The sequence below is a fragment of the Corynebacterium sp. ACRPZ genome, assembly GCF_022346205.1.
In the GTDB taxonomy this organism is placed as follows: Bacteria; Actinomycetota; Actinomycetes; order Mycobacteriales; family Mycobacteriaceae; genus Corynebacterium; species Corynebacterium lehmanniae.
This window is the reverse complement of record NZ_JAKRMR010000005.1, coordinates 115109-172124: the sequence shown is the minus strand read 5'-3', so window position 1 is coordinate 172124 and position 57016 is coordinate 115109. Positions and strand designations below refer to the sequence as shown.

The window sequence follows — 57016 nt, the reverse complement described above, 5'->3', positions numbered from 1 at the left end:
GCCCGCACCACTCCACCGGCGTGGCCTGCGGGATCTAGCTAGTAGCCGTGCTTTGAGGGGAACCCGTTTTTGGGCATGCGGGTTTTCGTGGCGTCGTTGTGGATCCAGCGCGCCACCCGCACCAGCTCGGGGCGGGAAAGCGCCTGCGGGCCGGCGTCGTCGCCCGCGCCGTGGATGACCGCGTTCCAGTAGGCGACGGTTTCGTCGTGGTAGTTGTGCCCGTGGGGTGAGGGGTAGTCCTTCGACGGCAGCTGGTCGATGCCGATCTGCCAGTACGTCACCAGCGGCATCCACCGCATCGTGTCCAGCGCGTCCAAGTGCTGCGCACGCGGGGCGGGCTCGCCGCGCGAGCCGGGCTCTTTCAGCCAGTCCGGCGCCTTCCACGCCAGGGACGGCTCCCACCACACCACCGGGTCGGAGGCGTGCTGGGCGAAGACGAACCGGGGTTCTACCCAGGTGTTGGCGTAGGAATGGCCGCGGAAATCGTGGCGCAGGTGGGCAGGGTGGGCGGTGAAGCGGACGTGGCGGCCGCCGTCGATAAGCGGGAGGCGCTGCGGGGAGCCCTTCTCGCGGTGACGGGTGAGGTAGCTGTGGTTGCTGGCGAAGCCGGGCGTGCCCGTGAACACGCCGCCTGAGGTTTGCTCAAGGAACTCCTCGACGGTCTCGAACGCGTCCGACACGCCGTACGCGCCCAGCGACTCGCCGCCGACGTAGAGCTTCGGGCGCTTTTCGGGGTCGAGTTGTTCCAGCTCGCGGCGGATCGCCTCGATGAGCACGCGCGAGGAGTTCACCGGGTTCTTGCGGTCCGCCAAATAGGAATACGCCGAGGGCAGGTAGGAGTACTGCATGGCCACCACCGCGGAGTCGCCGCGGGTGACAAACTCGAAGCCCGAGGTGTGAAAGTCGTTGATCCAGCCCGTGCCCGCCGCCGACATCACCGCGATGTGGCTGCGCTCGAACGCGCCGGTGCGGCGCATCTCCTCGACCGCGACGGCGGCCATTTCCTCGAAGTCCGGGGCATCGTCGCGCTCGGTGTCCAGGCCGACGAAGATGCGGATCGGCTCCATCGCCTCGCCGTCAACGAGGCGCTCGATGTCCTCCTTGCGGGGGCCGCCGGCCACCACCGCGCGGCCCTGGCGGCCCATCGTGTTCCAGTCCACCAGCGACTCCGGCGAACCGGAACGCTCAGGCCGCTTCGGCTGGTCCGCCCCGCGCATGAACTCGCGGTCCAGCTCCTGCGCCTGGCGGCTCACGCGCACCGCGAAGCGGCGCACCACCATCTGGTCGCCAACCAGAATCAGCAGCGCGCCGCCGCCCGCGATCGCCAGCGGCCACGACGCCACCGGCGGCAGCTTCTTGCCCAGCAGCTCGTTGATCGCGTCGATGAACGTCTGGATCGCATCGCCGACAAGCAGCACCACGCCGTAGCCCAGCGTGCCCACCGTGATGCCGAGGATCTGCGGGCTGACCTTGAACTTCTCGTCGCTTTCCACCAGCTTTTCCTGGTGAGCGCGGCGGTGCAGCGACGTGACAAACACGCCGGCGGTCACACCCGTCATGGCCAGGCGCACCGGGCCGGGAAGCAAGCTCTGCGGTTCGTCGGAGCGGACGGGGCGGAGGGCCTGCGAAGCTACCGTCGCAAAGCCATGGCCCAGGCCCTGCAACACACCGACGTTCGCGGCAGTCGCCCACCAGCTGTGAGGCAGCAGCGACGGCGACACCGCACCCCACGTCGCCACCTCAGCCCCCGCAAGCCCCGCGCGGAAACTCGGAGGCAAGCGCCGCAGACCACCCATGCGCACGCCCGGGGAGATGTCAGCCAGCACCTCCAACACGCCCATCGGCAACGCCAGCACACCGTCGCGCTTGACGGAATAGCGCGAACGCGCGCGTTGCAGCGCGTCCGGCAGCTGATCTAAAGCGGTGCGGGCTTTGACGAGGAAATTGGAAGGCACGGAAGCGATTGTTCCAAAAATGTTCCGGTCGCGGGGGCTGCTGCGCGCGGGTAGCCTCGCAGCCGTGAGCGAGAAGATGCCCAAGATTGTTGCGCACCGCGGATTCTCCGGACACCACCCCGAGCTGACGCGCCGGGCGTTCGAAGAAGCTTTGAAGCTGCCCATCCACGGCATCGAATGCGACGTGCGCCTCAGCCGCGACGGGCGCGTGGTGGTCTTCCACGACGCGTCGGTCAACCGCACCACCGACGGCCGCGGCCGCGTGGACTGCCTGGACTTCTCGGCGTTGCGGGAGCTCAACTGCGGCACCAAAGACGAGCCGCAGCAGATCATGTGCCTGGAAGAACTGCTCGAACTCATGCAGGACTACCCGGACAAGCACATCTACATCGAAACGAAGCACCCCACCATCTACGGGCCCGAGGTGGACGAGCAGACCTTGCGAACGTTGCGCTACGCCGGGCTGCACGAATCCGAAAACGTGCACGTGATCTCCTTTTCCCACCGCGCCGTGCGCTACTTCACCGAAATGGCGCCCGAGCTGGAAACCTTCTACCTGTTCCGCCTGAAAGAGATGCGGTGGAACCGCAAGAGCCGCATGCTCTCCCGCCCCTACGGCGTCGGGCCTGCGCTGCAGCACCTGCAACTGCGCCAAGAGCTGCTGGGCTACCGGGGGTTGCGCACCTACACCTGGACCGTGAATACCCCGCGCCAAATGCGCTGGTGCGCCGACAACGGCGTCGACGTCATCGCCACCGACCTGCCGGACGTCGCTTTGGCCGCGTACGGGCAGGTGCCGGCCGCGGCGGTGGCGGGGTAGGGAGGAAATATGACTGGAATCATCGCGCACCGCGGCTTCAACGGCCTGTACCCGGAAAACACCCTTCGCTCCTTCGAGGAGGCGCTCAAGCTGGACATCGCCGGCATCGAGTGCGACGTAAACCTGACGGCAGACGGACAGGTGGTGGTCATCCACGACTTGACCGTAGACCGCACCTCTGACGGCTCTGGCGAGGTGGCGCAGATGCCTCTCGACGAGCTCCGCCAACTCAACATCGGCACCGAGGACGATCCGCAGCAGATCATGCTGTTGGACGAGCTGTTGACTTTGCTGAATCAGTATCCCGGCAAGCACATTCTCATTGAGACGAAGCACCCGTCGCCGTTCGGCGGGGTGCTGGAAGAGGCCGTGGCCGACGTGCTGCGCTCCCGAGGCATGGAACGTGATCCGCGCGTCCACCTGATCTCTTTCAACCCGGAGGCGGTCGAACGTTTCCAGCGTCTCTTGCCGGAACTTGAGACGTTTCTGCTTGTTGAGGAGGCATTCGAACCAGTGGGTGCTTGCGGCGCCGGGCCGAGCGTACGCATGGCGAAGGCCCACCCCGAGCTGCTCGGCGGAGAATTCCGCACCTACGTGTGGACCGTGAATCTGCCTAAGGACATGATCTGGCTGCAGCAACACGGCGCGTCGCTGATCGGCACCGACCTGCCGCATATCGCGTTAGAGACCTTGGCGTAGCGTTCGCGGCCGTAGCGTGGCCGGTACGATTGCGCGCATGGTGCAACGCAAGCCGAAAAAGAAGAAGAACCGCGAGGACCTGCCCGAGGGCATGTCCCGCCGCGAGGCCAAGCTGGCCGCCCGCGCAGCCGAGCGCGAGAAGCTGCAGAAGGACCCCCGCCCGTTCGGCGGCCTGGCCGCAGAGGCCGACCTGGTCGCGCTGCAGGAGTTCGTGCCGTCCGCCGTGGCTAAGTTTGACATCAAGGGCACCCCGGTGAACATCGTCACCGTGCTGCCGGGAGCCGGCGCCGCGCTGGTGCGCGAGGAGTCCGAGGGCGGCGAGCGCTTCGTTGCCCTGCAGGTCACCTCCCACTCCCAGAACCCGGGCCGCGACCTCGCGTACGCCCTGAACTGGGTCGTCGATGCGGCGCCGGGCGAGACGCTGCAGTCCACCGTCGCCGATGGTTCGCAGCCGGAGCTCGCTTCGCTTATCGACACCTCCGTGGTGCCCGACATCACCACCTACGACGATTTTGCCTGGTGGTTCCCCGAAGGTGCCGCCGTTCCGCCGCAGATCCAGCAGGCGCTACAGCAGGCCAACGACGCTGTCCTGCCGTCCGAGAAGGTCGGCGTGGACCTGCCGGGCGCGATCTGGTGGGTCAACCCTGGCGGCGGCAAGGCGCACATCCGTTGGGTGCGCACCGAGGACAACGAGGCGCAGATGCTCTCCGCGCTGGCCCGCATCGCTGCCCGCGGCGAGCTGAACCTGGGCGAAGGCACCAAGTTCGCCGGCGCCTTCCGCACCCACGGCCTGGTCGTGCCGGTGTTCGACCTCGACCCGTCCGTGGACGCAGGCTCCTACGAGGAGGCGCTGGCCGCGCTGAACAGGCAGATCGAGGCCGAGTACAGCAACGACGCCGCGTTGACCGCCGACGAGCGCAAGCAGCTGGACAACATCAGGTCCCGTCAGGTGACCATCTAGCGCGTGCGTGATTCTTGAACGCCCCGGGTGACTGCTTTCTTTGCGCAGGCTGAGAATGTAGCGCCAAACGGGGCGGCCAGGATTGTGCTGTTGTCGCACGATATTGGTGTTTGTGACGCGCACGATCCGTTGGCGCAACGTTCTCTTTAATACAACTCTCAGTTAACTGTGCGTTCATGGACGGGGCTTACGGTGCTCCCCATGAGTACGACAATTCCGGCAATCTCCGTGGAGCCAGAGGTCTCCGCGGAGTACGCGGCATCCCGTCGGAAAGGCCGCCGGAAGATTGACTGGCGCCAGGTAGGCCTGGCCACGCTGTTGGTCGGCCCAAACCTCCTGTTGTTGATTCTGTTCACCTACCGCCCTTTGGTGGACAACATCCGCATCTCTTTCTACAACTGGAACATCTCCTCCCCGTCGATGACGTGGGTCGGGCTGCAGAACTACATCGACTGGTTCCAAGCCCCGGAGACCAAGACCATCGTCTGGAACACACTGATTTTTACGTTCTTCGCAGTGGCGGGATCGATGGTGATCGGGCTTGCGCTCGCGGTGCTGCTGGACCAGAAGCTGTTCGGACGTGCGGCGGTGCGTTCCATGGTGTTCGCCCCGTATGTCATCGCAGGCGCAGCCATCGGTGTGGCTTTCCAGTTTGTGTTCGATCCCCGCTACGGATTGATCCAGTACTTCCTCAACCTTCTTCACATTCCGGTGCCGAATTTCTACCAGAACTCCGGTTGGGCGCTGTTCATGATCACGGCGACCTACATCTGGAAGAACGTCGGCTACGTCTTTGTCATCTACTTGGCTGCGCTGCAGGGGCGCCGGCACGACCTTGATGAGGCGGCGGAGATTGACGGCACGTCCGCGTCGCGGCACTTCTTTCGGGTTGTGCTGCCGCAGCTGCGAGGCACCACGTTCTTCCTCCTTATCACAGTGCTGCTTAGTTCGTTCCAGGTCTTCGATGTCATCAACGCGATGACTAGGGGCGGTCCATTCACCTATGGCACAACGACGATGGTGTTCCAGGTCTATACGGAAACCTTCGTGAACGGCCGCGCAGGTTACGGCGCTGCGGTAGCCACGATCATGTTCCTCGTCGTCCTGATTATCACCGTGCTCCAAATCAAGCTGCAGGAGAGGTTGGACAAGTAGATGTCGACGCAGTTCTCAGCTGAATCCAGCAAGTCCGCGAAGCCGGCGCAGCAGCGCCCGGCGGCGATAGTGCGCGATGAGGATTCCTTGCCGCCGGTGCCCGGCAGCCAGGGGTCTAGCGAACCTGTGATCACCGATGCGCAGCGCAAGCGTAAAGGCGCGCCAGCCGAAGCTAGCTCAAAAGGCATGAAGTTTTTGGGGTATGCCGCTTTGGTGCTCACGGTGCTCATGATCTTGGTGCCGCTGTACTTCATCGTGATCACCTCGTTTAAGACCTACCAGGATGTCTACTCGGATCCGATCACGTTCTGGCCCAACCCTCTGGTGCCGGAAAACTACGCGCGTGTGTGGGAGACGTCTGGGTTCCCGCAGTATCTGCGCAACTCCATCGGCATCACCCTCATCCTTACCGTGATCAAGGTCGTCCTCGGGGTGCTGTCGGCTTACGCTTTCGCGTTTCTGCGATTCCCGGGGCGAAATCTGCTCTTCCTTCTGGTGATCGCTGCGCTGATGGTGCCCAACCAGATCACCATCATTTCCAACTACGCCCTGGCTGCCTCGCTGGGGTGGCGCGACACCTGGACCGGTGTCATCGTCCCTCTGGCTGGTGTGGCGTTCGGCTGTTTCCTCATGCGCAACCACTTCCAGTCCCTGCCAGCCGAGATTATGGAAGCAGCAGAAATGGACGGCGCCGGCTTTTTCACCCGGCTGTTCAAGGTGGTCCTGCCGATGTCTTGGCCGACTCTGTCGGCGTTCCTGCTCATTACTGTCGTCAACGAGTGGAACGAGTACCTCTGGCCGTTCCTCATCACTGACACTCCGGCCGCAGCCACGCTGCCAGTCGGCCTGACCCGGCTGCAGGACGCGGAAGGCTTGACCAACTGGGCGCCGGTGATGGCTGGCACGGTGCTGACCACGCTTCCCATGATCATCGTGTTCATCCTCCTGCAGAAGCAGATGATCAAGGGCCTCACCGCGGGCGCCGTCAAGGGCTGACCCGCTTCAAACTCCCCGTACCAATTCAAGAATGGAGAACCCCATGTCCACCAGTTCCCTGACGAAGCGTCTCGGCGCCGCAGCTCTTGCTGCTCTGACCGCTGTTTCCCTCACTGCTTGCGCAGGCGGGTCTACCAGCGATGGCGGCAACGGAGGCGGAAACGCTGCAGGCGACGAGAACAAGATTGTCTTCTGGTCCAACCACCCGGGTAAGTCCCGTGATCTGGAGCAGGAGCTCATCGACGCGTTTGAGAAGGAAAACCCGGACCTTTCCGTCGAGCTGGTCGACGGTGGTGCCAACTACGAGGAGTTGGCGCAGAAGTTCAACGCCGCGCTTGCTGGCAATGACCTGCCGGACGTCATCGTCGCTTCGGACGTGACCTGGTTCAATTTTGCGCTGAACGACGCCACGACCCCACTGGACGAGCTGTGGGAGTCCGAAAACATCGACTCCGATTCCTACGTGGATACCCTGCGCGACGACTACCTCTACGACGGGAAGCACTACGGCGTGCCCTACTCCCGCTCCACCAACCTCATGTACTGGAACACCGACGACCTGGCTGCTGCGGGTCTGCCGACGGATCGTGGCCCGGAGACCTGGCAGGAGTTCGATGAGTGGGCGGGCAAACTCAAGGAAAAGACCGGCCACCCGGCGCTGACCATTCCGGATGGCTCCAGCTACCTTGACTGGTACTTCCAGGGCATGGTGTGGGCGTTCGGTGGCGCATACTCCAATGAGTGGGAGCCGACGTTCTCCGACCCGAAGACCATCGAGGCCGCGAAGTTCCTCCAGGACCAGGTGCAGAAGGGCCACATTGAGATCAGCACCGACCCAACTGTTGCTTTCGGCAACGGCAATGCATCGGCGCTGCTGGAGTCCACTGGCTCCCTCGGCGGCCTGAAAGACTCCGCGACCATCCCGTTCATCACCACCTACCTGCCGGGCCCCGGCCCGTCCGCGGCCACCGGCGGCGCTGGCTTGGCCGTGCCGAACGGGATCTCGGATGCCCGCAAGAAGAACGCGGTGAAGTTCATCGACTTCATCACCAACACCGAGAACACGATCAAGTTCTCGCAGAAGACCGGGTACATGCCGGTGCGTAAGGACGCGCTGGAGAACCCGGAGGAGCGCAAGTTCCTGGACGAGAATCCGAACGCCGAGACCGCAATCAAGCAGCTGAACGAAAACACGAAGCCGCAGGACTACGCGCGTGTGTTCGTTCCGGGTGGCGGCAAGCGTATCGGCGGAGCACTGGACAAGATCACCGTTGGTGGCCAGGACGTGGAAAAGGTCTTCGCTGACCTGGACACCGAAACCCAGCAGGTCATCGACCGCGACATCGCTCCGAAGCTGGATAAGTAGCCCGGGCTGGCTCGAGCACGAAAAGGAGTCGCACATGGCACCAGTTGAATTCCGTCAAGCGTCCCGCATCTACGACCCGTCACGCCCACCTGCGGTTAGCCGCATCAGCCTAGACATCGCCGACGGCGAGTTCCTCGTTCTCGTCGGTCCGTCCGGCTGCGGCAAGTCGACCACGCTGCGCATGCTCGCTGGGCTGGAACCGGTGGATGAAGGCCAGATCTTCATCGACGGCGTAGACGTGACCGAGACGCGGCCGCGCGACCGAGACGTTGCCATGGTGTTCCAGTCCTACGCGCTCTACCCAAACATGACGGCCCGCCAGAACATGGCCTTCGCGTTGGAAAACGCGAAGGTGGATAAGGCGACCATCAAGGAGCGGGTGGACTTCGCGGCGAAGATGCTCGAGCTGGAAGACCTCATGGACAAGAAGCCGGCCGCTATGTCCGGTGGCCAGCGTCAGCGCGTCGCAATGGGCCGCGCCATCGTGCGGGAACCCAAGGTCTTTCTCATGGACGAGCCGCTGTCCAACCTGGACGCCAAGCTGCGCGTGTCCACCCGTGCGCAGATTCTGCAGCTACAGCGCAAGCTGGGTACAACCACGGTCTACGTCACCCACGACCAGACTGAGGCGATGACCATGGGCGACCGCGTCTGTGTGCTGAAGAAAGGCATTCTCCAACAGGTGGACACTCCGGCGAACCTGTACAGCAATCCGGGCAACACGTTTGTGGCGTCGTTCATCGGCTCGCCCGCGATGACGCTGATTGAGAACGTGCCTTTCATCGATGGCCACGTCGTTGGCGGCAAGGGCCACGCCATGGACTACTTCATCCCCCGCGAGCTAGCAGCCAAGGTGGAGTCCGAGCGCGTGATCGTCGGTGTGCGCCCGGAGAACTGGGAGATCGTGGGTGTGAACCAGCCCGGCCAACACTACGGTCTGCCGGTTCAGGTAGACATCGTTGAGCATCTCGGCTCTGACCTATACGTCTACGGGCACCGTCAGGAGCAGGCCGACGAAGTGATCGCGGTCCGCGGCGACCGAATCACGGTGAAGGTGCCCCGCGGCATCGATGTCGATCACGGTGACACCATCTACCTGCGCCCGATGGAAGGCGGCGTCGTCTTCTTCGACCCGGAGACCGAGATCAACTACGACTACCTGTAGAAGCTGAACCGCTGGACCCGCGCCTGCGCTGAGGCGGGGTGCCGGGGCGCTGGCGGCGCGCTTCACACTCCGGACGCTCTGAACGCTCCGCTGTTACTGCGCTGCCAAGCGGTACAACCCAGCGGCGTTGTTCCAGAACACGTCGTCGGCAAGTTGCTCGCCGCCCAATTCCAGAGCCACTTCTTCGGCCAAGGCGAGGTCGGCCACCGCGAAGGGGCGGCGCGCCCGGGTGGACGGGAGATCCGTGCCCACCATAAGCGCACCAGGGTTGGTTCGGAGGATCGCCCGCATGGCGCTGGCGGGATCGAGCTCAACGCGGCCGAACCCGGTTGCCTTGACCATCGCGCCGTGTTCCACCAGGCGCAGCAGCGCCTTCAACCCGTCTTCGTGCATGCCCAGGTGGTCGATGCTCACCCGCGGGAGGCGGGTCAGCACCCGCTCGAGATCCGGAAGCTCCCGGGCATCGACGTAGAGTTCGGTGTGCCAACCGGCGACGTCGAAAACGCGGTTAGCCAGCAGCTCAAGGTCGTCCACACCCGCGGAGCCGCCGCGTTTGAGGTTGAAGCGCACTGCGCGCACACCGGCGCGGTCAAGCTCCGAAATGCTTTTCGACGAAACGTCCGCCGGAAGCTGCGTGACACCGACGAAGTTGGGGCCCAGTACCGCGAGCGCCTCGGTGAGGTAGCCCTGGTCGAACCCTTGGAACGAACCGGAGACGACCGCACCTCCGCCCACTCCCAGCCCGTCGACGCGGGCGACGTAGTCCTGGGCCGTGAACGCATCCGGCATGAACCCGTTGTTTTCCACCAGCGAGTGGGTGGGGTCGATGACGTGGAAGTGCGCGTCGAAAAGCGGGCGAGGCATTTAGCCGTAGACCTTCTTGCCGGCGACCCAGGTCTGCCAGGTGATCGGCATGCCGGGGCGGTACGCCAGGTTGATGGCGTTTTCGGCGTCGAGGATGTGCAGGTCGGCGGCCGCGCCCGGCACCAGCGTGCCCTTCGCCGGACGGCCCTGGGGGTCCTTGCCGTCGCCGACGTTGTGGCGTCGCAAGGCTTTGGCGCCGCCGGTGGTGGCGGCTTCGATGGCCTCGTCGAGGGTGAGGCGCTGCTGCAGCACCGCGGTGGTGACGCAGAAGTTCATCGAGGACGTAAACGAGGTGCCCGGGTTCAGGTTGGAGGCGATGGCGACGGTGGCGCCGGCGTCGATGAGCTTGCGGCCCGGGGCGAGCTCCTCGCGGGTGGACAGGTCGCAGGCGGGCAGCAGCGTTGCGACGGTTTCCGATTCCGCCAGCAGCTTGAAGTCCTCATCGGACAGGTAGTTCACGTGGTCGACGCTGGCCGCGCCCATCTCCACGGCGAGCTTCACACCCGGGCCCTGCCCAAGCTGGTTGCCGTGCACGCGAACGCCCAGTCCAGCCGCCTTGCCGGCCTCGAGGACGCGGCGGGACTGCTCCTCGTTGAACGCGCCACGCTCGCAGAACACGTCGATCCACTGCACGTGGTCCTTCACCGCGTCGAGCATCGGGCCGACGACCTCGTCGAGGTACTCCTCGGCATCCGCCCCCGGCGGCACGAGGTGGGCGCCGAGGAAGGTGACCTCGTCGACGTGGCGGGCTGCCACGCGCGCCGCCTCTGCCTCGGATTCGACGTTCAGGCCGTAGCCGGTCTTGGTCTCAAACGTGGTGGAGCCGCCCGCGTGACCTGCGGCGATGCGCTCCGCCACCAACTTGTCCAAGCGCTCCTCGCCCGCGGAGCGGGTGGCCTCCATGGTCACGGCGATGCCGCCGGCGGCGTAACCTTCGCCGGCCATGCGCGCCTCGAACTCCTCGGCGCGATTGCCGTCGAAGACCATGTGCGAGTGGGAGTCCACCCAGCCAGGGAGCACAGCTCGCTTCTCGACGTCTACAGTTTCCTCCGCCTTCGCCGCCTCAGCCGGCGCCTCGTTGGCGGGGCCGACCCAGGTGACCACGCCGTCGTCGATAAACATTGCGGCGTCTTTGATGGTGCCGAGCTCGGAGACGGTGCGCAGCTCGGAAATACCGGTGATGAAGGTGCTCATAAGTGCCTTTCTTCGGGGATTTTGCAGGGCCCAGGGTAATGAAAAGCGCTGACGCGCCCACGAGGGGGGAAACGTCAGCGCTTGGGGTGTGGATTAGTCGCGCGCCTTGAACTCCATCGGGATGCGCACGCCGCGCTCCTTGGCCACCTCGTTGGCGCGGGTGTAGCCGGCGTCCACGTGGCGGATAACACCCATGCCCGGGTCGTTGGTGAGCACAGCCTTGAGCTTCGCCTCCGCGAGCTCAGTGCCGTCAGCCACGGTGACCTGGCCGGTGTGGATGGAACGGCCCATGCCCACGCCGCCGCCGTGGTGGATGGACACCCAGGTCGCGCCGCCGGAAACAGCGGTCATGGCGTTGAGCAGCGGCCAGTCCGCGACAGCGTCGGTGCCGTCGAGCATGGACTCGGTCTCGCGGTACGGCGACGCCACGGAGCCGGAGTCCAGGTGGTCGCGGCCGATGACGATCGGGGCCTTGACCTTGCCTTCCTTGACCAGGTTGTTGAAGATCACGCCGGCCTTGGCGCGCTCGCCGTAGCCAAGCCAGCAGATGCGCGCCGGCAGGCCCTCGAACTCGACGTACTCCTCGGCCGCGTCCAGCCAGCGGTGCAGGTGCTCGTTGTCCGGGAAGGCCTCCTTGATGGCCTGGTCGGTGACCTTGATGTCCTCCGGGTCGCCGGACAGGGCAACCCAGCGGAAGGGGCCGAGGCCCTCGCAGAACAGCGGGCGGATGTAGGCCGGGACGAAGCCCGGGAACTCGAAGGCGCGGGTGTAGCCGGCCTTGCGGGCCTCGTCGCGGATGGAGTTGCCGTAGTCGAACACCTCGGCGCCCTCGTCCTGGAACTCCACCATCGCCTGGACCTGCGCGGCCATGGCCTCGCGGGCCTTCTTGGTGAAGGTGGTCGGATCCGCGTCGGCCTCGTTGTGCCAGCTCTCGAACGGGATCTCGGTGGGCAGGTAGGACAGCGGGTCGTGCGCGGAGGTCTGGTCGGTAACGATGTCCACGGTGAACTCGCCGGCGCGGTGGCGGCGCAGCATCTCCGGGAACACCTCAGCGGCGTTGCCCACCAGGCCCACGGACAGGGCGCGCTTATCGTCCTTCGCCTCGGTGACCAGCTTAATTGCCTCTTCGAGGTCGGTGGTGACCTCGTCGAGGTAGCGCTTGCCCTGGCGGCGCTTCAGGCGGCCCTCGTCAACATCCACGATCAGGCAGGCGCCGCCGTTGAGCGTGACGGACAGCGGCTGCGCGCCGCCCATGCCGCCGCAGCCGCCGGTCAGGGTGAGGGTGCCGGCCAGCGTGCCGTCGAAACGCTTCTTCGCAACAGCCGCGAAGGTCTCGTAGGTGCCCTGCAGGATGCCCTGGGTGGCGATGTAGATCCAGGAGCCGGCCGTCATCTGGCCGTACATCATCAGGCCCTCGTCCTCGAGCTCGCGGAAATGCTCCCAGTTCGCCCAGTCGCCCACCAGGTTCGAGTTGGCGATGAGCACGCGCGGCGCCCACTCGTTGGTCTTCCACACACCGACCGGCTTGCCGGACTGCACCAGCAGGGTCTCGTCGGACTCGAGGTCCTTGAGCGTATCGACGATCGCGTCGAAGGCTTCCCAGCTGCGAGCAGCGCGACCGGTGCCGCCGTAGACGACCAGGTCGTCCGGGCGCTCCGCGACCTCCGGGTCGAGGTTGTTCTGCAGCATGCGCAGCGGCGCCTCGGTCTGCCAGGACTTCGCCGAGATCTCAGTGCCGCGCGGGGAGCGGACCTCGCGTGCGCCTTCGGACCAGTTCTTCGCCATGGGAATTCCTTTCTGTTGTTGCCCAATCGAGGTATCGGATAGACAGTAACGCCCGTCACACGGATTGGGTTGGTCGGTTTTGGGCGATTTGTCTCGGATATGAGACTTTTGGGTGGTGCGGGGTGGGGCGTTTGGCACTGGTCGCGCGGGGAATTGAGGAGTGAGCGCGCCGCGGTTCCTGACACATTGCGACGGCCATTTGTGGCGACCTGGGGCGATCGGGGCAGCCTGACAGATTCCGCCGCGAAGTGTCGGGGGCGTGAGGATTTGTTTACTCGCCAAGGCGCGGCGGGCACACAACCGGGAGTTCAAGCCCCCACAATCCGGCTACCGCAGCTGGCCCACCACGGCTTCGACGGCCTCGACGTAGTCGCCGCCCTTGACTAGCTGCACGGAGTGCTCGATTTCGGGGGAGAGGTAGCGGTCGGTGCCGGGGCCGTCGACAAGCTTGCGCAGCGTGGACACGGCCGCACCGGTGCCGGCGGAGGGCTCGCCGTGGCGCATGTCCAGGGCGCGGGCGGCGGTGAGGATCTCCACGGCGAGCACTCGCTGCAGGCCGTCGATGCTGCGGCGCAGCTTGCGGCCGGCGGACCAGCCCAGGGAGACGTGGTCTTCCTGCATCGCGGACGACGGGATCGAGTCGGCGGAAGCGGGCACGGCGTTGCGTTTGAGCTCGCCGACGATGCCGGCCTGCGCGTACTGCGCGATCATGTGGCCGGAGTCCACGCCCGGGTCGCCGGCGAGGAAGGCGTTGAGGCCGCGGTTGCGGGCGGGGTCCAGGAAGCGGTCGGTGCGCCTTTCGCTAATCGACGCCAAGTCGGCCACGACAATCGCCAAAAAGTCCAGCACGTAGGCCACGGGTGCGCCGTGGAAGTTGCCGTTGGAGGCCACCCGGCCGTCCTTGGCCACCACGGGGTTGTCGTTGGCGGCGGCGAGCTCCCGATTGGCCACGGTAGTCACGTGTGCCAGCGTGTCGCGGAATCCGCCGGCGACCTGCGGGGTGCAGCGGATGGAGTAGGCGTCCTGCACGTCGTTGGCCTTGAAGCTGTCCAGGGCGGCGGCGAGGATCGGCGAGTCCGCGGCGACGGTGCGGATGTTGTAGGCGGAATCGGCCTGTCCCGGGTGGGGGCGCAGCTCCTGCAGGTCCTCGTCGAAGACGGACAGGGTGCCGTTCAGGCCCTCGACGCTCATGGCGGTGGCGATGTCGGAAACCTTGGCGGCTTCGCGCAGGTCCGCGATGGCCAGGCAGAGCATGCCGAGCATGCCGTCGGTGCCGTTGATCAGCGCCAGGCCCTCCTTTTCGCGCAGGACCAGCGGCTCGATGCCGGCGGCCGAAAGCGCCTCGGACGCAGGGACGATCTCGCCGCCGCGGACGCGGACCTCGCCCTCGCCGAGCAGCGCCAGCGCGCAGTGGGCCAGTGGGGCAAGGTCGCCGGAGCAGCCGAGCGAGCCGTACTCGCGCACCACCGGGGTGATCCCGGCGTTGAGCGCGGCGGCGTAGGTCTGCGCCACCACGGGGCGCACGCCGGTGCGGCCGGTGCACAGCGTGGACAGGCGCAGAAGCATCAGAGCGCGGATGACCTCCTTTTCCACCTCCGGGCCGGTGCCCGCGGCGTGGGAGCGGACCAGGGAGACCTGCAGCTGGGCGCGCATGTCCTCCGGGATGTGCTTGGTGGCCAGCGCGCCGAAGCCGGTGGAGACGCCGTAGACCGGGGTCGGGTCTGCGGCGAGTTCCTCGACGCGCTCGCGGGTCGCGGCGATCTCATCCAGAGCCGCCTGGTCGATGGTGACCTCGGCTCCGTGGCGGGCGACGGCCACAACGTCGTCGATGGTCAGGGCCCCGATTCCAACTGAAACTGCGTGTGTCATGGGCGTGATAGTAGCCCACAAAAGTGCGTCCAATCACACGTTTCCGAAGAACTGTGCGCGCAACCCGTCGGCGGCGCCGCGCAGCGCGCTGACCAGCTGCTGCGTGTCCGCGCTGTCCACCGCGAAGGTCACCGCGAGCGCCGCCGCAGGGCGCGAAAGGTGGTCCAGCACAGCCACCGCCACGGACTCCTGGCCGCGGGAGATGGCTTCGCGCTCGGTGGCGAACCCTTGGCGTCGATAGGCAGAAAGCTCCTCTTTGACCTCGCTGTAGCGGCGGCGCTCGCCCGAGGAGTTGTACGCGGCGCGCAGCTCCGCCTCCGGCAGCTGCGCCAGCATGATGCGTCCCGACGCGGTCTTCAGCGACGGCAGGCGCACGCCCACCTCCGTGACCAGGGACACCGCGCCGGGGGCGCGCACCTCGTGCAGGTACACAATCTCCGGGCCGGCAAGGCGCGTCAGGTGCGCCGAACCGCCCGCGAGCTGCGCAATCTGCGCCAGCGGCTTCGTGGCCAGCCGCACCAGAGGCTGCTGCGTGGTGTACGCCTGCGCCATGCGGTACGACGCCAGCCCCAGCCCGTATGTGCCGGGCTTGCGCAGGTGCACCACAAACCCGGAATCCTCCAGCTCGCGCAGCAGGTGGTAGGTGGTGGAACGCGGCAGGTCCAGCTCGCGCTGGATGCGGGTGGCGGAAATCGGCGCGTCCGTGGTGGACAGAAGCGCCAGGATGCGCAACACGTTGTGCGCGGCGGGAACCTGCGGCTTAGTCATCGCACTAAGTATGCCCACGGCGCTACCCTCGGTGGGCATGAATACCGTAACTGCACCGCTTTTCACCCCCGCTTCCAACTGGTCCGGCCGCGACGACGGCCCCGGCCCCGAGCACGCCCGCTGGCACAGCGTCGTCGACACCGCCGCCGAGCCCACCGAGGGCGCCGTGCACCTCATCGGCTACGCGTCCGACGAGGGCGTCGAGCGCAACGGCGGCCGCCAGGGTGCGGCGAAAGGCCCGGAGGCGTTGCGCGCGGCCCTCGGCTCGCTGGCGGTCCACGAGGACACAAAGCTTGTCGACGCCGGCACCGTGACCACCCAGGACACTGACCTCGAAGGCTCCCAACGCGAGCTGTCCGACCGGGTGCGCGACCTCGTGGCGGCGCAGGGCGCGGACGGGATGACGGTGGTCCTCGGCGGCGGGCACGAAACCTCGTTTGCCACCCACCGCGGCGCGTACGAGGCGGTCGGGCCGATGCAGGTGATCAACTTCGACGCCCACTTCGACCTGCGCACCGAAACCCGCCCCACCTCCGGCACACCGTTCAAGCAGATCGCGGGCCTGGTGGGCGAGGACTTCGACTACAGCGTCTTCGGCATCTCCAAGCCCAACAACACCAAGGTGCTCTTCGACACCGCCGACGAGCTCGGCGTGACCACCGTGCTGGACACCGAGCTGGCGGAGATGACCGTGCGCGAGGCCGCCGAGCGCGCCGTCGCGGCGGTGGAAGGCGACCGGCCCATCCACCTGTCCATTGACCTGGACGTGCTGCCGGCGGCGGTCGCGCCGGGCGTGTCCGCCCCGGCCGGGTTCGGCGTGGAGTACGCGATGCTGCGCGCGATGGTCGCGGCTGTGGCGTCCACCGGGCGCGTTGCGCTTCTGGACGTCGTCGAGCTCAACCCCGACTTCGACGTGGACAACCGCACCGCCAAGGCCGCCGCGCGGCTGATTGACGATGCGGTTGTGGGGGCGAAGCTGCGCGGATAGGCAGCTGCTTCTTAGAAGAGCAGGTGCGCCACCGGCACCGTGATCAGTACGGTGAGCACCACGCGGATGAACCAGATCTGCACCATCTTCCAGATGCTCAGCGGGATGTCGGTGGCCAGCACCGCCGGCACCATCGCCGAGAAGAAGAAGATCTGGCTCACGCACACCACCGCCATGGTGAACTTCAGCACCATGTCATCCGAGCCCGCAGACAGCGTCGCCGGCAGGAACATCTCCGCCAGACCCGACGCCAGCGCGCCCGACGTCGCCCACGGATCCGGCAGGCGCAGCGCCCACACCAGCGGGAAGAACGCGATACCCAGGATCTTGAACACCGGGGTGTAGGTGGCCAGCACCAGGCCGATCGTGCCCACGGCCATGATGCCCGGGGTGACCTGCACGGCCATGATCAAACCATCGCGGAAGTTCGCCCACAGCACCTTGCCCAGTGAGTCAGCACGATTGAGCTCCAGCTTCGCCTCGCGCCATGCGGCCTTGAAGCGGTTGCCCTGGATCTCCTTCTCCGGGTGCGGCTGCGCGCCCGGGTAGTAATCGTCCGGAATGCGGGTAATGGGCGGGATGCGCACCACGATCGCGGTGACGATGAAAGTGATGATGAACGTGATGAAGAAGTACGCCGTCCAGTGCTCCATCATGTCCAGCGTCTTCGCCACGATGACCATGAACGTCGCGGACACGGTGGAAAAACCCGACGCCACAATCGCCGCCTCGCGGCCGTTGTAGCTGCCGTTTTTGTACATGCGGTCCGTGATGAGCAGGCCCAGTGAGTACGATCCCAAGAACGACGCCACCGCGTCCACCGCAGACTTGCCCGGGGTGCGGAACACCGGGCGCATAATCGGCTGCACCATCACGCCGATGAACTCCATCAGGCCGAAGCCGACCAGCAGGCCCAGGAAGATCGCACCCACCGGGATGAGCAGGCCCACCGAGATGACCAGCTTGTCCAGGATGAACGGGCCAATCTCCGGATTGAACAGCCACGCCGGGCCGAAGCCGAACGTGAGCATCGCGCACAGCACGATCGCCAGCACCGACAGCCCCGCGAACGCCATACGCGGGTAATCCTCTTTCCAGCGCCCGGAGACGAACTGGTAGATCGTGCCCGCGATGATGGCGAACAGCGCCAGGTAGCGGGTGCCTTCCCCGAGCGTGGTGGTGATCCAGCTGACAATGTGGTCCAACAGAATCGTGGACTTGGAATCGCCGATGGAAAACGGCACGAAGAACGCGAAGATGCCGATGGCGCTGTAGACGAAGAAGCGCCACACGGCCTTCGGCTTCGGGTCAGCCTCGGGGGCGGTGTCCTGTGGTGCGGGTTGGCCCTGGTTTTCGGCGCGGGTGATGGTTTCGGTGTTGTCGGTGGGGTCCTCGATGCCCTCGAAGCTGGGGTTGTCCAGTTCCGGGATGAGCGCCTCCGCGCCCGCCGGCAGGTTCTTCACCGGCCAGGCGGGGGAAAACCTGCGCCGGGAGTTCACCGGCTTCGCAGTCTCGTTCATGGTGTCCTTCCATCTCGTGCGTTTAGCACCGCAAAACCCTGCGGATATTGCGCAGAACGGAATTTTTCGGTGTCGGCGCATAATTTTTACATCAAAAGTGACGCAAGGCACAACTGGATGGCCTATGTTCTCTAGTTACCTGCAAGGTTTTCCAAAAAAAATCCCAGCGCATACCCCTTTAGGAGGGTCCCGTGGAAGGTTTTATTGACACCCTCAACGGCGTGATTTGGTCTAACGCCCTCGTGTATCTGTGCCTCGGCGCGGGTGCGTACTTCACGCTCGTCACCTTGTTCCTGCAGATCCGTTGCCTGCCGGACATGATCCGCCAGCTCAAGTCCGGCGAAAGCTCCGAGCAGGGCATTTCCTCGTTCCAGTCCCTGATGATCTCGCTCGCCGGCCGCGTCGGCGTGGGCAACATCGCCGGCGTGGCCACCGCCATCGCGTTCGGCGGCCCGGGCGCGGTGTTCTGGATGTGGCTGGTGGCTCTGCTCGGCTCCGCCACCTCCTTTATCGAGTGCTGCCTCGCCCAGATTTACAAGGAGACGGACCGCGACACCGGCGAGTACCGTGGCGGGCCCGCCTACTACATCGAGAAGGCGTACAAGCACACCTCCGCAGCCCCGTTCATGCTGGTCTACGCCATCATCTTCGCGGTGTGCATGCTGCTGGCCACGTCCTACTTCCTGCCGGGTATTCAGGCCAACGGCGTGGCTGCGGCCGTCGATAATGCATGGGGCGTCAATGTCTGGGTCTCCGCGACGATCATGACCGTGTTGCTCGCGTTCATCATCATCGGCGGTGTCAAGCGCATCGCGAACTTCGCCTCCATGGTCGTGCCGTTCATGGCCGGCATCTACATCATCATCGCCATCGTGGTGCTGTTCGCGAACGCTTCCCAAATCCCCGAGGTCTTCGGCACCATCGTCCGCGCCGCCTTCGACAAGGAAGCAGCTTTCTCCGGCATGCTCGGTGCCGCCATCATGTGGGGCGTCAAGCGCGGCATCTACTCCAACGAGGCCGGCCAGGGCACCGGACCGCAGTCCGCAGCAGCAGCCGAGGTCTCCCACCCGGCGAAGCAGGGCTTCGTCCAGGCGTTCGCCGTCTACATCGACACCCTGTTCGTCTGCTCGGCCACCGCCTTCATCATCATCTCCACCGACATGTACAAGGTCTTCGAGGGCCAGTCCGAAGACGGCGCGGTGATCTACGAGGGCTCGCTTGCCGACGGCATCCCTGTCGGCCCCGGCTACGTCCAAGAAGGCCTGAACTCCTTTGCCGCCGGCCTGGGCCCGTCGTTCATTGCACTGGCGATCATGTTCTTCGCCTTCACCACCGTGCTGGCGTACTACTACATGGCAGAGACCAACTTCACCTACCTGAACCGCTGGGTGAAGAACGAAGGCACACGCAAGGCCATCATCTGGATCCTGCGCGCCCTGATCCTCGTGGCCGTGTTCATCGGCGCAACGACCACCCCGGGCACCGCCTGGGCGCTCGGCGACATCGGCGTCGGCGCGACCGCATGGCTTAACATCGTGGCGATCATCTTCCTGCAGGTCCCGGCGCTGAAATGCCTGTGGGACTTCCGCCGCCAGAAGAAGGCCGGCATCGACCCGCACTTCGACCCCGAGGCGCTGGGTATCCGCAACGCCGACTTTTGGGTCGAGCGTAAGAACCGCATGATCGAGGCCGGCACCTGGCCGGGCGTTGAGGGCAAGGTTGTCACCACGACCCGCAACAACTAGCCGTAATCAATCCGGCTACCTAGGGCCTGGCTCCCGTTTAGTGGACACGCTGGCACTAGTCCAGACTGGACCGACGAAAGCAGAGACACTATCAGCGGACGGCGGTGGATGCCGGAGTAGGCGTGGTGTGTTCCTCCTTCGACTCGGTCGGAGCCAGGTGGGCCGGATCCAAATCAATGCGGCGCAACAGCTGGGCGTTCAGGGCCACCACGATGGTCGAGGCAGACATCAAGATCGCGCCCACGGCCGGGGACAGCACGAACCCGGTCGGGGTCGAGATGATGGGTAAAACTGATCAGGATAAGACGGTGTAACCGGCCTCTTCGATGGCCCGGCGAACCATCTCCGGAGGTACGGCACCGGTGACCGTGACGGTGGAAACACCACCAGCAGCGAGATCAATCTGGACGTCGTCGACCTGGGGGAGGGCCTGAAGGGCCTGGGTCACGCTTTTCACGCAGTGCCCGCAGGTCAGACCGGTGACCTGGTAGCTAGGGGAGGATCCTCCTGCTGACGAGTCGCTGGCGGCAGGGATGGAGGCGGTGTCGGCATGTGAGGCAGGTCCGCAACAGCTGCAGCCGTGGGAGGCCATCGGCAAGAGGTGGGGCGGGGGGTTGGTCATGGGAAAGCTCCTATGGGTCGGTGGGATACGGTAACGCTCGCTAGCATATACCCCCCGGGGGTACATTTTCAAGGGGTGGAGGGCACGGCCCTCACGCGGGGCAGGGTGTGGTCACCGAGCAGCCTCCTCACTGTCGGGAGGGGACAGTGGGAGGCGGAGGGCAAACACCGCTCCGCGACCGGGTCCGGGGGAGGTGGCGGTGAGAGTGCCGCCGTGGGCCTCGATCAATGCCTTGGAGATGGTCAGACCGATACCGGCCCCGCCGTTGTCCCGGCTGCGGGCGGCATCCCCCCGGTAGAAGCGTTCGAAGATGTGTCCGAGCTGGCCAGGTGGGATGCCCTCGCCGTCATCGGCGACGTGGATGAGCGCGGTGGACGCCCCCTGTCGGTGGACGCTGATCCGGACCTGCCCGCCGGCCGGGGTGTGCCGTAGCGCGTTCGACAGGAGATTGCTCATCACCTGGCCGAAGCGTTGCCGGTCCACGAGCACCTGGGCGGTGTCCGTAATGGTCTCGACCTGTAAATCGACGCCTTTGTCAGCATAAGCTTCCCCCGCGGCAGCAGCGGCGGTATGGAGCAGATCCCCGAGCCCTTCCTTCGTCAGGTCCAAATCGATCCGGTGTTCCTGGGCCCGGGAGACATCGTCGATGTCTTCCATCAACCGGGTCAGGCGGGTGAGTTGGTCAGCCATGATCGTGTGGGTGGCATTATTCCAGTCCACGGCCCCGTCCTGGAGACCATCGAGGTAGACCGTGAGCACCGATAAGGGGGTGCCCATTTCATGGGCCAGATCAGAGAGCATCTGGCGGCGGACCTGTTCGGTGTGTTCCAGCCGGTCGGCCATGGTGTTGAAGGCATGCGCCAGGGTGGTGACTTCGGGGCCTGCTTCTCCGGCGGGCACGCGGACACGGTAGTTGCCGGCCGTCAGGCTGGTAGCGGCGCGGGTGAGATCCTGCAGGGGGGTGCGCAGGCGACGCGATAACCACAGGCTGGCCAGCAGGGCGCTGATCAAGGCGGTGGGCAGGGCGACGGCCAGGGTGATCAGGTTGGCGTCCCGGTAGGCCTGCTCGGCATGGAACAGCTCCAGCGAGGGGTTCTCCCGGCCGCTCATCAACATATGATCATGGAACAGGGGCGGGCCCACCATCGTGGCCACGGTCGCGGCCACCAGCAGGCTAATCACCACGACCAACACCTGGGCGGCCAGGAAGCGGAAGGTCAGGCCGGGTCCGTGATTCATGGCTGCCCCACCCGGTAGCCCACGCCACGCACGGTGTCGATCAACCCCCGGCCCCGGGTGTCGGTGCCGAGCTTGCGACGCAAGTTGCCGATGTGGACATCGACGATGCGTTCATCACCGACCCAGGTGGTGTCCCAGACCTCGGTGACCAGGTCGTGGCGGGTCAGCACCTGGCCGGGGCGCAGGGCCAGGGCAACCAGCAGCTCGAACTCCGTGCGGGTGAGCTCCACGGTCGTCTCCCCCACCCGCACCTGATGGGCGACGGGGTCAAGGATGAGGTCACCAACGATCAAGGGGGTGGTCACCTGCGGTGGGGTGGTGCTGGTGCGCGGGCGGCGCAGCACCGCATGCACCCGGGTCACCAGTTCCCGGATGCTAAAAGGTTTGGTGATGTAGTCATCCGCCCCCAGGGTCAAACCGCTGATCTTGTCGTCCTCGCTGCCACGCGCGGTGAGCATGAGGATGTAGCAGTCCGAGAAGGTGCGGATCCGTCGGCATACCTCCAGGCCGTCGAGTTCGGGCAGCCCCAGATCCAGCACCACAACATCGGGGGGAAAGCGACGGGCCTCGTCCACGGCCTGGGTGCCGGTGTGTGCCTGGCGGGTATCGAAGCCGGCCCGGATGAGGTAGGAGGCCACCATCTGAGCCAGGGGTTGTTCATCATCGACGACCAGCACCCGCCCCGGGGGCGTGGCGGTGGTCGGTGTGTGGTCAGCCATAGACCCCAGTATCGCTCCGGGCAGGGGGAATACCACCTTCGCTCAGTGCCCGGCGGGGAAATCTTCATCAAATCTTCAAACATCACCCTTCGACCGTCGTCACCCCTGTGCCCTACCCCGGGCCGGCGGCATCGCCTCCCCTGGTCGGTTCGGCAGGCGCCACCAGGGATTTCACTGCCTGCACCGCATACCCGGGGTGGGTGGAAGGACATCGCCCACGGCTGTGGGGTGGTGTTCCGGTGGTGACCCAGCCCACCGAATTCACTCCCTTTTCGCCCTGTTATAAGGCTTTGAGCAGGGTTTTTGAATTCTAGTCCGTTAGGCACCCGTGCTAGATAAAGGTATGGCATCGACCTTGAGGCGGTGTCTTCTCATGGCCCTACCACGATCCAAGGAGATTGACGTGAAACGAGCAGCGATCGCAGCCGCCGCCCTTGCCCTCGCCCTCACGGGGTGTTCGGCCGCCGACCCGGAACCCACCGCCGATGGGACGGTGTCCCAGGATGCATTCCTGACTACCCATGGCCTGGCCGACATGGACGCGGTGGAGATCATTGATCACCTCGACCGGCAGAAGGTCACTGAGCGTCCCACGGATCTGATCGCCTCAGTGCGTAACGATGAACTGCTGCTCTCGAGCGATGACCAGGAAGTTGCGCTCGATCTTCCCGACAATCAGACGTATGTCTCGATCGCACCCTATCTCACCTCCACCCACGACTGCTTCTACCACAGCCTCACGACCTGCCAGGGGGAACTCGACAATGAGGATATCCAGGTCACGATCACCGATGAGGCGACCGGTGAGGTGCTGGTGGACGAGGCGACAACCACCTTCGACAACGGGTTTATTGGCTTCTGGCTTCCCGATGATGTCACCGGCCTGATTGAGGTCAGCTACCAGGGGCGTACCGGCTCCACGGAGTTTTCCACCACCGACGACGGTGCCACCTGTGTCACAGACCTGCGCCTGACGTGATGGCTCAGCAGGATCCTCACCTGCGCCTGTCTCCCGTGCCACTGAAATCTTGCACCAAGGAAGGTTAAATCATGACGAACGCGTTTTCCCGACGACAGTTTCTGCTCGGCGGGCTCGTCCTCGCCGGCACCGGGGCCGTGGCCGCCTGCACCAGCGACCCTGGACCCGCTGCCTCGGCACCAGGTCCCTCCCTTCGCCCCACTCCCACCCCCACTGCGCTCGGTGAGCCGACGGTGCGCCGGACACTAACCGCGCGGCCCCTCTCCCTGGATATCGGCGGCATCGAAGCCAAGACGTGGGGATACGTCTCTGACACCGGGGATGCGGCCATTGAGGCCACCGCCGGCGACGTCCTGCAGGTCGATATCACCAATGAACTGCCTGAGAGCACCTCCATCCACTGGCATGGCATCGCACTCCACAACGCAGCCGACGGTGTGCCCGGCATGACCCAGGACCCCATTGAACCTGGCGAGTCTTTCTCCTATGTTTTTGAAGTCCCCCACGGTGGCACCTACTTCTACCATTCCCACACCGGCCTGCAGCTTGATCGCAGCCTCCACGCTCCACTGATCATCCGTGACCCGCAAGACGCTGAGGACCAGGACGTCGAGTGGACCATCGTGCTCGACGACTGGGTCGATGGCATTCAGGGCACTCCCGACGATGAGCTCGACAAGCTCACCGGAATGGGTTCGGGCGACCATAACGGGAGGATGGGAATGGGAGGTCACGGCCAGATGATGCACGGCACCCCGGACCGGGTACTGGGCGGGGATGCCGGCGATGTGATGTATCCGCACTACCTCATCAACGGACGTATCCCCCGTGCTCACCGGACCTTCGAGGCTCGCCCGGGCGACAAGGCCCGCCTGCGGTTCATCAACGCGGGCGCTGACACCATCTTCAAGGTGGCCCTCGGTGGTCACCGCATGACCGTCACCCACACCGACGGCTTCCCTGTCCAGCCCCGGGAGACCGAATCGATCTACCTGTCGATGGGCGAGCGTGTCGACGTCGAGGTTATCCTCGGCGACGGCATCTTCCCGCTCACGGCTTTGGCGGTGGGTAAGGACGACCGCGCCTTCGCCGTCATCCGCACCGCCGGCGGCCAGGCCCCCCGCCCCGATGTCGACTTCCCCGAGTTGTCGTCCACCGGACTGCTTCTGTCCTCCCTGAAGCCAGCAGACCGTGCACTCCTGCCCGAGGGCACACCAGACCGAGAAGTCAGCATCGACCTGGGCGGGCAGATGATGCCGTATGAATGGAGCATTCTCACCGACGGCCAATCCTCCTCCGCGACCGTGGAGGAGGGCCAGCGCCTGCGGATGGTCATGCGCAACAGGACCATGATGCCCCATCCCATGCACATCCACGGCCACACGTGGGCGCTACCCGGCAGCGACGGGCTACGCAAGGACACTGTCCTTCTCCGCCACGGTGAAACCATGATCGCCGACTTGATCGCCGACAACCCCGGTGAGTGGGCATTTCATTGCCACAACGCTTATCACCAGGAAACCGGGATGATGAGTTCCCTGCGGTACGCCTAACCCCACACCATGGTCGGTCGCTGGGGTGAGCTGGGACGCTGCAGACCACCCACCGCGCAGCACGATGACCTTCCTCGGTGTTGTGGTCCTCCGGGACAACCAGAACACCGTCTTCTTCCCCACCGCCCCGGAAAACCGAGATTATCTACGCAGAGGAGGAGCGTGCCCCGCTGCCGGACTTCTCCGGCCCGTCGCTGATGGAGGAGGGTGAGGAGATCAGCCTGTCTGTTTTTGAAGGCGAGGTCGTCGTCCTCAACGCTTGGGGCCAGTGGTGTGCACCGTGTCGGGCGGAAGTCGATAACCTGCAGCTTGTCCACGCAGATCATGGAGATGTACTCGTACATATTTCCCAGCGGCTGCGTATCTGTGGCGCACTACGCTCTTGCTCTGCGCTGGCTCACCGACTTCAACACTGCCGGGTATGCTGCTGTTGTTGCCGTTCAGGCGCTACTGTTAATGCTGGTTGCCGCGGTATCGTCTAACGAGGCGGCTTTTCGCAGCCGCTGGTCGGGCTGGTGGCTGCTCACCCCTGCGGCCCTGGTGTTATTGGAGGCTGTGCAGCACCGGTTCCCGTTCGGCGGTTTCCCGTTGTCCGCTTTCGGATACAGCCAGACCGATGGTCCTTTCATGGCGGCAGCGCCCCTGGGAGGGACTCTCCTGGTGACCGCGTTGGCCACAGTTGCGGGGGCCGTTGTTACCGCTGTCATCTTCGGGCCGAGACGAGCCCGTGCAGCATCCGTGGTCGCAGTGGTCGTGGTACTCGCGGTACCGGCGTTCGCGTCAACGATCGTAGATGATACGGCAGAAGGCAGCCTTGACGTCGTGCTCGTGCAGGGTGGAGGCCCCGTGGGCTTCGCGCGGTCAATACCGATCCGTTTGATACGACCCGCCGGCACCTACAGGCTGCCGACGATATCACCGGGGACCCTGATCTGGTTCTGCTGCCCGAAAACGTCGTCAATATCGACGGCTCAATCGACGGGACGCGCGTTGATGCAGCTTTCGCTGAACTGGCCAGGCAACTCGACACGAACATCGTCGTCGGAATTACCGAATCTGAGGATCAACATTTCAGGAACGCATCCATAGTGTGGGGGCCGGACGGGACCCGGTTAGGACGCTATGAGAAGCATCATCGTGTGCCGTTCGGCGAGTACATCCCTATGCGCAATCTGATTGAACGACTCAGCGAGGACGCACGGTTCATCCCCCGCGACGCCATTGCCGGAGAGGGACCGGCGGTGCTCGATCCCAGCGGGACACCACGATTGGGGATCGTCATTTCTTATGAGGTCTTCTTCGCCGACCGGGTCGCCGATGCCGTTCGCAATGGTGGGCAGCTACTCCTCGCACCGACCAACGCCGCGTCTTTTGTGACCGAGGAAGTACCTGCAATTGAAGTGGCCGCATCCCGGATGCGTGCCCGCGAGTTTGGCCGCACCGTTCTCCAGGCTGCCCCCACCGGATACTCCGCAGTTATCCAGCCCGACGGCATAGTCTCACAACTCAGTGGCCTGGGCACGAACGAACTGCTGACGGCAACCGTTCCCCTTCATACTGGTTTGATGCCGTATGCGCGCATGGGGGATACACCCCTGTTGGTTCTCGCGATGCTGGCTCTTGCATGGCCTGCGGTTACCGGCCTCGTCAGCTGGCGCAGGAGAAGGCAGGTTACGGGAATATCCCACTAAACGTGGATTACGGCACCTGCTCCTCGTTGGCGGGACGCTCGCCGCCCCCATATATGACGAGCACGGACTGCCTCCCCTGTGCCCCGGTCTGGCCTGCCTGGAGAAGCTATCAAGTCCGGGCTGTGTCGGCGATGAGTGAGAAGCGTCTCTGCGGTCTGAGGCGGGTGCCTCACGCCCAGTCACTGTCGCCGGTTCCGGTGTCGGGGCCGGTCCTGGTGAGTGCGGGAAGGTTAGAAGGTGACGCCGTGCTCGGCGAACCAGGGCAACGGGTCGACCGCCCCGCTGCCAGTCGGGTAACGCTCGAGGTGCAGGTGAGAGCCGGTGGAAAACCCCCGGTTGCCCATGCCAGCGATCCTCTGACCAGCGGTGACGCGTTTTCCAACGGTCACGTCGAAAGTCTCCATATGACCGGAGACGGCAATCGAGCCATTATCGTGCTGGATGCGGATCCACTGCCCGAAACCGGAGGCCGGGCCGGAGTCAATGACAGTGCCGCCCATCGCCGCGAGGATCGGGGTACCTACGACGTTGGCGATGTCGATACCCGCGTGGAGGGTTCCGCAGTGCACGCCGGAACCGGAGGTGAAGGTGCCTTCAGCGGGCTTGACCACCGAGGGCGCGCGGGCAGCGCGCTCCTTCTCGGCCCGCTCGGCGTTGTACTGGATGGCCTTGTCCAGCTGCTCGTCGATGTTGGCGACCGGCTTGAATTCGGAGATCGCGAGAATCTGCGGTGCGGCCTGCGTCCCACTCGAGGACAGGGCCGTGTCGTTGGTGGCTAAATCCACCTCGACGGTGGCAGCCTCCGGGGAGACCGGAGCCTCGACCTCGGCCGGGGCTTGGAACCGAGACGCTGATCAGCTCACCGTCATTGACGGCCGTGGACTACCCAGCTACAGCACTCCCCGTCGTCGCCCCGCAACTTTTCCACTCCGCCGAGACGGCGGAACGTGGGCCAGGGCGTCGATGGCGGTGGCAATCACTGCTGCCATTGCCGGGCCAGCGTGCGAAGGGCTGTCGCAGTTGAAAGCTTATCGATGATCAGATACCGCGGCACAGGTATGGACAGGCAGGTCAGTCCAGTTTGGGGTCGGACGTGAACTCCTTGTGGGAGACACCGCCCGCCTCCTGACGGGTAGCCGCTGCGGCACGGATATCCTCGCCATCCTCCAGCGCCTGAACCGCCCGGTCGTAGAAGTCCGGGGAGACCACCACCGCCCGGCGGCGGGGCCCGCGACTGGAGATGGTGACCGGTTCACCTTGGGCGGCATCAAGATAGTGGCTTTGTTCGCTGCGGAACTGACTGAGGGTGACCGTGATGCCCATACCCTTTAACGTACATTTTGTACAAGAAGTGCAGCAACGATCGCGGCCGTTCCGGAAGTCCTGCCCGCCGAACGGGACGCTTAGGGGCAGACACCTCCTTGACTGATACCCCCCATGGGTATAGGTTGAAGGTTGTTGGGCATCTCCACTCCTGCCCTTCAGGACATCAAGGAAAGGATCATCTGATGAGCGCCGTAACAAAGAAGTACATCATCGAAGGCATGACCTGCGGACACTGCAAGTCCTCCGTGGAGGAGGAGATCGGCGAGGTCGCCGGTGTGACCATGGTGGAGGCCACCGTGGATACCGGGCAGGTGACCGTCACGGGTGAAAACTTCACCGACGACGATGTTGTCGCCGCCGTCACGACAGCCGGCTACACCGTCAAGCCCTAATCCCTGGGCCCGGTCCCCGCCTCGCGTAGACACGGCCGGGCCAACCCTGCTGGATATGCCCATCAGGCCCAGCCATGCCGGTTCGATATCCCCGACGGTGCATCTGTGGGCGGGCCTTTTGGGACCTCGGAGATGCACCTCACGACTGTTTACTGAAGGACTGATCACTGATGATTCAAACTCAACCGTCGGTTGACCTACTCCAGGTCGATCTGGGCGTCACCGGCATGACCTGTACGTCGTGCTCAGGGCGGGTGGAACGCAAGCTCAACAAGCTCGATGGCGTGGAGGCCACCGTTAACTTCGCCACCGAATCCGCCTCCGTCAGTTACGACCCCACCAAAGTCGACGCCGATCGGCTGATCGAAACCGTGCGGGGTGCCGGGTACGACGCGTTCACCATGGGGGATCAACACGCCTCCGCCGTGGACAGCGGTCCGGAGGAGGACACCGAGGTGGTCGGTGACCGCCACGAACAGGCCCGCGAGGCCGAGGCCACAGACCTGAAGACGCGTCTGATCGGGTCGACGATCCTCTCCGTTCCGGTGGTCGCGATCTCGATGATCCCGTCCCTGCAGTTCATGAATTGGCAGTGGGCCCTGCTCGTCATGTCCACCCTGATCTACTTCTACGGTGGCGCCCCGTTCCACCGGGCGACCTTAACCAACCTGCGTCACGGCTCGACCACGATGGACACACTCGTGTCTCTGGGCACTACCGCTGCGTATCTGTGGTCGCTGTGGGCCTTGTTTTTCGGCAACGCCGGGCACCCCGGCATGGTGATGGAGATGAGCCTGCTGCCCCGCGATGACGGCATGGACCACATCTACCTCGAGACCATCGCCGTAGTCATCACCTTCCTGTTGCTCGGCCGGTGGTTTGAGGTCCGCGCCAAGGGCCAGTCCTCCGCGGCGCTGAAGTCCCTGCTGGACATGGGTGCGAAAGACGCCGCGGTGATCCGCGACGGTGAGGAAGTCCGCGTCCCGGTCTCCCAGCTGACAGTCGGTGACGTCTTCGTCGTCCGCCCGGGTGAGAAGATCGCCACCGACGGTCGTGTCATCGAGGGCACCTCGGCCATCGACGAGTCGATGCTGACCGGCGAGTCCGTTCCCGTCGAGGCCGCCCCCGGCACCCCGGTCACGGGCGCGACGATCAACACCTCCGGTCGACTGCTGGTCGAAGTCACCCGCACAGGTTCGGAGACCACGCTGTCCCAGATGGCCAAGCTGGTCACTGACGCCCAGGCGAAAAAAGCCCCGGTCCAGCGCCTGGTGGATAAGATTTCCTCGGTCTTCGTCCCGACGGTCATTGTCGTCTCCATCATCACCCTGATCGTCCACCTCGCCGCCGGCAGCGGGGCGAACTGGGCCTTTTCCGCCGCAGTCGCGGTGCTGATCATCGCTTGCCCATGCGCCCTGGGACTGGCCACCCCGACCGCCCTGCTGGTGGGCACCTCCCGGGGCGCGCAGCTGGGCTTGTTGATCAGGGGCCCGGAGGTCCTTGAATCCACCCGCCAGGTCGACACCATCGTCATGGACAAGACCGGCACCGTCACCTCCGGGGTCATGTCGGTCACCGGCGTCCACGCCGCCGACGGCTACACCAACAACGAGGTCCTCGCCTTGTCGGCGGCCGTCGAAGCAGGTTCCGAGCACCCCATCGCCAAGGCGATTGTCACCGAGGCCGAGCGCTCCGGGAACATCCAGGAGGCCACCGACTTCGACAGCACCGCCGGCCGGGGCGTCACGGCCACCGTCAAGGGTCACGTCGTCACCGTGGGCCGTCCCGCCGGCCAGCTGCCCCGTGACCTCACCACCGCCTTCGACCACGCACAGTCGCAGGGCGCGACCCCGGTGGCCGTCTACGTCGATGACCAGCCCGCCGGTGTGGTCGTGGTGCGCGATGTCATCAAAGACTCCTCAGCGGAAGCGGTCGCCCAGTTCCGCAGGCTGGGGTTGAGGCCGTACCTGCTCACCGGCGATAACGCGAAGGCCGCGGCCGCCGTCGCCCAAGAGGTGGGCATCGATGCGGCCAACGTGAGTGCCGAGGTCATGCCGCAGGACAAGGTCGCGGTCATCGAGAAGCTACAACATGAGGGCAAGAAGGTCGCCATGGTCGGCGACGGCGTCAATGACGCGGCCGCCCTGGCCCAGGCCGATCTGGGTCTGGCCATGGGGGCGGGCACGGATGTGGCCATCGAGGCCTCCGATATCACCTTAATGAACAACGACCTGCGCTCCGCGGGCGATGCCATCCGTCTGTCACGTCGCACGCTGGGCACCATCAAGGGCAACCTGTTCTGGGCGTTCGCCTATAACGTCGTGCTGATCCCGGTCGCCGCGATCGGTTTCCTCAACCCGGGGTTGGCGGGCATTGCGATGGGCTTCTCCTCGGTGTTCGTGGTCTCCAACTCCCTCACGCTGCGTAGATTCAAGTCCTCCCACGACAACACAAGTTCCTCACCGCAGCCCGCTCGCCCCTCCGTGCGGCAGCCGGTCACCGCCTAATCCACATCCTTTTCTAGCGATAAGGAACCCCGTGTCCCCCTCCTGTGGCTGAGTCCCTCCAATCACACTCAGACCTCCGTCCCCAAGTACCTGCTCCTGACCTCTCCCCGGCCCCACCCGGCAGGCCCCTCCGGGCCGACAATCTGCCGACTACTTATCCGAATAACGCCACAGGGCGTGGGGACCATGAGGTCCTCATGCCTCATTCCATGCCCTCGGGCTTTCCATCCTGATCGACCCGCAACTGACTCAGGACATACCTGCCCCCTTTTTTCAGCAAGGAGACCATTGTGGATACTCGCACCCCTGATCAGGCCGCTTCTTCCTCGGGTGGGGCCGACACCTGTCACACCACCCATGGCTACATCAACGACAAGGATCGCTATCTCGCCCGCCTCAAGCGCATCGAGGGACAGGCCCGGGGCCTGCACAGCATGGTCGACGAGGAACAGTACTGCATCGACATCCTTACCCAGATCTCCGCGGTCAATGCTGCCCTACGCAGCGTTGCCCTGGGACTACTCGATGACCACATGAAACACTGCGTCCGTGACGCCGCCAAGTTAGGAGGAGAGGAGGCCGACGCCAAGTTCCAGGAAGTCACCGACGCTATCGCCCGTTTCGCCCGGTGACAGGCCGGGACCCGGCCACCACACCCCCGTCGAGAACGGCGGCCAGGCCACTCTGACCGCCCCTGTTGCCGGCTGGAGGCTTCGGAGTCCTGCTGCTGGTGGCGACATGATCGGGTTGATGGCCACTGTTGCTGCTGGTCGAAAAGATCGCGCCACTGAACAACCTTGACCACATCCCCACCTGCAACATCAACCGGTGCTGCCCCCAACACTCCAACTTTTTGTCCGCGCTCCCAAATCGGTTGGTAGCCGGATCTAGGTAGCCGGTTTTCCGCCTGTGGACGCTTGTTGCGCCAACCGCCCCGCTCGGCGCCCTACCGCAGGGAAGCGAACAGCGCTTCGGCCGCGGTGTCGTCCCAGAGCACCACGTTGCCCACTTCGGTGTCGGTGAAGCCGCCGATGGGCACGGTCTCTGTCTCTAGGCCGCCGCGCAGCGCGATGAGGATGCGGGCGAGGTTCCACGCGTGGTCGTCGGAGTTGACCGTCAGCAGGCTGGGCGTGACCCACAGCAGCCGCGCCATGCGGAAGGGGTTGAGGTACACAGACGGCGACAGCACGCGCGTGACCAGGGTGGTCATGAACTCGCGCTGGCGTGCCACACGGTCCAGGTCGCCTTGCGCGGTGGCGCGGGTGCGCACGTAGCCCAGCGCAGTGGGGCCGTCCATTTGCTGGCAGCCGGGTTGGAGGTTGATGTTGGCCAACGGGTCGTCGATGGGCTCGGCGACGCAAATCTCCACGCCGCCGGCCGCGTCGACCACCCCGGCGAGGCCGCCCATGCCGATCTCCGCGTAGCGGTCCACATGCAGCCCGGTGTTCTGCTCCACGGTTTCCACCAGTAGCTGCGGCCCGCCGATGGAGAACGCGGCGTTGATCTTGTCGTAGCCGTACCCGGGCACGGGCACGTACGAGTCGCGCGGGATGGACACCAGCGTCGGCTTTCCGCGCAGCGGCAGGTGCATCAGCATGATCGTGTCGGTGCGCACGGTGCCCAGGTCGCCGCCGGTGCCGAGGCGTTCGACGTCCTTTTCGCTCAGGCCCGTGCGCGAGTCGGACCCCACGAGCAGCCAGTTCGTCCCCGAGGTGCCGGAAATTTGCTGGTCGGGCATGGCGGCGGTGCGGTTCAGACGCGAGTCCGCGACTAGCACCGAGCCGATGAGCAAGGCGATGACCAGGGCGAGTACCGCGCCGCAGCCGGGGAGCTTTACTTTGCGACGCACCTTCGGCCCCCGCCGTCTCCCCCTCGAGACCTGCAGTGGGACGTCCTCCGGGGCCGGCTGCGCAGAGGGACGGGAAGCTGGGCGGGGAGCAGCGTACTGCGACTGATGCTGCACAGGGCGCTGCTGCGCCGGTTGCTGCACCGGTCGGCTGCGCGGGTGCTCCGGCGCGCGGCGCGGCTCGTAGGCGGCGGGGGGTTCGTAAACGGTGTGGCCCGGCTCGACCCGCGGCGAAACCCTGCGCGCGCGGGGCTCTACGCGCGTGAATTCGTCGGGGTGGCGGGGAACGGGATCGCGTCGAGAAGCATGAGAAGCATTTGTGCGACGGCGAATGGGGCGGCCGTAGCGGTCCACGAGGGGCTTGCCGTCTTTGCCCAGCACGAACTCGCCCGCGTTATCGCGGGGGTCGTTGGAATGGGGCGTAGTAGACATGCGCTTAGTGTAACCAGTGTGACGGAAGTGTTTAGATTCCGAGCCACGACAGATCCAGCAGTGGATAGGCGACAAACGCCACGGCATCGATGAAAAAGTGCGCCAGGATGAGCGGCCACACCCGGCCAGTTTTATGGAAATACCAGGCGAAGATTACGCCCATGACAATGTTGCCGACACCCGCGGAGACCCCCTGGTACAGGTGGTAGGACCCGCGCAGCACCGCCGAGGCCGCGACGAACTGCCAGGGTTTCCACCCCAGCTGCTTCAGGCGCGTGACCAGGTACATCACCACCACGATCTCCTCGCCGAAGCCGTTGGCGAAGGACCACAACAGCGATGTCGGAATCTGCACCGCGGCGGTGGTCGGCACCACCACCTTGGACAGGCCCAGGTGCACCGCGGCGACGTAGAACGCTAGGCCGGGCAGCCCGATCAGCGCCGCAAACCCCGCCCCGCGCGCGACGTCGGCCCAGCGGGGCCAGCGCCAGCGTTCCTCCAAAAGGAACCACGCCAGCCCGCCCCACGCGAGAAGCGTCAGCGCGGAGGTCGCCTGCAGCGCCAGGTCCAGCCAGGGGATCGACGAGGCCGCGTCGTGGATGGTGGTGCTCTGCTGGTTCAGCGGGGCCTGCAACAGCGAGTCCACAAGCCGCAGCGCCGCGCGCAGCCCCGAGGTGCCGAAGGTGACCGCGAGGACGAGCACGATTTCGAGCTTCAGGCGCCGAGTCATGCGCTAACTTTAACGCCATGCAGGATTCGTGGGCGCGCACTATCACGCAGGTTGTCGGCCAGGAGTACCCCGCCACCATGCACCATGAGCAGGCCGGCCCCGGCCACCCCGACCCGCGGGCGCTGCACCCGGCGTTTTGGGGCTCGTACGACTGGCACTCGTGCGTGCACATGCTCTGCACTGCGGTGAAGTTGCATGCGCGTATCGACGACCACAGGCTCGCCGACCTCCTCGACGAGCGCCTGACCGCAGAGAACATCGTCGCCGAGGCCGAGTACCTGCGCGCGCATCCCCTCTACGAGCGGCCGTACGGCTGGGCGTGGGCGATGCAGCTGGTCAAGGTGTGCCGCGGCACCCGGTGGGAGGGGGCGCTCGCGCCGCTTGAGGCCCAGCTGGAGCGCAACATCGCCGCCTGGCTGGACACGCAGCAGTGGCCGGTGCGCCACGGCGTGCACTCGAACTCGGCGCTGGCGCTGCTGCTCGTCCACGACGCCGCGCCGGCCTTGCGCGAGCTGGTGGAGCGCACCGCTCGCGCCTGGTTCGGCGCCGACCGCGCCTACCCGCACACCTGGGAAGTTTCGGGCCACGACTTTGTCTCCAACGGCCTGGCGGAGGCTGCCCTGATGCGCCGCGTGCTGCCGGCCGGCGAGTTCGCCGCCTGGCTAGACGGCTTCCTCGCGCCAGAGGCGTTCGCGTTCTACACCGCGCCGATTGAGGTCGCGGACCCGGAGGACGGCCAGCAGGCCCACCTCATCGGGCTCATGCTCACCCGCGCGTGGTTGCTGCGCGAAAGTGGGAGGCCGCAAGGTACGCAGAAGCTTATCGACGCAGCTTCGCCCCACCTGACCGGCCAGAATTTCATGGCCACGCACTGGCTGATCACCTACGCGCTGCTCGCCGAAGACGCGCCGGGAGCGTGACATTCGTGTACAAACGTGGCTATGGGAGCCGGTGAGAACCCCCGGGCGGGCAGCCCGAAAGAGCCGTACCAGCAGCTGGTGCGCACCATTGTCGAGCAGATTTCCAACCACGTCCCGGTGGAGGCGTTCTACTCCGTCGTGATCGCCCACGAGGGCAAAACCTACGTCGCCGCGATGGTCCAGCTTGCGGGCCAACCGCCGCAGACCGCGACGATCGACTACGAGAACGAGCACCGCGAGCTGTTCTACGAGGTGTTCTGGCAGGAGGTCGCGGAGACCGGCCAGGGCGGGCCGACGCAGATCTACGCCGCCAGCTTCGCGCCCAAGTCCAACTCGTTTGTCTACCACGGCAGCCACCCGTACGACCCAGCCCAGGGCGTGCCGGACGCAGCTGCGCTGCAGCGCTTCGCCCAGGGACTTCACGGGGCGCACATCAACACAATGGTGCACGCCCACCTCATGGAGCGCTCAGCCATGAAGCCCGCGTACCGCCCCTCGGGCGCCCACCTCACCGAGGAGCTGTTCACCCGGCTCGGCTACGAAGTCAACGAGCAGGCGAAGTACTTCGGCGCAGATTGGGCCGCGCTGAACGCCTTCTTCGCGCTTTCCTCCGGTCCAGACGGCACGAAGCTCGAGCAGGTGGACGCGATTTTCTACATGGAGAACCTCTCCTACATCTACGGCGTGTTCTCCCGCGCCGCGCTTGAGCCCTTCGCCACCGCCTACATTGACGCGCTGGCGGACGGAAAACCGTTCCACCACGCGCAGGTGCAGATCACCGTGAACAGGCAGAACGGCGAGTTCACGAGCAGCGTGTCCTGGGACGATTGGGCCGAGCGCATCCGCACGACCGCAGAGAACTGGAGGGACGTGGCCAACGACACCCACCCGCTGATGCAGAGGCAGCCATGACCCGCATCGCGTATTTGGGCCCCGCGGGCACGTTCACGGAAGAAGCCGCGCGCCGCTTCGGCATCGAGGGCGCGCAGTACGTGCCCGTCGAGTCGCCGGCCGCGGCACTTGCCGCCCTGGACGCGGGCGAGGTGGACTACGCGGTGTGCGCGATCGAGAACTCCATCGACGGTGCGGTGACCACCACGATGGACGCGCTCGCCGCCACCGAAAGCGCGCGCATCGTGGGCGAGACCGAGCTGGCCATCGCGTTCGCCGTGATGACTAGGCAGGGGCACAAGCTTGACGACGCCCTCCGGCTCGCCACCCACCCCGTCGCCCACCAACAAGTCACACGCTGGATCGCCGAAAACGCACCGAACACGGAGTTCATCCCGGCGCCGTCCAACGCCGCCGCGGCGAAGATGGTGGCCGACGGCGCCGCCGACGTCGCCGTTGCTCCGGAGCGGGCGGCGGAGCTGCACGGGTTGGAGGTGCACGCCCGCGGTGTAGCTGACGCGGAGACGGCGCGGACCAGGTTCGTGCTCGTCGCAAAGCAGGCTGCTCCGCCGCAACCCACCGGCAACGACCGCACCGCGATTGTCTTCCGCACGAAAAACGAGCCCGGCGCGCTGGTGCGCGTGCTGCAGGAATTCGCGGCGCGCGGGGTGGACATGACGCGCATCGAGTCGCGGCCCACGCGCGAAGAGCCGAACACCTACGACTTCTTCGTGGACCTGGCGGGCCATGCAAGCGACGCGGCGGTGGCGGCGGCGCTTGAGGCCGGCGCCGAACACACTACCGAGATGCGGCCGCTAGGCACCTGGCCGCGGGAGGGACGATAGCTATGGCATTTACTATGCCGACGGACAGGTACCCATGGGCGGGTAACGCGGTTGAGCGCTTCGAGTACGAAGTGCGCAGCCAGATGCACTATGTGTCGGAGAAGTTCCCGCTGAGCTTGTTCATGGGGTGCAACCCGAGAGGGCAAGTGTTCTTCTTCGTCCTCGGGGAAAGCGACGGCCAGGTGGGGCTGGTGGAGCTCGACTTTGAGGAGCAGCTGCACCGCCTCATGTACGAGGTGCTGCTTCAGCGCCGCCCGGACGAGGACCCGTGCTGGGGCCTTGCAGTGCACTACGACCCGGACGCGGACGAGATCCAGTACCGGGGCCTCGACGGCCTCGGCGCCATGGGGGACGAAGAGCGCGCGCTGGAGGTGCAGCGGGTGGCCAAGGAGATGGGCGGGCTCGCTTCGGAGAGTTAGCCCCAGCCGAGGGCGTGGAGCTCGTGCTCTTCTAACCCGAAGTAGTGGCCCACCTCGTGCAGCACGGTCACCTTCACCTCGTGGCGTAGCTGCTCCTCGTCCACGCAGATCGCCTCGAGGGCGTTTTTGTACACGAACACCGCGTCCGGCAAGAACCCGGAGTGGTTCGAGTGCTGCTGCGTTAGCGGCACCCCCTCGAACAGGCCGAGCAGGGTCGGATTGTCCGGGTTGTAATCCCGCGCCAGGATCACCATGTTTGTCATGTGCTGGGCGAAGTTGTCGGGGATGGTGTCCAACGCGTCGTTGATCATCTCCTCGAACGCCTCGTCGCTGACCGGGAGCATGGCTACTGCACCGGAGCCTGTGCGGGTGCCTGCGCGGGGTCCTGCACACCTGCTGCTGGGTCCTGCGCCGCGCCGGCGGTGGGGTCCTGCGCAGCGCCGGCGGTGGGCGCTGGGGCAGCCGGGGTCTGCTGGTCCCTCAAGGGGCGGCGCTGGGGGCGTTCGGGGGGCGGAGCGTCGTCGATAAGCAACTGCTCACGGCCCTGCGTTGCGGAACCCGTGAGGTTGGCAAAACCGCCCTCCGGGCGTGAGAACATCAACGCGCAATTCACGCTGCGGGAGCCGCCCTCCCAGGCGGCGGGGGACTGCGTGGTCCAGAACGGTCGCAGCGCGATCTGGTAGAGGTTCTCCTCGCTGCCGAGGTACTCCTGCGCGGCCTGGGTGCACACGTCCTGGAGGTGCTTGTCCTGCTCCTCAACGGCCGGGGTGTGGTCCGGGAAAACCTCATCGAGCGAGACCGTGCTGGTGATCTCCAGCTGGTGCGGGTCCGCGCACTTGACCGCGGTGAGGGTGTTGGACGCGTCGATGGACACGCACTGGCCCGCCTCGAACACGCGCGCCTGGTCCTGGTCTGCCACCCGCCCCGAGGTCAGGATCGGCTCGCCAGCGCGGTTGGTTTCCTGCAGCCCGCACAGCATCGTGCGGTCCCCGCGGGCCCACGCGTCCGCCGGCGGCAGGATCGGGGCGATGGAGTAGCGGCCGTTCGGGTCGTACTTGCCGCCCAAGTACCGGAAGGTGCCGGCGCCGCACAGCTCCTCGCGCAGCTGGGCCTGGCGCGTCGGGTTCGGCATCGGCGCCTCCGGGCCGAACTCGGAGGTGGGGTAGGTGGCTAGGTTCTGGCGCAGGGACACCTCGAAGCGGTGCTCGCCCTCGCAATCCGCCTGCTCGAAGCCGGTGATCGTGCCGTCTTCGGCCACCTGCCAGGTCAGGCAGGCGCCGGCGTCGGCGGTGGTGAACGTCGTGGCCTGATCGGGCGAGACGGTGGAACTGGCGGTGGTGGAGGAGGCCTGGTCCCCGGTGTCAGTCTCCGAGGTGTCGGCGGCGAGCGTGTACGTGCCCGCGCCGACGGCACCCGCCAGTGCGGCGATGAGGAAGGAACGCAGCGCGCTCTGTTTCGAAGCCATGGCGGCCCATTATTCCACTTCTCGCGCTACCCGAGTAGTCAGCCGGTAGCGATCCGTGCGGTACACCGAGGAACAAAACTCTACGTTGTGCGTGCCTGAGCGGGCGAAACGCACGATGTGCAGCAGGGCTGTGTCGGGTTCGACGTCCAGCAGCGGGGCGTTGTCCGGGCCGGCCGTGACCGCGGTGACGGTCTGCTCCGCCTCCGTCACGCCCAGGCCGTAATGCTTTTCCAGCAGGGTGTACACGGAGTGGTAGACGTCGTTTTCCAAAAGGTCCGGCACCAGGGTGGCGTTGTACCAGGCGTCGTCCACGGCGTACGGTTCGCCGTCGCCAAGCCTCAGCCTGCGCAAACGGATGTGCGTGGCGGTGGGGGCGGTGCCGAAAAACTGCGCGACCTCCTCCGGCGGGGTGGTGCGCTCGCACAGCAAGATGCGTGACGACGCCTCCACGCGCTGCGCCCGCATCTCATCCGAGAAACTGGCCAGGTGCAGACGCGACACCAACGGCGCCGGGGCAACGAATGTGCCCTTGCCGCGCACGCGGCGCAGCCGGCCCGCCGCCACCAGATCCCCGATCGCGCGGCGCACCGTGATGCGGGAGACTCCGTATTCCTCTTCCAGCGCGCGTTCACCCGGCAGCGGGTCGCCGGGGGAGAACTCCGCGGCAATGCGGGACTCCAGAAGCGAGCGGAGCTGCTCGTGCTTGGGCACAGGGCCGTCTGCGATCGGGAGGGTCATACGCCCACCATAGCGCACTGGTTATGACCGGACGTTATTCTGCCGTTGCAGCGTTGGGGGACAAGGTAAGGTGAACAAACGTGATTGATCTGAAGCGTGTGCGCGAAAACCCCGAGGCCGTCCGCGAGTCCCAGCGAGCCCGCGGCGAAGACCCTGCGCTTGTGGACGAGCTGCTGGCCGCCGACGAATCCCGTCGCTCCGCCATCCAGAAGGCGGACAAGCTGCGCTCCGAGCAGAAGGCGTTTGGCAAGAAGATCGGCCAGGCCGCCCCCGAGGACCGTCCGGCGCTGCTGGAGGGCTCCAACGAACTCAAGGCCCGCGTGAAGGAGGCCGAGGCGGAGGAGGCTGCCGCGCAGGAGAAGCTGGAGAAGCTGCAGTACTCCATCGCCAACATCATCGAAGGCGCCCCGGCCGGCGGCGAGGAGGACTTCGTGGTCCTCGAGCACGTCGGCGAGGTGCCCGAGTTCGACTTCGAGGTCAAAGACCACCTGGACCTGGCAGAGCCGCTGGGGATTATCGACATGAAGCGCGGCACCAAGGTCGGCGGCGCGCGCTTCTACTACCTGGCCGGCGACGGCGCCTGGCTGCAGCTGGGCATGCTCATGCTCGCCGCGCAGAAGGCGCGCGAGGCCGGCTTTACGCTCATGGTTCCGCCGGTGCTGGTGCGCCCGGACGTCATGCAGGGCACCGGCTTTTTGGACGCGCACGACGAGGAGATCTACTACCTCGAGCGCGACGACATGTACCTGGTGGGCACCTCCGAGGTGGCGCTCGCCGGCCTGCACCAGGACGAGATCATCGACCTGTCCGACGGCCCGCTGCTTTACGCCGGCTGGTCCTCCTGCTTCCGCCGCGAGGCCGGCTCCTACGGCAAGGACACCAAGGGCATCCTGCGCGTCCACCAGTTCGACAAACTGGAAATGTTCGCCTACTGCAAGCCCGAGGACGCCGAGGAGATGCACCAGAAACTGCTCGGCCTGGAGCGCGACATGCTCGCCGCCGTGGAGGTGCCCTACCGCATCATCGACGTCGCGGCCGGCGACCTCGGCTCCTCCGCCGCCCGTAAATTCGACACGGAGGCGTGGGTGCCGTCGCAAGGCACGTACCGCGAGCTGACCTCCACCTCCAACTGCACCACCTTCCAGGCCCGCCGCCTGCACACCCGCTACCGCGACGCCGACGGCAAGACCCAGACCGCCGCCACCCTCAACGGCACCCTGGCCACCACCCGCTGGCTGGTAGCAATCCTGGAGAACAACCAGCAGCCCGACGGCTCCGTGCGCGTGCCCGAGGCACTGCGCCCGTGGGTGGGCAAGGAAGTGCTCACGCCGTAATGGATACGCGCCGATACCGCGGTTTCACGGTCCCGCGGCTCTACGAAGGCATCGCCGCCAACCGCGACGAAGCAGTGGAGAAGTTCTACCAGGGCCTCGTCGGCTTCGCCCGCCGCCTCATGCGCGCGGCGAACATCGAGGTCACGGTCATCGGCGCCGAAAACCTCCCGGCGGAAAGCGGCGCGATGCTCGCCGGCAACCACACCGGCTACGCCGACTTTATCCTGATGGGCACCGGGCCCTACCTGCACGGCGAGCGGCTCGTGCGGTTCATGGCTAAAAAGTCCGTCTTCGACGTGCCCGTGCTGGGCCGGCTGCTCAAGCTGATGAAGCACGTGCCGGTGGACCGCGCCCACGGCGGCGCCTCCATCGCCCCAGCGGTTGAGATGCTGCGCGAAGGCAACCTCGTCGGCATCTTCCCCGAGGCCACCATTTCGCGGTCGTTTGAGCTGGCCGACTTCAAAACTGGCGCCGCGCGCATCGCCCACCAGGCTGGGGTGCCGCTCGTGCCCTGTGTGATTTGGGGCTCGCAGCGCATCTGGACCAAGGATCTGCCGAAACACTTCCGCAACGTGCCCGTCATCGTGCGTTACGGCGAGCCCGTCCACCTCACCGGCGATGCCGAGGCGGACACCGCCGAGCTGAAGCGACAGATGCAATTGCTTCTCGACGCCTCACGGTCCGAATACGCCTCCCTCTACTCCGACGGCGCGGGCGAGGCATGGATGCCGGTCGCCCTCGGCGGCACCGCGCCCACGCCGGAGGAGGCCGAGGAGCTCTACGCTCGGGAACGTGCCGAGCGTGAGGCGAAGAAGCAGCGCAAGAAGGTTTGATGCTTCATGCCTGTCGACGCCACCGGTGACGCCCCGCGCCTGATCATCTCCGACATCGACGGCACCTTCATCACCTCCGCCGGCCGCGTCACCGGCAGGCTGCGCGCAGTGATCGTGCGCGCCGTCGAGTCCGGCGCCCACTTCGGCCTGGCCACGGGGCGTCCGCACCGCTGGCTCATCCCCGTGCTGGAGCAACTTCCGCTCGCACCGGTGTGCGTGTGCGCCAACGGGGCCGTGGTCTACGACCCAGCCACAGACCGGGTGCTGCACGCCTTTGAGCTCTCCCCGTCCGCGATGGCCGAGGTCGTCGAGGCGGCGGAGCGCGTCCTCGCCGATGTGCCGCACGGCTACGGCGTGGAGCGCGTCGGCTCGTCCGCGCTCGACCCGGAAGAGGAGTGCTTCATCATCACCCCCGAGTACAACCGGGACGCCTGGGACAGCCAATTCGGCGTCACCGACACCCAAACCCTGATCAGCCAGCCCGCCGCGAAGCTGCTGGTGCGCTGCTCGTCCATGACCTCAGCGCAGATGTTCGAACTCATCGCGCCAGAGGTAGACCCCGAGCTCGCGCACGTGACCTACTCCATGGACGAGGGGCTGATCGAGGTGTCCTGCCCCGGCGTGAACAAGGCCGCCGGCGCGCGCTACCTGGCCGAGCGCTACGGCGTCACCGCCGCCGACGCCGTTGCGTTCGGCGACATGCCCAACGACCTGGAGCTTCTGCGCTGGGCCGGTGTTGGCGTGGCGATGGGCAACGCGGTGCCCATGCTTCACGACGCCGCCGACCACGTCACCGCCACCAACAACGAATACGGTGTCGCGCGCGTGCTCGAGCGCTGGTTCTAGCTCGCCTGCTGCTCCAGGCCCGCGAGCCAGGTGCGGTACGGCGTGGCAATCCGGTTGGGCAGCTGGTGCACCCCCGGGCGCTGGTCAATGGCGGTCTGGATCTGCGCGATGAACCCGTCGGTGCGCGCGTTATCCCACCCCACCCTGCGCACCACGGCGCCTTGATTCTGGAGTTGGGTTTCGCGGTGGCGTTCACGTCGTAAAGCTTCTGCTGCATCCCCGAACACCCCGCTGTTCTTCTCCAGCCCGTCCGCCTCGAGCACGAGGAAGCCGTTGATGAGCACGTCCGCCCAGGCAACGGTGGGCCATCCATCCGCTTCGGTGATGCGGAACCCCACCTGGAACTCGATGGTCTCCACCCCCGTGAGGCGGCCCTGCGCGATCGCGCGCAAAATCGCATAGCGCACGATGGTCTCCAACGCGCTGGCCGAGGTGTCCGCGGAGTGGCAGATGAGCTCGCGGAAGGCCTTCATGCCGCGGGCACGGGTGAGCGTCTCGATCTTTTCCAGCAGGTAGTCCGTGGTGAGGTGCTCGTGCTTGAACCGCGCGGACTCGATCTGCACCAGCGCCTCGAGCGGGCCGTAGTAGCGGAACGAGTCAAACATGGCTCGTATTGCTGTCGCGGTGCGGATGCCGTTGTGCTCGACGAACTCGGCGTCGCGGAGGAGACCGCTGCGGTAGATCCTGTCCGGGTACTTCTTGCCCCAGGCCCGGGACGACCCAGGCATCGCAAGATCTACCGTGGTCACCCATTTGTGTGTGGAAAGGTCAAGCCACCGTGCAGCGGCCGGGCCCGTGATTGCTGCGGTTTTGCACTGTGCTGCGACCTTCTTGATCAGATCCAGCTCAGCCTGACGTTTCTCTTGAATTCCCCCCATGGCAGGGAGTATTGCACGGTCTGTGGCGCTCGTCCACGCGAGCGCCGTGGGTCGAGTGGGGTGTCTGTGGTGGTGATTTACGGATCGTCTAGCACGACGAAAACTGCTGCTAGACGATCCGCTTTTGACGCACGCGTTTCCCCAGTTCGTAATGAAGATCAGTGCCAGTAGTACGCTGATCGTCTAGCAAGCTGCGGCTGTTGCTAGACGATCCGTGCTGCTAGACGATCCGAGCAGACGTTTTGGTGCGAAACCTGCCCTCAAGCACCCACCACAGCCAGCGCACCCCACCCCCACCCGTAAAATCGCGCGCATGGCTTTGATTGCGGCGATTGACCAGGGCACGACGTCGACGCGCGTGTGCATCACACGCACCGACGGCAAGGTCGTCGCCCAGTCGCAGTTCGAGCACGCCCAGCACATGCCGCAAAAGGGCTGGGTGGAGCACGATCCGATGGAGATCTGGCGCAACACGCGCCGGGCCTTGAGTGAGGCGCTCGCGGACGAGGACATCAGCGAGCAGGACATCGACGCGCTCGGCTTGACCAACCAGCGCGAAACCGCCGTGATCTGGGAGAAGAAGACGGCAAGCCGATCTACAACGCCATCGTATGGCAGGACACCCGCACGAACCACGACGGCGACGCCGCGAAGTATCTGCGCAAGACGGGCCTGCTCCACAACTCGTATCCGGCGGCCCCGAAGTGGGCGTGGATCCTGGACAACGTGCCAAACGCTCGCGAGCGCGCGGAGAACGGCGAGCTGCTTGCGGGCACGATCGACACCTGGCTGATCTGGAACCTCACCGGCGGCGCGAAGGACTTGGACCGCGCGCTGCACTTGACGGATGTGACCAACGCGTCGCGCACCCTGCTCATGGATCTGGAGACGCTGCAGTGGGACATGCAGCTTTGCGACGAGCTCCGCATCCCGCCACAAATCCTCCCCGAGATCCGCCCGTCGGTGGGCAACTTCGGCAAGATCCGCCCCCGCGGTCCGTTGGCGGGCGTGCCGATCACCGGCGTGCTCGGCGACCAGCAGGCCGCCCTGTTCGGCCAGGGCGGCATCCGCGAAAAACGACGCGAAGATGACCTACGGCACGGGGCTATTTATGCTGCTCAACACTGGTGCGACGCCGAAGTTCAGCGACCGCGGCCTGCTCACCACCGTGGCGTACCAGATCCAGGGCCAGCCGCCGGTGTACGCGCAGGAGGGCTCGGTGGCGGTGGGTGGTTCGCTGATTCAGTGGCTGCGCGACCAGCTCGGGATCCTGGGTACCGCCGCGGAGTCTGAAACTCTGGCCAGCCAGGTCGAGGACAGCGGGGGAGTGGTGATCGTGCCGGCATTTTCGGGACTGTTCGCGCCCAGGTGGCGCCCTGATGCGCGTGGGGTGATCGTGGGGTTGACCCGGTTCGTCGATAGGCGGCATATTGCCCGGGCCGCGCTCGAGGCGACGTGTTTGCAGGCGCGCGAGGTGGTGTGCGCGATGGGCGGGGAGCCGAAAGCGCTGAAGGTCGACGGCGGGATGACCACGAACGACCTGCTCATGCAGATGCAGGCCGACATCCTCGGCCTGACCGTCGAGCGCCCCGCGAACACGGAGACCACGGTGATGGGTGCGGCGTCGGCGGCGGGCATGGGCATTTCGCTTATCGACGAACCGCTCACGCTCGGCCCCGCAACCACCTGGGAAAGCGAAATGGCCGGCCCCGAAAGGGACCGGCTTGTCGCCGCGTGGGAGGACGCGGTGTCGCGCTGCCTAAATCTGGCCTAGTTTGCGTTGATGTCCACCGCGTTGGTGGACGGGTTGTAGGTGATGAAGCCGCCTTCGAAGTCCACGCGCACGGTGTCGGCGGTGGGGTTGAACTGCTGCGTCACCGGCATGCCCAGCGGGCCGGCGTCCAAGCCCTGCTGCAGCCAGGCCTCCGCGATCTTGCCCACCAGTGCGATGATCTCGCCTTCGTTGTTGCGGGCGCCGATGCCGTTGGAGTACAGCGCCACGGCCGGGCCGGTCGGGCCGCCGACGCCGGCGACGAGCTTGCCCAGGGTGGGCTCGAGCGTGGTCCAGACCTGGGCTGCCTCACTGGAGCCGAACGCGTTGAGGGTGGGCGCGACGGCCGGGCTGATCTGCTTTGCCAGGTTGGCTGCCTGCGCCAGCGTCAAGCCCTCGAAGACCTGGGTGTCGCCGTCGTTGGAGACGGTGGGCAGCTGGTCCTGAGCGGCCAGGAACAGCAGCACCAAACCGATGGCGGTGCCTGCCACGGTGGCGATGGTGTTCGGGTCGCCGGAGGAAAGTGCGGCCAGGGTGCCGTCGGGGGTGCCGTTGCTTGGGCTGCCCTCGTGCTTCGGTGTTGGCGCCGGGGCGGTAGCCGTCGCGGTGGCGGCGTCGGTCGCCGTTGCAGCAGGGGTCGTGGTGGTGGACGTGTTGTCGTTGCTGCCCAAGCGGTCCAAGACGGAGCCGATGCCGGAGCGGCCGCCGCCCAGGGAGCGGTACTTCGTGGCCGCGGTCGCGCGGATCACGGGCAGCTTGGAGTACAGGTTGTCGCCCGGGCAGGTGTTGTAGTGGAAGTCGCGGTGGGCGTTGATGTTGTTAAACATCGCGCCCTGGCCGGCTGCGTACTTGGAGTCGCGGAAGTTGCCCTCGGCGAAGTGGTAGCTGGAGCCGGTGGGGTCGAAGCCCGCGACGGCGGCCTTCCAGCCGATGATCTCGCCCATGGCGCGAAGGGCGGCCGGGGTGGGCTCGGCGGTCTGGTAGTCGCCAAGCATGGACACGCCCCAGGTGTTTTGGTTGAAGGAGCCGACGTGGGCGCCCTGCGGGCCGCGGTCCATGCCGCCGGCGCGGCCTTCGTAGATGTTGCCGTACTTATCGACGAGCGCGTGGTAGCCGATGTCGCCCCAGCCCAGGTTGTTGGTGTGGTAGTTCCAGATGCCGCGCACGATGCCCGGTGCCTCGGCCTCGGAGTAGTTGTTGGAACCGGCCGTGTGGTGCACGGTGGCGGCGGTGGTGGGCTCGGAGTAGTACGGGGTGCTGCTGCGGCCGGCGCCCCACTGCGCGCGGGTGACCACCTCGGGCATGCCGCGGGTGTAGGAGTCGGCAACCGGCTGGATGCCGCCTTGCGCGGTGCCGGTGCCGCCGTCCAGGAACACGGCTTCGATGTCGTTGGCGGTGGTGGGGGCGTCGGAGACGGCCCGGCCGCCTTCGAGCAGGTCCACGTTGCCGGTGGAGACCTGGATGCGTGTGGTGCGGCCGACGTAGATCGGCTCGGTGCCGAACTTGTCGGAGCCCGCCTGCGGGTCTGCCGGGTCCATCTCGAACCACTCGGACCAGGCGCCATCGGCCTTCTGGGAGCGCACGTACGCGGCGATGTCGCGTTCGCCGGTCCAGGTTAGGCCCACGATGGAGAACTCGCGGTCGTTGGAGAATTCCTTGACCACGCGGCGCACGTGATCTTCTTCGCCGCCCTGGGTGCGGATGGCGGCGTCGTCGACGGTGATGTTGTCGCCGGCCGCGAGCGACGAGGTGGTGGTGTAGACCTCCGGGGCGCCTGCGCCGAGGGACTGCACCTGCAGGATGCGGTTGCCGCTGAACGCGTTGGCGGCAACGAGTGCTGTGACGAGGAGGACGGACACGATCACGGGCATGATCGCGGCCCGGGCGGGGTGGGCCGCGCCGCCCTGAATGCTGCGACGTTGCTGCACAGTAATACTCCTGAGGTTCTATGTGTTCACTGTGAAAGTAGTGGCAAATGTGACAGAAACGAAGTGTAGTGCAAGTTCAAGTCTCAAGAAAGACTTGAGACTTCTGTGGCGTGTCGCGGCGGAGCTCCGTCGATAGGCAACTGTGCGAAAATAGGCCGCATGGCATACGACCTCATTGTTGTTGGATCGGGTTTCTTCGGCCTCACCGTGGCCGAGCAAGCGGCGAGTGAGCTGGGCAAACGCGTGCTGGTGGTGGAAAAACGCAGCCACATCGGCGGCAACGCGTACAGCGAAAACGAGCCGGAGACGGGCATCGAGGTGCACAAATACGGTGCGCACCTGTTCCACACCTCCAACGAGCGGGTGTGGGAATACGTCAACCGCTTCACCGACTTCACGGATTACCAGCACCGCGTGTTCGCGATGCACGACGGCACCGCCTACCAGTTCCCCATGGGACTCGGCCTGATCAACCAGTTCTTCGGCCGGTACTACTCGCCGGAAGAGGCGAAAAAGCTCATCGAGGAGCAGCGCGAAGGCCTCGACCCCGCGGCCGCGACGAACCTGGAGGAGCGCGGCATCGCGCTCATTGGCAAGCCGCTCTACGACGCGTTTGTCAAGCACTACACCGCCAAGCAGTGGCAGACCGACCCCACAGACCTGCCGCCGGAGATCGTCTCGCGCCTGCCGGTGCGCTACACCTTCAACAACCGCTACTTCAACGACACCTACGAGGGTCTGCCCGTCGACGGCTACGCCGCCTGGCTGGAGAAGATGGCGGAGCATGAGCTTATCGACGTCCGCACGGACACCGACTGGTTCGCCGTCGCTGACGAGATCCGTGCGGAATCCCCGGACGCGCCCGTGGTCTACACCGGGCCGCTGGACCAGTACTTCGACTACGCCGAGGGCCGCCTGGGCTGGCGTACCCTCGACTTCGAGCAGGAAGTCCTCGAGGTCGGCGACTTCCAGGGCACCCCGGTGATGAACTACAACGACGCCGACGTGCCGTACACCCGCATCCACGAGTTCCGCCACTTCCATCCGGAGCGCTCCGAGTACCCCACCGACAAGACGGTGATTGTGAAGGAGTACTCCCGCTTCGCCTCTGACGATGACGAGGTGTACTACCCGATCAACACCCCCGAGGACCGCCAGAAGCTCGAAGCCTATCGACGCCTCGCCGCCACCGAAGCCGAGCAAAACAACGTCCTGTTCGGCGGCCGCTTGGGTACCTACCAGTACCTGGACATGCACATGGCTATCGCCGCAGCGCTGACCCTGTTTGACAACCAGCTGCGCCCGTTCTTCGAATCCGGCGCCGCCCTGTCGCAGCCCCGCGGCCACTAGGGCGGAGGATCTGAGAGCACGTCAGGTGGGGGGATTTTCTCGGTGGCGAGTGTAGGAAAGCCACGGAGGGATATCTTCCCCCCCGCGCGATTAGGATTATTTTCTCCAGCACCACGTCTTGCTGATTTTTCCAATCAGACTCCCAAACAACAACAAGACGTATCCCCAGCTCCGCACAAACCCGTCTCTTTGTTGAGTGTCGTTTTCTTAAATCAGGGTGGAGCGTCTCGTCGTGCCAGTAGTCGCCGTTAAACTCCACGGCTAGTTGGAGGTCAGGGATATAAACGTCAAGTTCCATGTTGTTTGGGAACAGACTTTTGTCGTTTTCCAGAATTCGCACTCCCGGGAACGATTCCTTTAGGGCGCCAACAAGCTCTTTCTCCGCTTTCGACCATGGGTGGTAGCACAACGGACAGTTTCTGCCGGTTGTGCGACTGTTCGGCTTCATTAAGTATTCGTGTCCTTCAGGACAGATCCACCATCGCTTGGTGACGCTTCCTTTCGAGATGTTCTTCGGTTGAACTTCACCGTTTCGGGTGGGGTGCCATTCAGCGGCAATTTCAGGATGTGTTGTGCGAATATCGTTGTAGCCAGGAAGGACTCGATTTCCCGAGCAAAATGGGCAGCCATAACCAGCCGCCCTGTCAGAGACTGCAGCCTGCCACTCGTGGGACGGATCACTTTTGCATTGCCACCAGACATAATCCTTGCCTGACGGAGCCACTTGAGAAGGCCGGGTTCCCTTATTCTTCGCGGTGTGCCATTCAGCGGCGATAGCGGGCGATACGGTTAATAGGTCGTTTATGCCACTGACAATCTTCTGGTTCACACAGATTGGGCAACCGTAGCCGAAGGCTCTGTCCTTTACTGTCGCTTGCCACTCGTGAGTATCGTCAGCTGAGCATCGCCACCAAACGCGAGTATGAGACCTTGATGTGACTTCCGTTGGGTCAAGTGTTCCATTGAGGGTGGGGTGCCATTGTGCTGCGAGTTCGGGGTCGCTAGTCAACAAGTCATTGTGTCCCTTGAGTAACCACTTCCGCCCAGTTTTTGTGCAGTAGGGACAACCTGTACCGTTCTTTCGGCTAACGATCCTGGCTTCCCATTCATGCCCGCAAGCTCCTATCCACCATGCTTTAGCGGCGGATCCAGCTTGAACTTCGGTGGGCTTTTCTGTGTTCTTAGTTTCATCCCACTGGGCGGCGAGAGAAGGGTGGGTGGTGGCGAGGTCGTTGAAGCCTGTAAGGATGGCGGACGTGCCTTTTCCGCAGTAAGGGCAACCACTTCCCTTTATCCGGGAGGAGATCCACGACCGGAATTCATGGCCGCATTTTCCGACCCAGGCGACGCTTCCCTTATGGCTAACTCCAATTTGATCAGGGAAAATCCCATTGTCGCTATTACGGTCCCAGTCCCACTCCTCGAGTAGCTCGGGATGGGCGATAGCGAAAATCTTCTTCTTAGGCATGTGATTAATACTTTGTCCCATACTAGGGGGGGATTCGGCGCTCGAGGAATACCTGAACATCGCCCGCGAGCGATACTATTCACAGACTGTATGTCATACGAAAGAAAGTCAACGACATTAGTTTCTGGGTTCGGCGATTTTTCTGGAAGGGATTGGTGGTCCTGTGGGGCCAAATTCACTAATCCCCAACTTCGCCATCCGGGCGGTAGTCATCAAATCAATGGTCTGCGCAGCACCGTACACTGACCCAACGTGGGAACATTCATCGCAATCATCGGACTACTGCTCGCCACCGTCTTCGTCGCCGCCATCGGTGAACGCACCGGCCTGCCGTGGCCGGCGCTGTTGACCATCGTGGTGGCGCCGGTCATTTTCATCCCCGGGGTGGACACGGTCTCGATCCCGACGCACCTCATCCTGCCGATCTTCCTACCACCGCTGCTGTGGTCGCTCGCCAGACGCACGAGTTGGGGGCAGATCGGCTCGCAGCTCAATGTCGTGGTCACGATGTCGGTGATCCTGGTGTTCCTCACCATCGCTGCGCTGACCGCCACCGCGATGTGGATGCTGCCGGGCTTGAGCCTGGCCACCGCGATGGTGCTTGCGGCGGCGATCGCCCCGCCGGACCCGGTGGCGGTGGACGCGGTGGCGGGCCCGGCCGGCATCCCGAAACGCATCACCAGCACATTGCAGACGGAAGGGCTGTTTAACGACGCCGCCTCCATTGTCACCTTCAACGTCGCCATGGCGGCTGCGGTCGCTCACGGCGAGGTCGACTTTGGCAAGGGTGCGCTGCAGTTCCTCTATGCGGCGGTGGTGGCGGTCATCGTCGGTTTGGTCGTCGGCAGGCTAGCGGCGATGTTCGCGAATTCCGTGCCCGATTCCGTGATCCGCACTGCGTTCACCTGGGTGCTGCCGTTTGCGATCTACGCCGGGTGCGAGGCGATCGAAGCGTCTGGTGTTATCGCGATCGTGATTGCCGCGGTGGAAATGTCGTCGCGCTCCGCCATGACGGCGGAGGACCGCCTGACCGGCCACTCGTTTTGGGAGACCGTCGAGCTGCTGTTCACCGGTGTCGCCTTCGGGCTGATCGGAATGAGCGTGCGCGATGCGATGGACACCGCCGGAACACACATCTGGCAGGCGGTGCAGGTTGGAGTGGTGCTCTCGCTCGTCGCGTTCGCCGTGCGTTTCGCCTGGATGTGGGTGCTGTACAAGATGAACCAGCACAAGGGCCGCGTGAACGTGTCGCCGCTGCGGATGCAGGAAGTGCTGCTTATGGCGTGGGCCGGCATGCGCGGTCTGGTCACTCTGGCGCTCGTGCTGGCGATCCCGGCGTCGGCGACCAGTTACCACCACGAACTGTCCGTCATCGCGCTGACGGTGCTGACCTGCACAATGGTGATTCCTGGTCTGCTGCTGCCGTGGCTCGTCGATAAGCTTGACCTGCAAAACGGGCCCGCCGGCGACAAGGCCATCGAGGAGCTCAACCAGCGCGCCTACGCCGCCGCGCGCAAGGCGGTGCGCGAACACGGCGAGGAGTACGCACCTGAGGCGTACGCGATGATCCAGGAGCGTCTCGACTCGATCGCGGAGCAGCGCCTCCAGGACCCGGAGGGAGCCGACGAGCGCAAGGAGGCGTTCGACCGCGCCCGCGCAGGTGCCGCCCAACTGCAGACCGTCGCGCTGCGTGCGGCTAGCCGCGAGTTGCAACAGGCGCGCCGGGAGCGCCGGTACAACCCGGCTGACGTCGATGCCGTGCTCTCCGACCTCGACCGGCTCATCCTCTCCCGGGAGCGCAACGCGTTGGCCGCGCCCGGCAAGATCTGGGAGCCGGAGCGCTAATCGACGATCGCTTGCGTCCTGTTTTTCAAAACGCCAAGCGAACCGCTTTCAAAACGCCAAGTTAAAACGTTTCAAAATGCCAAGTTAAAACGTTTCAGAATGCCAAGCTGACTCCTTTAGCTGCTACTATGCGGTCGTATGGTGAACGGCTACATTCCGCGCTTGGCAGACGCAGAATTGGAACGAGCGCTTCGCAGGCAGGGCGGCGTACTCATTCAGGGGCCGAAAGGCTGCGGTAAGACTGAAACTGCGAAACAGCAATCTGCGAGCTTTCTTAACGTGGAGACAGATCCCGGCATCACCCTCGCTATGAAAACTGATCCGCGGCTGCTGCTCGAGGGAACCACACCGCGGCTTATCGACGAATGGCAGCTGCAGCCGAGACTGTGGGATTTCGCTCGACACGCTATTGATGAGCGCCAGGCGAAAGGGCAGTTCATTTTCACCGGATCCACGGCTCCTGGGGCGGACGCAACTAGCCACTCGGGTGCGGGCCGGTTTGCGCGAATGACCATGTCGACGATGACCCTTTTTGAAACCGGGGAATCCGACGGGTCGGTGTCACTTGCCGCGACGGTTGCAGGCGACCCGTTGCCGTTTTCGGCACCAGCACTCACGCTGCCGAGACTTGTGGAACGCGTGTGTCGGGGTGGTCTTCCCTATAACGTTGGTCTCCCGCTTGAAGACGCATTGGAAAACGTCCGCGACTACGTACAAACCGTTGCGGACGTAGACATCCACACGGTTGGTGGAGTGAATCGTGATTCAGAGCGAGTGCGGCGGGTGATCCGTTCGTTAGCTCGTGGTGTGGGCACCGAGCTGGAGCTGCAAACTATCGCGACCGATTCAGATACCTCGCGGGAGACAACCCGGGACTATCTCGATGCTCTTGCGAATATCTTCGTCTCTGTGGATCAGCCCGCATGGTTCACGCACCTGCGCTCCAAAGCGATGCTGAGGAAGGCACCGAAGCGCCATCTCGCTGACCCGTCCTTTGCTATGGCGGTATTGGATCGGGGACCGGAACACCTACTTCGGGATCCCGCCTACTTTGGCCAACTTTTCGAATCCCTGGTGGTGCACGAACTACGCGCGCTCACGGGCAGAACGGTGTACCACGCCCGTTTGAACACGAAGCTCGAGGTGGACGCCATCGCGAACGTCGGCGGTCGGGACGTGCTTGTCGAAGTGAAACTGGGCTACACCCCCGAGGTAATCGACCACGCAGCTGACACCCTCAAACGGTTCGCAGCCCAGCTAGAGGACGACCCGGCATTGGTGGTGATCACCTCCGGCGGTCCCGCACTTCGCCGCAACGACGGAGTCGCGGTGATCCCCATTGGGGCTCTGGGTCCGTAGCTAAATGCTAGTTTCGGAGGAGTGGCCCATCTGTGTGGCAGCAGTAGGAGCCTTTGCTGATCGACAAGCCCCACACTTTTGTTAAGTTAGGCAATCCTATATAGTCCGTGCGGTGAGTTTCCGGCCCTTCCTTGCAACAGTCGTTCGCAGCGAGCGCATCGCACCGAGTTTTCAACGTGTGACGTTCACTGGTGTCGACGCAATGGGCCCCGCTGTGCCCATCATGGATTTGCGGATCAAGCTCATCATCCCGTCGGAGGCAGGGCTTGTTGATTTGCCGGCCGAGGGGTGGTGGGACCTCTGGCGCGCCATGCCGGAACACACGCGCGGGCATCTCCGCACCTATTCCATTCGCGCCCTCCGGCGCAACGACGGTGACCCGGACGAACTCGATGTGGATTTCGTGCTGCACGGCCACAACGCTGGGCCGGCCTCCGCGTGGGCAGAAAGCGCGCTGCCTGGGCAGGCTCTGTGGATTATCGGGCCGACCCGCGATGACGCTTCCGGCGTCGGCATCGAATTCGCTCCCGGCGCTGCCGCGGCAGCTCGACTGTACGGCGATGAAACTGCTCTCCCGGCGATCTCCCGAGTGCTGGAGGACTGGCCCGAAAACCTCGCCGGTTCCGCCGACATTGAGGTGCCGGCGGGCAACAGCCTCCAAATCGATGCGCCTGCCCACGTTGACGTCCGCTGGCACTTCCGCACCGAGCCCGAAGCCGGGCATGGGGACATGCTCTACACGCAGCTCAAACAGGACATTGAGCCGCTGCGGGGCCCAGTAGCTCCCACCACCGATGAGCCCGATAACGACGGTGAGGACCAGCGAGACAATGTCTGGGAAACCCCGACGTATTCAGGAAGCGGGGAACCCCTCAACGGTGGGGCGGGCGTGTCCGGACACACCTACTACTGGATCGCCGGCAAGAACACTTCGGTGAAAGCGATGCGCCGTCTGTTGGTTAAGGAGGCGGGGTTGCCGCGCGAGCATGTCTCGTTCATGGGGTATTGGCGGTGACAGACCATGAGTGCGACTAAACACGCGGGATTCGCCATTGTGCTCGGGATTTCGGCTGTCGCCGCGGTGTTGCTCTCGCTCGCCGTCGGCGCACGGCAGATGAGCGTGGCAGAAAGCATCAGCGCTGTGCGTGACGGGCTTGCCCTCGCGTTCCACGCCGAATCTGGGCAGGTCAGTGAGGAAGCGCAAGTGGTTGCCCAACTGCGGGTACCGCGCACGCTGCTCGGCCTGCTCGCTGGCTCGGCGCTAGGCACAGCGGGAGCTCTGCTCCAGGGGCACACGCGCAACCCGCTGGCTGACACAAACCTGCTGGGCATCGCCCCGGGGGCGGCGCTTGCGGTGGCTGCAGCAACCGCCGTCTTCGGCTCGCTGCCGGTGCTCGTCGCGGTGGGGGTCGGTTTCCTCGGCGCGACAATGGCGGTAGCGCTCGTCTTCGCACTGAGCGCGCGAAGCCGCGGTTCCACCCCGATCACGGTGGTACTCGGCGGGTCCGCGCTCGGGGCGGTGTGTTCCGCGCTGACCAGCGGCATCGTGCTCACCAGCACGCAAAGTCTCAATGACATGCGGTTTTGGACGGCGGGCTCCGTCGCGGGCCGGGACATGCACATCGTCGCCGCCGTCGCCCCGGTCATACTGGTCGGCCTGGTGGCTGCGTTCGCCACGGCGAACCGGGTGAACATGGTGAACCTGGGCGATGACGTCGCGCACTCCCTCGGCGTCAACGTCGCAGCTGCACGCGCGGTGGGGATCCTGCTGGTCGCCCTGCTTGCCGGTGCAGCTGTGGCGGGGGCGGGCCCGATCGGGTTTGTCGGCTTGGTCGTGCCGCATATCGTCCGCTCCCTGACCGGACCGGATTACCGGCTGGTGCTGCCGTGCTCAGCGCTTGCCGGTGCGACGCTGCTGCTCCTCGCGGATGTCGCCGGCCGAGTCATCGCCCGCCCCGGTGAGCTGCAAGTTGGCATCACACTCGCATTCGTCGGCGCTCCTTTCGCCCTGTACTTGCTGCGGAAGGGGGCGAAGCTGTGACCCGCACGTTTGCAGTTAATGTCGTGCTCGCTGCGTGTGGGCTCGCCGTCGCGCTCGGAGGCATCATGGTGGGTGAATTCGGGCTTGGGCTTCACGACGTCCTCGCCGCCCTGACCGGACAGTCCACCGGCATGGCCCGCACCGTGGTCGTCGAGTGGCGCCTGCCGCGTGTTGCCACGGCGTTGGCGGTGGGGGCCGCGCTCGGATTCGCGGGCGCGATCTTTCAGACGATCACTCGTAACCCGCTGGCCAGCCCAGACATCCTGGGCGTTGTTTCAGGTGCGTCGGCGTTCGCACTTACAGCGCTGCTCGCGGGTGGCGGTACCGGGGTGCTGCTCAGCGCGCTCGGGGTGCCGCTGAGCGCGTTTGTCGGCGGGATAGCGGTCTCCGTGGCGATGTGGTGGCTCAGCCGCGCCGGCGGCCTGGGTTCGTTTCAGCTCATCTTCGCCGGCATCATCCTCAACGCCCTAGCGGTGGCGTACAACTCGTTCCTCCTCGTCCGCGCCGACTACCGCGATGTGGGCAAAGCCCAGGCGTGGGTGACCGGCTCTGTCGGATCCTCGGGTTGGGGTGACGCCGCCGCTGTGTTGGTGGCGCTTGCGCTGGTTGTGCCGTTGCTGCGCTGGGCGTCATTCCAGCTCGAGGCCCTCTCTCTCGGGGACGACACGGCTGCGGGGCTGGGCGTCGATCCGCGCCGCACCCAGCTTGTGCTCATGGTGCTTGCCGTGGCGTTGACATCGACGGCGGTGGCGGCTTCAGGTCCGATTGCTTTTGTGGCGTTTGTGGCGCCGCACGTGGGCCGTCGATTAGCACATGCCCCCACGCCCCCACTTGGCACCGCCATGATTGCCGGCGCGCTGATCGTCGCCGGTGCGGACCTCGCGGTGCGCACTGTTGTGCCGGGAGACTTGCCGGTAGGCGTGGCCACGTCGGCGTTCGGCGGGGCGGCCTTGCTCTACGCGCTGATGCGCGCGACCAGAAAGGTGACCTTGTAATGCTTCACGTGCGTGATCTCACCGTCAGCTACGGTGCGGCAACGATTATCGACGGGCTCGCCCTCGACGTCCCGCGCGGCGGCGTCACCACCATCGTCGGGCCGAACGGCTGCGGTAAATCAACGTTGTTGCGCGCGGTTGCTGGCCTGATCCCGCGCGAGCGCGGCGAGGTGGTCCTGGACGGCCGAAACACCGCGGAGATGAAACGCCGCGAGATCGCCCGCACGCTCGCGGTGCTGCCGCAAACCCCCGTAGCGCCGGACGGGCTGACAGTGCGTGACCTGGTCGGACGCGGGCGCCACCCGCACCAGACGTGGCTGCGCCAGACCTCGGAGAAAGACAGCGCGATGGTGGACGAGGTGATGGAGCTGACCCAGGTGGCCGAGTTTGCGGAGCGCCCGCTCGAGCGGCTCTCGGGCGGGCAGCGGCAGCGCGCGTGGATCGCGATGGTGCTCGCCCAAGACACCCCGCTCGTGCTTTTGGACGAGCCGACCACGTATCTGGACCTTTCCCACTCCGTCGAGCTACTTGCACTTATTCGCCGTCTTGCCGATGACATGGGGCGCACCGTGGTCATGGTGCTGCACGATTTGAACCTCGCGGCGCGTTTTTCCGACCAGTTGGTCGTGATGAAAGGCGGCGAGGTGCAAGCGGCGGGCACGCCCGCCGAGGTTGTGTCGGAGCAGTTGCTTGCCGACGTATTCTCTCTGCCCGCCGTGGTCGCCGAGGACCCGGTGGCAGGAGGGCCGCTGATCGTGCCCCGCTAGCTCGCTCTAGAGCTCCTGGTCAATCTGTGTGATCGCGTACGGGATGGTCAGCGGGTTGGGCATGCTCATCGCGTTGGCGGTGTCGGTGTCCAGCCAGTGCACGCCCCCGCGCGTGTTCACGTCGAGGTTCGCAAACGAGGCATCGTTTTTCAGCGCGTCGATCGCGTCGTAGTAGTCCAGGATGAACACGTAGTCCACGTCATTGAGGTCGGAGTAGTTCTCGGGGGACCAATCGATGAAGAAGCTGGATCCGTCACCGTTGAACTTGTCCGGAATGGTAAACCCGAGCTTTTCAATGAAGGAGCCGCGGCCGTCGCCTGCCGTGTACACGCCGAGCTTGCCGTCGTAAGGCATCCCGATGACCGCGGTCTTGCCCTGCAGCTCCGGATGCGCCTGCCGGAAGTCCGCGAAAGCCTGCTCGGATTCTGCGATGAGCT

At 65.2% G+C, this 57016-nt stretch carries 51 protein-coding genes and 4 pseudogenes (2 of these 55 cut by a window edge); 33 read left to right on the top strand and 22 right to left on the bottom strand.

Annotated elements, in window-relative coordinates:
• Positions 1-38, top strand: partial view of a peptide-methionine (S)-S-oxide reductase MsrA gene (msrA, locus tag MHX64_RS05400; RefSeq protein WP_239356139.1) — the end only. 616 nt of this gene lie to the left of the window's left edge; the window shows 38 of its 654 coding nt (coding positions 617-654); its start codon lies off the left edge, out of view; its stop codon occupies positions 36-38.
• On the opposite strand, the gene MHX64_RS05395 is transcribed toward msrA, so the two are convergent.
• Positions 39-1955 carry an alpha/beta-hydrolase family protein gene (locus MHX64_RS05395; protein WP_239356138.1) on the bottom strand — a complete coding sequence of 639 codons (1917 nt, stop codon included), beginning with the start codon at positions 1953-1955 and terminating at the stop codon, positions 39-41.
• Positions 1956-2019: 64 nt separating this feature from the next.
• On the opposite strand from MHX64_RS05395, the gene MHX64_RS05390 reads away from it, so the two are divergent.
• The 7 genes from MHX64_RS05390 (at position 2020) to MHX64_RS05360 (ending at position 9117) form a co-directional block, all read left to right on the top strand.
• Positions 2020-2775 (top strand): glycerophosphodiester phosphodiesterase family protein, encoded by a 756-nt coding sequence (locus MHX64_RS05390; RefSeq protein WP_338025182.1) that lies wholly within the window; start codon positions 2020-2022, stop codon positions 2773-2775.
• A 9-nt stretch (positions 2776-2784) separates the two neighbouring features.
• Positions 2785-3474, top strand: a complete 690-nt coding sequence (locus tag MHX64_RS05385; RefSeq protein ID WP_181889276.1) for a glycerophosphodiester phosphodiesterase family protein — start codon at positions 2785-2787, stop codon at positions 3472-3474.
• Between the two features lie 37 nt (positions 3475-3511).
• A complete protein-coding gene (locus tag MHX64_RS05380) occupies positions 3512-4435 on the top strand; it encodes a DUF5926 family protein (RefSeq protein WP_181889275.1) in 924 nt (307 codons plus the stop codon).
• A gap of 201 nt (positions 4436-4636) precedes the next feature.
• Positions 4637-5590: a carbohydrate ABC transporter permease gene (locus tag MHX64_RS05375; RefSeq protein WP_239356137.1), complete on the top strand. Its 954-nt coding sequence runs from the start codon at positions 4637-4639 to the stop codon at positions 5588-5590.
• A gap of 186 nt (positions 5591-5776) precedes the next feature.
• On the top strand, positions 5777-6586 hold the full coding sequence (locus MHX64_RS05370) for a carbohydrate ABC transporter permease (RefSeq protein WP_239306192.1): 810 nt from the start codon (positions 5777-5779) through the stop codon (positions 6584-6586).
• A 43-nt stretch (positions 6587-6629) separates the two neighbouring features.
• Positions 6630-7952, top strand: coding sequence for an ABC transporter substrate-binding protein (locus tag MHX64_RS05365; RefSeq protein WP_181889272.1), 1323 nt, complete (start codon positions 6630-6632; stop codon positions 7950-7952).
• A 34-nt stretch (positions 7953-7986) separates the two neighbouring features.
• Entirely contained in the window at positions 7987-9117 is a 1131-nt protein-coding gene (locus tag MHX64_RS05360; protein ID WP_181889271.1) for an ABC transporter ATP-binding protein, read from the top strand.
• Between the two features lie 93 nt (positions 9118-9210).
• Here MHX64_RS05360 and MHX64_RS05355 read toward each other — a convergent pair whose 3' ends face one another.
• The 5 genes from MHX64_RS05355 to MHX64_RS05335 form a co-directional block, all read right to left on the bottom strand.
• Positions 9211-9981: an amidohydrolase family protein gene (locus MHX64_RS05355; RefSeq protein ID WP_181889270.1), complete on the bottom strand. Its 771-nt coding sequence runs from the start codon at positions 9979-9981 to the stop codon at positions 9211-9213.
• A complete protein-coding gene (hutI, locus tag MHX64_RS05350; RefSeq protein WP_239356136.1) occupies positions 9982-11175 on the bottom strand; it encodes an imidazolonepropionase in 1194 nt (397 codons plus the stop codon).
• Positions 11176-11268: 93 nt separating this feature from the next.
• Positions 11269-12960 carry a urocanate hydratase gene (hutU, locus tag MHX64_RS05345; RefSeq protein WP_239356134.1) on the bottom strand — a complete coding sequence of 564 codons (1692 nt, stop codon included), beginning with the start codon at positions 12958-12960 and terminating at the stop codon, positions 11269-11271.
• 327 nt (positions 12961-13287) lie between these two features.
• Positions 13288-14829, bottom strand: a complete 1542-nt coding sequence (hutH, locus tag MHX64_RS05340) for a histidine ammonia-lyase (RefSeq protein ID WP_239356132.1) — start codon at positions 14827-14829, stop codon at positions 13288-13290.
• 33 nt (positions 14830-14862) lie between these two features.
• Positions 14863-15597, bottom strand: coding sequence for an IclR family transcriptional regulator (locus MHX64_RS05335; RefSeq protein WP_239356130.1), 735 nt, complete (start codon positions 15595-15597; stop codon positions 14863-14865).
• Positions 15598-15634: 37 nt separating this feature from the next.
• Between MHX64_RS05335 and hutG the strand changes: the two genes are divergently transcribed.
• Entirely contained in the window at positions 15635-16585 is a 951-nt protein-coding gene (gene hutG, locus MHX64_RS05330) for a formimidoylglutamase (protein ID WP_239356129.1), read from the top strand.
• Between the two features lie 11 nt (positions 16586-16596).
• Here the strand turns inward: hutG and MHX64_RS05325 are convergent, their stop codons facing one another.
• Positions 16597-18105 (bottom strand): YjiH family protein, encoded by a 1509-nt coding sequence (locus MHX64_RS05325; RefSeq protein WP_239356128.1) that lies wholly within the window; start codon positions 18103-18105, stop codon positions 16597-16599.
• Positions 18106-18296: 191 nt separating this feature from the next.
• On the opposite strand from MHX64_RS05325, the gene MHX64_RS05320 reads away from it, so the two are divergent.
• Positions 18297-19850 carry an alanine/glycine:cation symporter family protein gene (locus tag MHX64_RS05320; protein ID WP_239356127.1) on the top strand — a complete coding sequence of 518 codons (1554 nt, stop codon included), beginning with the start codon at positions 18297-18299 and terminating at the stop codon, positions 19848-19850.
• A 91-nt stretch (positions 19851-19941) separates the two neighbouring features.
• On the opposite strand, the gene MHX64_RS05315 is transcribed toward MHX64_RS05320, so the two are convergent.
• The 4 genes from MHX64_RS05315 to MHX64_RS05300 form a co-directional block, all read right to left on the bottom strand.
• The gene (locus MHX64_RS05315) at positions 19942-20079 is read right to left on the bottom strand and encodes a hypothetical protein (protein WP_181192588.1); all 138 of its coding nucleotides are present in this window, start codon (positions 20077-20079) and stop codon (positions 19942-19944) included.
• A gap of 66 nt (positions 20080-20145) precedes the next feature.
• Positions 20146-20472, bottom strand: coding sequence for a heavy-metal-associated domain-containing protein (locus tag MHX64_RS05310; RefSeq protein ID WP_181192458.1), 327 nt, complete (start codon positions 20470-20472; stop codon positions 20146-20148).
• Between the two features lie 111 nt (positions 20473-20583).
• On the bottom strand, positions 20584-21711 hold the full coding sequence (locus tag MHX64_RS05305) for a cell wall metabolism sensor histidine kinase WalK (RefSeq protein WP_181192459.1): 1128 nt from the start codon (positions 21709-21711) through the stop codon (positions 20584-20586).
• Positions 21708-22430 carry a response regulator transcription factor gene (locus MHX64_RS05300; protein WP_239356126.1) on the bottom strand — a complete coding sequence of 241 codons (723 nt, stop codon included), beginning with the start codon at positions 22428-22430 and terminating at the stop codon, positions 21708-21710. The genes MHX64_RS05305 and MHX64_RS05300 overlap by 4 nt, the downstream gene beginning before the upstream one ends.
• A gap of 403 nt (positions 22431-22833) precedes the next feature.
• On the opposite strand from MHX64_RS05300, the gene MHX64_RS05295 reads away from it, so the two are divergent.
• From MHX64_RS05295 to lnt, 5 genes and pseudogenes are all read left to right on the top strand, one after another.
• Positions 22834-23409 (top strand): CueP family metal-binding protein, encoded by a 576-nt coding sequence (locus MHX64_RS05295; protein ID WP_239356125.1) that lies wholly within the window; start codon positions 22834-22836, stop codon positions 23407-23409.
• 71 nt (positions 23410-23480) lie between these two features.
• Positions 23481-24962, top strand: coding sequence for a multicopper oxidase family protein (locus tag MHX64_RS05290; RefSeq protein WP_239356124.1), 1482 nt, complete (start codon positions 23481-23483; stop codon positions 24960-24962).
• 77 nt (positions 24963-25039) lie between these two features.
• A pseudogene (locus MHX64_RS05285) lies at positions 25040-25276 on the top strand (TlpA family protein disulfide reductase); the annotation flags it as partial.
• Between the two features lie 10 nt (positions 25277-25286).
• Positions 25287-25592, top strand: a pseudogene (locus MHX64_RS05280) (apolipoprotein N-acyltransferase); the annotation flags it as partial.
• Between the two features lie 284 nt (positions 25593-25876).
• The gene (gene lnt, locus MHX64_RS05275; RefSeq protein ID WP_338025183.1) at positions 25877-26653 is read left to right on the top strand and encodes an apolipoprotein N-acyltransferase; all 777 of its coding nucleotides are present in this window, start codon (positions 25877-25879) and stop codon (positions 26651-26653) included.
• A 230-nt stretch (positions 26654-26883) separates the two neighbouring features.
• Here lnt and MHX64_RS05270 read toward each other — a convergent pair.
• Positions 26884-27483: pseudogene (locus MHX64_RS05270) on the bottom strand (M23 family metallopeptidase); the annotation flags it as partial.
• A gap of 241 nt (positions 27484-27724) precedes the next feature.
• The gene (locus MHX64_RS05265; RefSeq protein ID WP_070471922.1) at positions 27725-27976 is read right to left on the bottom strand and encodes a type II toxin-antitoxin system prevent-host-death family antitoxin; all 252 of its coding nucleotides are present in this window, start codon (positions 27974-27976) and stop codon (positions 27725-27727) included.
• 185 nt (positions 27977-28161) lie between these two features.
• On the opposite strand from MHX64_RS05265, the gene MHX64_RS05260 reads away from it, so the two are divergent.
• From MHX64_RS05260 to MHX64_RS05250, 3 genes are all read left to right on the top strand, one after another.
• Positions 28162-28371 (top strand): heavy-metal-associated domain-containing protein, encoded by a 210-nt coding sequence (locus MHX64_RS05260; RefSeq protein ID WP_034997583.1) that lies wholly within the window; start codon positions 28162-28164, stop codon positions 28369-28371.
• A gap of 170 nt (positions 28372-28541) precedes the next feature.
• A complete protein-coding gene (locus MHX64_RS05255) occupies positions 28542-30878 on the top strand; it encodes a cation-translocating P-type ATPase (RefSeq protein WP_070471924.1) in 2337 nt (778 codons plus the stop codon).
• A 290-nt stretch (positions 30879-31168) separates the two neighbouring features.
• On the top strand, positions 31169-31510 hold the full coding sequence (locus tag MHX64_RS05250; RefSeq protein WP_269511641.1) for a metal-sensitive transcriptional regulator: 342 nt from the start codon (positions 31169-31171) through the stop codon (positions 31508-31510).
• 314 nt (positions 31511-31824) lie between these two features.
• Here the strand turns inward: MHX64_RS05250 and MHX64_RS05245 are convergent, their stop codons facing one another.
• Complete coding sequence (locus MHX64_RS05245; protein WP_239356123.1) at positions 31825-33156, bottom strand: LCP family protein; 1332 nt, start codon at positions 33154-33156, stop codon at positions 31825-31827.
• A 31-nt stretch (positions 33157-33187) separates the two neighbouring features.
• Entirely contained in the window at positions 33188-33886 is a 699-nt protein-coding gene (locus tag MHX64_RS05240; protein WP_239356122.1) for a CPBP family intramembrane glutamic endopeptidase, read from the bottom strand.
• A gap of 17 nt (positions 33887-33903) precedes the next feature.
• On the opposite strand from MHX64_RS05240, the gene MHX64_RS05235 reads away from it, so the two are divergent.
• Genes MHX64_RS05235 through MHX64_RS05220 form a run of 4 tightly spaced genes read left to right on the top strand, consistent with a single transcriptional unit; the run spans position 33904 to position 36961 of the window.
• Entirely contained in the window at positions 33904-34806 is a 903-nt protein-coding gene (locus MHX64_RS05235; RefSeq protein WP_239356121.1) for a DUF2891 family protein, read from the top strand.
• A 21-nt stretch (positions 34807-34827) separates the two neighbouring features.
• Positions 34828-35718 carry a hypothetical protein gene (locus MHX64_RS05230; RefSeq protein WP_239356119.1) on the top strand — a complete coding sequence of 297 codons (891 nt, stop codon included), beginning with the start codon at positions 34828-34830 and terminating at the stop codon, positions 35716-35718.
• Positions 35715-36542, top strand: coding sequence for a prephenate dehydratase (pheA, locus tag MHX64_RS05225; RefSeq protein ID WP_239356118.1), 828 nt, complete (start codon positions 35715-35717; stop codon positions 36540-36542). Before MHX64_RS05230 ends, pheA begins: the two co-directional genes overlap by 4 nt.
• Before the next feature lie 2 nt (positions 36543-36544).
• Positions 36545-36961: a hypothetical protein gene (locus tag MHX64_RS05220; RefSeq protein ID WP_181889249.1), complete on the top strand. Its 417-nt coding sequence runs from the start codon at positions 36545-36547 to the stop codon at positions 36959-36961.
• Here the strand turns inward: MHX64_RS05220 and MHX64_RS05215 are convergent.
• Genes MHX64_RS05215 through MHX64_RS05205 form a run of 3 tightly spaced genes read right to left on the bottom strand, consistent with a single transcriptional unit; the run spans position 36958 to position 39164 of the window.
• A complete protein-coding gene (locus tag MHX64_RS05215; RefSeq protein WP_239356117.1) occupies positions 36958-37305 on the bottom strand; it encodes a metallopeptidase family protein in 348 nt (115 codons plus the stop codon). The genes MHX64_RS05220 and MHX64_RS05215 overlap by 4 nt on opposite strands.
• A 2-nt stretch (positions 37306-37307) precedes the next feature.
• Positions 37308-38426: a septum formation family protein gene (locus MHX64_RS05210; protein ID WP_239356116.1), complete on the bottom strand. Its 1119-nt coding sequence runs from the start codon at positions 38424-38426 to the stop codon at positions 37308-37310.
• A 9-nt stretch (positions 38427-38435) separates the two neighbouring features.
• Positions 38436-39164: a GntR family transcriptional regulator gene (locus MHX64_RS05205; RefSeq protein ID WP_239356115.1), complete on the bottom strand. Its 729-nt coding sequence runs from the start codon at positions 39162-39164 to the stop codon at positions 38436-38438.
• 80 nt (positions 39165-39244) lie between these two features.
• On the opposite strand from MHX64_RS05205, the gene serS reads away from it, so the two are divergent.
• Genes serS through MHX64_RS05190 form a run of 3 tightly spaced genes read left to right on the top strand, consistent with a single transcriptional unit; the run spans position 39245 to position 42177 of the window.
• Complete coding sequence (gene serS, locus MHX64_RS05200; RefSeq protein WP_239356114.1) at positions 39245-40498, top strand: serine--tRNA ligase; 1254 nt, start codon at positions 39245-39247, stop codon at positions 40496-40498.
• Positions 40498-41331 (top strand): 1-acyl-sn-glycerol-3-phosphate acyltransferase, encoded by an 834-nt coding sequence (locus MHX64_RS05195; RefSeq protein ID WP_239356113.1) that lies wholly within the window; start codon positions 40498-40500, stop codon positions 41329-41331. The genes serS and MHX64_RS05195 overlap by 1 nt, the downstream gene beginning before the upstream one ends.
• A 6-nt stretch (positions 41332-41337) precedes the next feature.
• Complete coding sequence (locus MHX64_RS05190; protein ID WP_239356112.1) at positions 41338-42177, top strand: HAD family hydrolase; 840 nt, start codon at positions 41338-41340, stop codon at positions 42175-42177.
• Here the strand turns inward: MHX64_RS05190 and MHX64_RS05185 are convergent.
• Positions 42174-43055, bottom strand: coding sequence for a hypothetical protein (locus tag MHX64_RS05185; protein WP_239356111.1), 882 nt, complete (start codon positions 43053-43055; stop codon positions 42174-42176). The two genes, MHX64_RS05190 and MHX64_RS05185, sit on opposite strands and share 4 nt — an antisense overlap.
• 313 nt (positions 43056-43368) lie before the next feature.
• Here MHX64_RS05185 and glpK point away from each other — a divergent pair.
• Positions 43369-44829, top strand: a pseudogene (gene glpK, locus MHX64_RS05180) (glycerol kinase GlpK).
• Here the strand turns inward: glpK and MHX64_RS05175 are convergent.
• Positions 44826-46754: an N-acetylmuramoyl-L-alanine amidase gene (locus MHX64_RS05175; protein WP_239356109.1), complete on the bottom strand. Its 1929-nt coding sequence runs from the start codon at positions 46752-46754 to the stop codon at positions 44826-44828. The pseudogene glpK and the gene MHX64_RS05175 sit on opposite strands and share 4 nt — an antisense overlap.
• 159 nt (positions 46755-46913) lie before the next feature.
• Here MHX64_RS05175 and glf point away from each other — a divergent pair, with 159 nt between their 5' ends.
• Positions 46914-48104, top strand: a complete 1191-nt coding sequence (glf, locus tag MHX64_RS05170) for a UDP-galactopyranose mutase (protein ID WP_239356107.1) — start codon at positions 46914-46916, stop codon at positions 48102-48104.
• On the opposite strand, the gene MHX64_RS12070 is transcribed toward glf, so the two are convergent.
• Entirely contained in the window at positions 48016-49572 is a 1557-nt protein-coding gene (locus MHX64_RS12070; protein WP_370642074.1) for a zinc-ribbon domain-containing protein, read from the bottom strand. The two genes, glf and MHX64_RS12070, sit on opposite strands and share 89 nt — an antisense overlap.
• 252 nt (positions 49573-49824) lie before the next feature.
• Here MHX64_RS12070 and MHX64_RS05165 point away from each other — a divergent pair, with 252 nt between their 5' ends.
• From MHX64_RS05165 to MHX64_RS05140, 6 genes are all read left to right on the top strand, one after another.
• On the top strand, positions 49825-51417 hold the full coding sequence (locus MHX64_RS05165; protein ID WP_239356105.1) for a sodium:proton antiporter: 1593 nt from the start codon (positions 49825-49827) through the stop codon (positions 51415-51417).
• A 138-nt stretch (positions 51418-51555) separates the two neighbouring features.
• Positions 51556-52776 (top strand): ATP-binding protein, encoded by a 1221-nt coding sequence (locus MHX64_RS05160; RefSeq protein WP_239356103.1) that lies wholly within the window; start codon positions 51556-51558, stop codon positions 52774-52776.
• Positions 52777-52888: 112 nt separating this feature from the next.
• Positions 52889-53791, top strand: coding sequence for a siderophore-interacting protein (locus MHX64_RS12065; protein WP_370642073.1), 903 nt, complete (start codon positions 52889-52891; stop codon positions 53789-53791).
• Positions 53792-53797: 6 nt separating this feature from the next.
• Positions 53798-54817 carry an iron ABC transporter permease gene (locus MHX64_RS05150; RefSeq protein ID WP_239356099.1) on the top strand — a complete coding sequence of 340 codons (1020 nt, stop codon included), beginning with the start codon at positions 53798-53800 and terminating at the stop codon, positions 54815-54817.
• Positions 54814-55812: an iron chelate uptake ABC transporter family permease subunit gene (locus MHX64_RS05145; RefSeq protein ID WP_239356098.1), complete on the top strand. Its 999-nt coding sequence runs from the start codon at positions 54814-54816 to the stop codon at positions 55810-55812. Before MHX64_RS05150 ends, MHX64_RS05145 begins: the two co-directional genes overlap by 4 nt.
• A complete protein-coding gene (locus tag MHX64_RS05140) occupies positions 55812-56579 on the top strand; it encodes an ABC transporter ATP-binding protein (RefSeq protein WP_239356097.1) in 768 nt (255 codons plus the stop codon). Before MHX64_RS05145 ends, MHX64_RS05140 begins: the two co-directional genes overlap by 1 nt.
• Before the next feature lie 6 nt (positions 56580-56585).
• On the opposite strand, the gene MHX64_RS05135 is transcribed toward MHX64_RS05140, so the two are convergent.
• On the bottom strand, positions 56586-57016 hold the 3' portion of the coding sequence (locus MHX64_RS05135; RefSeq protein WP_239356096.1) for an ABC transporter substrate-binding protein. It continues 517 nt past the right edge of the window; 431 of the gene's 948 nt are visible here — the last part of the coding sequence; its start codon lies beyond the right edge, outside the window; its stop codon occupies positions 56586-56588.

Excerpts from the sequence above, each read along its gene's own strand:
- MHX64_RS05385 (WP_181889276.1), top strand. The coding sequence starts at position 2,785 with ATGACTGGAATCATCGCGCACCGCGGCTTCAACGGCCTGTACCCGGAA.
- MHX64_RS05380 (WP_181889275.1), top strand. The coding sequence starts at position 3,512 with ATGGTGCAACGCAAGCCGAAAAAGAAGAAGAACCGCGAGGACCTGCCC.
- MHX64_RS05375 (WP_239356137.1), top strand. The coding sequence starts at position 4,637 with ATGAGTACGACAATTCCGGCAATCTCCGTGGAGCCAGAGGTCTCCGCG.
- MHX64_RS05370 (WP_239306192.1), top strand. The coding sequence starts at position 5,777 with ATGAAGTTTTTGGGGTATGCCGCTTTGGTGCTCACGGTGCTCATGATC.
- MHX64_RS05365 (WP_181889272.1), top strand. The coding sequence starts at position 6,630 with ATGTCCACCAGTTCCCTGACGAAGCGTCTCGGCGCCGCAGCTCTTGCT.
- MHX64_RS05360 (WP_181889271.1), top strand. The coding sequence starts at position 7,987 with ATGGCACCAGTTGAATTCCGTCAAGCGTCCCGCATCTACGACCCGTCA.
- MHX64_RS05355 (WP_181889270.1), bottom strand. The coding sequence starts at position 9,981 with ATGCCTCGCCCGCTTTTCGACGCGCACTTCCACGTCATCGACCCCACC.
- hutI (WP_239356136.1), bottom strand. The coding sequence starts at position 11,175 with ATGAGCACCTTCATCACCGGTATTTCCGAGCTGCGCACCGTCTCCGAG.
- hutU (WP_239356134.1), bottom strand. The coding sequence starts at position 12,960 with ATGGCGAAGAACTGGTCCGAAGGCGCACGCGAGGTCCGCTCCCCGCGC.
- hutH (WP_239356132.1), bottom strand. The coding sequence starts at position 14,829 with ATGACACACGCAGTTTCAGTTGGAATCGGGGCCCTGACCATCGACGAC.
- MHX64_RS05335 (WP_239356130.1), bottom strand. The coding sequence starts at position 15,597 with ATGACTAAGCCGCAGGTTCCCGCCGCGCACAACGTGTTGCGCATCCTG.
- hutG (WP_239356129.1), top strand. The coding sequence starts at position 15,635 with ATGAATACCGTAACTGCACCGCTTTTCACCCCCGCTTCCAACTGGTCC.
- MHX64_RS05325 (WP_239356128.1), bottom strand. The coding sequence starts at position 18,105 with ATGAACGAGACTGCGAAGCCGGTGAACTCCCGGCGCAGGTTTTCCCCC.
- MHX64_RS05315 (WP_181192588.1), bottom strand. The coding sequence starts at position 20,079 with ATGTCTGCCTCGACCATCGTGGTGGCCCTGAACGCCCAGCTGTTGCGC.
- MHX64_RS05310 (WP_181192458.1), bottom strand. The coding sequence starts at position 20,472 with ATGACCAACCCCCCGCCCCACCTCTTGCCGATGGCCTCCCACGGCTGC.
- MHX64_RS05305 (WP_181192459.1), bottom strand. The coding sequence starts at position 21,711 with ATGAATCACGGACCCGGCCTGACCTTCCGCTTCCTGGCCGCCCAGGTG.
- MHX64_RS05300 (WP_239356126.1), bottom strand. The coding sequence starts at position 22,430 with ATGGCTGACCACACACCGACCACCGCCACGCCCCCGGGGCGGGTGCTG.
- MHX64_RS05290 (WP_239356124.1), top strand. The coding sequence starts at position 23,481 with ATGACGAACGCGTTTTCCCGACGACAGTTTCTGCTCGGCGGGCTCGTC.
- MHX64_RS05265 (WP_070471922.1), bottom strand. The coding sequence starts at position 27,976 with ATGGGCATCACGGTCACCCTCAGTCAGTTCCGCAGCGAACAAAGCCAC.
- MHX64_RS05260 (WP_034997583.1), top strand. The coding sequence starts at position 28,162 with ATGAGCGCCGTAACAAAGAAGTACATCATCGAAGGCATGACCTGCGGA.
- MHX64_RS05255 (WP_070471924.1), top strand. The coding sequence starts at position 28,542 with ATGATTCAAACTCAACCGTCGGTTGACCTACTCCAGGTCGATCTGGGC.
- MHX64_RS05245 (WP_239356123.1), bottom strand. The coding sequence starts at position 33,156 with ATGTCTACTACGCCCCATTCCAACGACCCCCGCGATAACGCGGGCGAG.
- MHX64_RS05240 (WP_239356122.1), bottom strand. The coding sequence starts at position 33,886 with ATGACTCGGCGCCTGAAGCTCGAAATCGTGCTCGTCCTCGCGGTCACC.
- MHX64_RS05235 (WP_239356121.1), top strand. The coding sequence starts at position 33,904 with ATGCAGGATTCGTGGGCGCGCACTATCACGCAGGTTGTCGGCCAGGAG.
- MHX64_RS05230 (WP_239356119.1), top strand. The coding sequence starts at position 34,828 with ATGGGAGCCGGTGAGAACCCCCGGGCGGGCAGCCCGAAAGAGCCGTAC.
- pheA (WP_239356118.1), top strand. The coding sequence starts at position 35,715 with ATGACCCGCATCGCGTATTTGGGCCCCGCGGGCACGTTCACGGAAGAA.
- MHX64_RS05220 (WP_181889249.1), top strand. The coding sequence starts at position 36,545 with ATGGCATTTACTATGCCGACGGACAGGTACCCATGGGCGGGTAACGCG.
- MHX64_RS05215 (WP_239356117.1), bottom strand. The coding sequence starts at position 37,305 with ATGCTCCCGGTCAGCGACGAGGCGTTCGAGGAGATGATCAACGACGCG.
- MHX64_RS05210 (WP_239356116.1), bottom strand. The coding sequence starts at position 38,426 with ATGGCTTCGAAACAGAGCGCGCTGCGTTCCTTCCTCATCGCCGCACTG.
- MHX64_RS05205 (WP_239356115.1), bottom strand. The coding sequence starts at position 39,164 with ATGACCCTCCCGATCGCAGACGGCCCTGTGCCCAAGCACGAGCAGCTC.
- MHX64_RS05195 (WP_239356113.1), top strand. The coding sequence starts at position 40,498 with ATGGATACGCGCCGATACCGCGGTTTCACGGTCCCGCGGCTCTACGAA.
- MHX64_RS05190 (WP_239356112.1), top strand. The coding sequence starts at position 41,338 with ATGCCTGTCGACGCCACCGGTGACGCCCCGCGCCTGATCATCTCCGAC.
- MHX64_RS05185 (WP_239356111.1), bottom strand. The coding sequence starts at position 43,055 with ATGGGGGGAATTCAAGAGAAACGTCAGGCTGAGCTGGATCTGATCAAG.
- glf (WP_239356107.1), top strand. The coding sequence starts at position 46,914 with ATGGCATACGACCTCATTGTTGTTGGATCGGGTTTCTTCGGCCTCACC.
- MHX64_RS12070 (WP_370642074.1), bottom strand. The coding sequence starts at position 49,572 with ATGCCTAAGAAGAAGATTTTCGCTATCGCCCATCCCGAGCTACTCGAG.
- MHX64_RS05160 (WP_239356103.1), top strand. The coding sequence starts at position 51,556 with ATGGTGAACGGCTACATTCCGCGCTTGGCAGACGCAGAATTGGAACGA.
- MHX64_RS05150 (WP_239356099.1), top strand. The coding sequence starts at position 53,798 with ATGAGTGCGACTAAACACGCGGGATTCGCCATTGTGCTCGGGATTTCG.
- MHX64_RS05140 (WP_239356097.1), top strand. The coding sequence starts at position 55,812 with ATGCTTCACGTGCGTGATCTCACCGTCAGCTACGGTGCGGCAACGATT.